Here is a 53,507-nt window from a genome sequence, read left to right on the forward strand (position 1 = left end):
ACCCCGCCTGGCTCCACACCTACAATCACCACCGCGGACACACCGCACTCGCAGGCCAACCACCCGCCAGCCGCGTCCCCAACCTCGCAGGACAGAACATCTAGCGTCCGGGGCATGAACGACTTCGACTTCCTCCACGGCTCCTGGAACGTGGCCAACCGCCGGCTGACCGAGCTTCTGGTCGGCGCCGACAGCTGGGAGGAGTTCCCCGGCCACGCCGTCGTCCGCCCGCTGTTCGGCGGGAACGGCAACATCGACGAGATCGCCTTCCCCACCCTGGGGTACCGGGGCGTGACCCTGCGGCTCTTCGACCAGGAGCGGAAGGAGTGGTCGATCCGCTGGGCCGACAGCCGCACCGGCCGGCTCGACCCGCCCGTCGTGGGCGCCTTCACCGATGGCCGGGGCGACTTCCACGGTGACGACACGCATCGGGGGCGCCCGGTCCGGGTGCACTTCGTCTGGCAGCGGCTGACGGTCGACTCGGCCCGCTGGGAGCAGGAGTTCTCAGCGGACGGCGGCCGGAGCTGGGAGCTCAACTGGATCATGGAGCTCAGCCGGGCCCGGTCGGGGGACGCCTCGTGACCATCGTCGAACTCCGGCAGTACACCCTCCACCCGGGCGCCCGCGACACCCTGATCGAGCTCTTCGAGCGCGAGTTCGTGACCGGGCAGGAGGCCGTGGGCATCACCGTCGGCGGCCGGTTCCGGGACTTGGACGACCCTGACCGCTTCGTCTGGCTGCGCGGCTTCCCGGACATGGCGGAGCGGGCGCGAGCGCTCCGGGCCTTCTACTCCGGCCCGGTCTGGCGGGCCCACCGCGACGCGGCCAACGCGACCATGCTGGACTCGGACGACGTTCTCCTGCTGCGCGGTCCGGGCTTCGCCGCCCCGGACGGCGCCGGACCGGTCATCGCGACCATCTGCCACCCGCTGGACACCGCCGCCTTCGCCGACCACTTCGAGCGGCGGCTGCGCCCGGAACTGGCCAACGGAACACCGCCGTTGGCGGTTCACCGCACCGAGCACGCGGAGAACACCTTCCCCGCCCTGCCCGTGCGGACGGGCGAGGACGTCCTGGTGTGGTTCACCGTGGGGGACACCGCACCCCTGCCGGACCTCTCGGCGCACCTGGAGTCCGCACCGCAGCAGTTGCGGCTCTCGCCGGTGACGTGACGGAGGGACGACGGCCGGTCGCCGGAGGGGAAGAACCTCCGCCGGCCGCGTCGGCACGGCCCTGACCCGGCGGGACGCGGCCGTGCCGTGGTCTCGGTCCCGGCCTCGTCCACCTCCGTCCAGCCAGGTCGAGATCCTGGGCGACGGCCCGCTCGACCGCAGGTCAGAGGGGGTTCGGACCCGCCCGGTCCGCCCCGGGGGCCCCGGCCTCCTCGGCCGCCTCCCGGAAGGCGGAGACCGCCTCGCCGTTCTCCCGCGCCCAGGCGGTGAGCATCCTGATGGGTTCCTCCAGGGTCCGCCCGAGATCGGTCAGGGCGTACTCCACCCGCGGCGGCGCCTCGGCGTACGCGCGCCGTTCGACGAGCCCGTTGGCCTGGAGCCGGCGCAGCGTCTGGGTCAGCACCTTGCGCGAGATGCCGCCGCTCAGTTCGACCAACTCGCCGTGCCGCAGCGGGCCGTCGGTCAGCGCGAAGAGCGTGACCATCGACCACTTGCTGGCGATGATCTCCATGGCCAGGAGAGCGGGGCAGTCGGCGAGGAAGACGATTCCGGGTCGCAGGCTCACGCTCGAAGGTTACCTTGAGGTACCTATCGGCTGCCTATCGTCGTCGAGGTGCGCACGTTCCTTGCCCGCATCTCGCATGATTGAGGTTCCAGCCGTGTTCGTCGCCCTCACTGTCGTCACCGTGCTCATGTCCGCGATCCTCCTGGCGTCGGCCGGGGCCAAGTCCCTGCGGACGCGGCACATCACCGAGCAGATGACCACCCTCGGAATACCGTCGGGCTTGATGACCTTCCTGATCGGCGCCCAGGTCGCGGGGGCGGCCGGCGCGGTCGCCGGACTCCGGTGGGGTCCCCTCGGGATCGCCGCCGCAATCGGCCTGACGCTCTACTTCGCCGGGGCGGTCGTCGCCCATCTGCGCGTCGGCGACCTCAAGGGCACGTCCCCGGCGGCGGTCCTCACCGTGGTCTCGGTCGCCCTGCTCGCGCTGCGCGCCGCCACCCTCTGATCCGCCGCGGCGACGGGGCCGGGAGCAGGCCGGGGAGGGCCGGCCGCCGGGACGGACGGCCGGAGATTAGCCCTCGGCGACGCGAGAAAAAATCTGTTCCCGCCGGAGTAGACATTGGCTTGGGGCGGGGTTAGGCTCTCTCTCGTAAAGAGCAGTCAGCGATAACGGCCAGACACGAACTGGCCGGAGTTGTCGAAGAGCGGTTCCCAGTGCGGTCCGGCCGTGGAGTCCCGAAGCCAGGCAGTAGCAGGAGGGCGACGGGGCTGGCGCCGGACCGGGCGGCCCGCAGGTATCAGGGGTCGCCGACAGCGGTACCGAGCAGTACGCAGTACCAGCAACACCAGCAGTCGCAGCCGTGAAGATCGCAGGATCCCGGCAAAGGCGTCCAGGCTGCGGGCGCGCGTGCCGGGCAAGAAGGAACCGCGGTCGTCCGCGGAACAGTGACAAGGCAAGTACAGAGGATGAACGGAGGGCACAAGCGCCATCAGGATCGCCCGGGCCGTGCAGACGCCCGGGTGGACACCGCAGACCCCAACGCAAGGACGGTGGTTTCCGGTCACGCATACGCGATCCCCGCACGTCCCCTCCCCCGGGGCGGAGCGGAAGCAGAAGTCCGGCCCAGGCCGGTAGATGGTGTTGTATCCCCTTCGGGGCCCCGGAGCCGGTTCGGCTGCGGGGCCCCTCGACGCGTTCTCCCGAGAACCAGAGAGGTGCAGTGACTACAACGGCCAGCCCCGACACACCCGACAAACTCGACGACGACGACTACCCCGCCTACACCATGGGCCGGGCCGCCGAGATGACCGGCACCACCCCCGGCTTCCTACGCGCACTCGGCGAGCACCGCCTGATCACCCCACTGCGCTCCTCCGGCGGCCACCGCCGGTACTCCCGCTACCAGTTGCGGATCGCCATGCGCGCCCGCGACCTCGTCGGCCAGGGCACCCCCATCGAGGCCGCCTGCCGGATCATCATCCTCGAGGACCAGCTCGAGGAAGCCCTGCGCCTGAACGAGCAGCTCCGCCGGGACGGGAACGGCCCGGAGCCCGCTGCCGGCGCCTGATCCCGCGGGTCGGGCACCGCCGAGGTGCCCGACCGCCGCCGGGCGCGTTCCGGCCGGACCCGCTCGTACCCGTACTCGTACCCGTGCTCGTGCTCGTGCTCGTGCTCGTGCTCGTGCTCGTGCTCGTGCTCGTGAGGACTACCGGGCGCCCGCCCCTCAGAACCGTGGGCGGGTCGGGCCGTACGATGCGCGGGGCGGAGGGGGGCGCGGGTCGGTGGGACGGCGGCTGGTGGGGGCGGTGGCTGTTGCGCTGGTGCTGGCGCATCTGCTGAAGGGGATCGGGCGGGTCGCGGCGGAGCCCGGGGCGGGGCTCGCGGTCGTGGCGGGCTGCCTGGCGCTGGTGGGGTTGCAGTCGCGGCACACCCGGGGCGTTCCGGGGTGGGCCGGATGGGCGGCCGTGGAAGCGGGCGTCGGGTTCTGCGCGGTGGGGGCGCTCGGGGTCTCGATCGGGCTGCTGTGCCTGCCGGTGGCCTCCCTGCTGCTGGAGCGGCGCCGGGTGCTGCTGGCCCTGCTGGTGGCGGGGGCGGTGCTGGTGGAGGCGGGCCGGGCGGCGGGGGCGCGGGAGGCCGTCGACCTGCTGCTGACGGTCGCGCTGGGCGGCGCCATGCTCTACACCGTGACCACGCTGGCGCTGCTGGCGGACCGGGCCCGCGGCGCGCGGCTGGAGCTCGCGGCTTCGGCGGTCACCGACGAGCGCCTGCGCATCGCGTCCGCGCTGGGCAGCGGGCTGGACGCGGGCATGGCCGGGATCCGGGAGGCGGCCCGGCGCCGGGACCCGGCGGAGCTGGACGGGCTGATCGGGGTGGCGCGGCGGACGCTGGCGGCGGTCCGGGCCGCCGCCGCCGAGCTGCGCAGCCTCTCGCTGGCGCCGGAGGCGGCGAGCGCCCGGGCCCTGCTGGGTTCGGCGGGCATCGCGGCCGAGCTGCGGATCGGGCACCGCGAGCCGCTCGGCCCGGCCGGGACGGTGCTGGCGACGGTGCTGCGGGAGGCGGTCACCGCGGTGGTGCGGGTCGGGGACGCCCGGCGGTGCGGGATCTCCACCGAGGAACGGGCCGGCCGGGTGGTGCTGCGGGTGGTCAGCGACGGCGTGCCGACGGCGGCGCTCGGCGCGGACCTGCTCGACGGCCTGGCGGAGCGGGTGCGGGCCGCCGGCGGCCGACTGGCGGCGGGCCTGGAGGCGGACGGGCGCTTCGCGGTGGAGGCGTCGGTGGCCGCGACGCCGGCCCCGCCCGCCGTGGACCCGCCGGAGCTGCGGACCGCGCTCGGCACGTACTGGTTCCTGCTCGCCGTGTTCTGCGTCAAGGCGCTGATGTTCGTGCCCGGGCCCCGGCTCGTCCTGGGGGCGGGGTGCGCGGCGGTCTTCTGCGCCTTCCAGGTCCGGTTCTCGATCCTGGACGCGACCCGGCACGCCCGCGCCGCGCTGGTGGCCTCGGCGGTGCTCGCCCTGCTGCCGCTGCCCTGGCTGGGGCGGAACTGGATCGGCGCGGCCGGCATCCTGGCCGGTTCGCTGCTGATCGCCCTGCCGGTGCGCGCGGGCGCGGCGTCGGCCGGCGCGGTGGTGGTCGCCGCCGGGGTGATCGGCGGCGGGGTGGTCGGCGGCGACGGCGGCCCGGCGTCCGTGCTGCTGACCGCCGTGAACACGCTGATCACCTGCGTGGTGGTGCACGCGGTGCTGCGCCTGGTCCGGCTGGTGCGGGAGTTGCAGCGGGCGGCGGACGGGCTGGCCCGCGCCGCCGTCGTCACCGAGCGGCTGCGCGCCGCCCGGGACCTGCACGACCTGCTCGGGCACGGGCTGGCCGCGATCCTGCTGAAGGCCGAGCTGGCCCGGCGGCTGGCGGACGCCGATCCGGTCCGCTGCCGGGCCGAACTGGCGGACATCGTGCGGCTGGCCGAACGCGGCCGGGCCGAGCTGGGGGCGCTCGCGGAGGACGGTCCCCGGCTGTCCTTCACCGCCGAACTGGCTTCGGCGGCGGCCGTGTTGGAGGCCGCCGCGATCACCGTGGAGTTGGAGGAGGAGCCGGTTCCGGACGCGGCGGGGGCCGTGCTGGGCGTGGTGCTGCGCGAGGCCGTCACCAACGTCCTGCGGCACAGCCGGGCCCGGCACGCGCGGATCGCCGTCTCGGTGGTCGGCGGCGAGGTCCGGCTGGAGGTGGAGAACGACGGCGTCGGTGCGGAGGTCACCGCACCCGGATCCGGGATCGGCGGGCTGACGGTCCGGCTGGCCGCGGCGGGCGGCACCCTGGCCGCCGGGCCGGACGACGGCTGGTACCTGCTGCGGGCCGAAGTGCCGTCGCACTGAGCCGGGCCGGGTGCCGGGCCCGGCCGGCGGGTCAGAGCCAGCCGGCCTCGCGGGCGATCCGGACGGCGTCCGTGCGGTTGCGGGCGTTCAGCTTGCCGACGACCGCGGTCAGGACGTTGCGCACCGTGCCGGTGGACAGGTGCAGGCGGGCGGCGATCTCGGGCGGCTCGGCGCCGCCGGCGAGTTCGCGCAGGACGTCGTTCTCCCGGGGGGTGAGCGGGTTGTCCGCCAGGTCCCAGGCGGCGACGGCCAGCGCCGGGTCCAGCACCCGTCCGCCGGAGGCCACCTCGCGGACGGCCGCGACCAGTTCGGCGGGCGGCGCGGTCTTCAGCAGGAAGCCGTCGACCTTCGCGTCCAGGGCGCGGCGGAGCAGTCCGGGGCGGCCGAGCGAGGTGAGCATCAGCGTCCGGCAGGCCGGCAGCGCCTCCTTCAGCGCGGCGGCCGCCTGCAGGCCGTCCGTCCGGCCCGGCATCTCGATGTCCAGGACCGCCACGTCGGGGCGGAAGACCAGGGCCCGGGGCAGCACGTCGTCCGCCGTGCCCGCCTCCGCGACGACCTCGAAGTCGGGTTCCAGCCCCAGGAGGGCCACCAGCGCGCCGCGCACCACGTGCTGGTCCTCGGCCAGCAGGAGTCTGATCATGGCCCGACCCTACCCGTGACGATGTCACGGGTGGCGCGTGATGCCGTCCCTGGGAAGGGAGTTCGGGCGTCGGCAGGCTGGAGGCATGAGCGAAGCGATCACTTTGGACGCCGTGAGCAAGGTCCACGGCAAGGGGCGGGGCGCGGTCGCCGCGCTGCGGGAGGTCACGGTGCGGCTGCCGAAGGGCGGCTTCACCGCGGTGATGGGGCCGTCCGGCTCGGGCAAGAGCACCTTCCTGCACTGCGCGGCGGGCCTGGACCGCCCGACCTCCGGGACCGTCCGGCTCGGCGGCACCGACCTGTCCCGGCTGAGTGAGCGGGAGCTGACCGAACTGCGGCGCGAGCGCGCGGGGTTCGTGTTCCAGTCGTTCAACCTGGTCTCCGCGCTGACCGTCGAGCAGAACGTCACGCTGCCGCTGCGGCTGGCCGGGCGGCGGGCCGACGCCGGGCGGCTGGCGGAACTCGTCCGCCGGGTGGGGCTCCAGGAGCGCACCGGGCACCGGCCCGGCCAGCTGTCCGGCGGCCAGCAGCAGCGGGTGGCGATCGCGCGGGCGCTGGTCTCCGACCCCGAGGTGGTGTTCGCCGACGAACCCACCGGCGCGCTGGACACCATGACGGCCCGCGAGGTGCTGGTCCTGCTGCGGCAGGCCGTCGACGAGCTCGGCCAGACCCTCGTCATGGTCACCCACGACCCGGTCGCCGCGTCCTACGCCGACGAGGTGCTGTTCCTGGCCGACGGCCGGATCGCCGACACCATGACCGGGCCGACCGCCACCAAGGTCGCCGACCGCATGATCCGGCTGGGAGCGTGGAACCGATGATGCTGGGACTCGCCCTCGCCACCCTCCGGCACCGCAGGGCCGGGTTCGCCGGCGCCTTCGTCGCCCTGTTCTGCGCCGCGGCCCTGGTCTGCGGCTGCGGGACGCTGCTGGTCACCGGCCTGCTCGGCAGCGTCCGGCCGGAGCGCTACGCGGCCGCGCCGGTCGTCGTCTCCGGCGACCAGGAGGTGCACGCCGTCGTGGACAAGGGGAAGGGGAAGACCAAGGAGAAGGCCAAGCCGATCGCGGACCGCGCCTGGGTGCCGGCCGCCCTCGCCGACCGGGTCGCGGCCCTGCCGTCGGTGCGGGCCGTCGCCACCGAGGTGACCTTCCCGGCGCTGCTGCCCGGCGGGCCGGACGGCGGTTCGTGGGGCCACGGCTGGGAGTCCGCGCCGCTGGCCGGTCTCGCCCTGGCCGCCGGCCGCGCGCCCGCCGCCGACGACGAGGTGGTCCTCGACGCGGCCACCGCCGCCCGGACGCACCTGTCGCCCGGCTCCGCCACGACCGTCCGGACGCCCTCGGGGACGCTGGACGTGCGGGTGGTCGGGGTCACCGCGCAGGGCTTCGACAGCCAGGCCGCGGTCTTCTTCGGCACCGGCCGGGCCCGCGCGCTCGCCGGCCACGACGGCCTGGTCAGCGCGATCGGGGTCTTCCCGTCCGCGCCGTCGGCCGCCGACGACGTCCGGGCGCTGCTGGCCGGCACCCCGGGCGCGGTGGTCCGCACCGGCGACGACCGCGGCGGGGCGGAGTTCCCGGACGCCGCCGGGGCCGGGGTGCGCCTGGTCAGCATGGGCGCCGTCCTGGGCGGCACCTCGCTGCTGGTCGCCCTGTTGATCGTGGTCGGCACCTTCGGCCTGTCGGTCCAGCAGCGGCAGCGGGAGATCGCGGTGCTGCGGGCGGTCGCCGCGACCGGGCGGCAGGTCCGGAAGATGATCGGCGGCGAGGCGCTGGTGCTCGGCCTGTCCGCCGGGATCCCGGGCGCCGCGGCCGGTCTGCCGCTGGGCGGCTGGCTGCACGACCGGTTCGTCGCGCTGGACGTCGTCCCGGCGAACCTGCCCGTGGTGCTCTCGCCCTTCCCGGCGCTGGCCGCCGCGGCCGCCACGCTGCTGGCCGGCTGGGCCGCGGCCCGGATCTCGGCCCGGCGCGCGACTGCGGTCAGGCCGGTCGAAGCGCTCGGCGAGGCGGAGGTGAAGCCGCCGCGCCTGGCCGCGGTCCGGGTCGTCTCCGGGGCGCTGGCCGCCGCCGGCGCGGTCGTGCTGACCGTCCTGCTGACCGCCCTGCACTCCGACCAGGCCTCGACGCCGGTCTGCTTCCTCGCCGTCCTGCTGTGGTGCACCGCGCTCTCCCTGCTCGGCCCGCTGGTGGCCAGGGCCGGGACGGCCCTCCTGGGCCTGCCGCTGCGGGCCTCCCGGATCGGCGGCTGGCTCGCCGTCCAGCACCTGCGGGCCGGGGCGCACCGGCTGGCGTCGGTGGTAGTGCCGCTGACCCTGCTGATCGCGATGGCCTGCACCATCCTGTTCACCCAGACCACCACCGAGCACGCGGCCGCCGCCCAGCGCGGGCGCGGCACCACCGCCGACTTCGTGGTCGGCCCGCACGCCCCGGCCTCCGCCGCCACGGCGCTCGCCGCGGTGCCGGGCGTCGAGACGGTGACCCGGGTCCTGCACAGCGAGGTCCGGGACGGCCTCACCAAGCGCAGCGTGCAGGCCGTCACGCCCGAGCGGTTGTCCGACACCCTGGACCTCGGCGTCACCGCCGGCGACCTCGGCCGGCTGGCGGACGACACGGCGGCGGCCGCGGACGGGCTGGGCTACCGGCTCGGCCAGCGGGTCCGGCTGACCCTCGCCGACGGCACCCCGGCGGAGGTGACGGTGGTCGCGCTCTACGGCCGCGGCCTCGGCTTCGGCGACCTCACCCTCGCGCACCGCCTGGTGGCCGCCCACGTCGACGTGCCGCTGGACGACGAACTGCTGGTCCGCGGCGACGGCCTGACCCGGCAGTCGCTCACCGCCGCCCTGCGGGGCGATCCCGGGCTCGGGGTGCTCGACCGGATCTCCGCCACCGCCTCCGCGAACCGGACCGGCGCGCAGATCGGCTACGTCACCCTCGGGCTGATCATCACCTTCGTGGCCATCGCCGTCCTGAACACCCTCGCCATGGCCGTCGCCGACCGCCGCCCCGAGTTCACCGCGCTGGCCCTGGCCGGCGCCACCCGCCGCCAGCTCCGCCGGATGCTCGGCTGGGAGACCGCGGTCTGCGTCGCCCTCGCCACCGCGCTCGGCCTGGCCGTCGCCCTCGCGGTGCTCACCACGTACGCCGAGGGCATCACCCGGGGCACCGCCGGGGTGGCCGCCCCCGTCGCCGAACTCGCCCTGGTCCTCCTGGGTGCGGCCTCGCTCGCCGCCCTCGGCACCTGGCTCCCCGCCCGCGTCGCCCTGCGGGGGACCCACCGGCAGGCCTGACGGCGCCCGGGCGGCGCGCTTCCGGGGAACGGCTGGCCGGGTGGCTGCACGGCGGGCACGGGGGGTGCGGACGCAGCGGGTGCGCGCACGGCACGGCGGACGGTCCGGCGGGCGGCCCCGGTACGACGGGCGGTCCGGCGGGCGCGACAAGGACCCGCGCGTCCTCGCCTGGTGCCGTCAGCGGGACGGCGCGCGGGTGTCCGCCCTCTCCCGTGGCCGCGGCGTCATCGCGGTGCGGCCCGGTCAGGGCGGTGGAACGGTGCCCGTGGCGGGTGGATCAGAGGTTGAACATCCCGCGGTAGGGCTCGGCGATGCGCTCCTGTCGTGAACCGAAGTCGACCAGGACCGCGGTGTCGCCCTCGACGCCGATGACCCGGCCGAGGCCGTAGGCGTCGTGGGTGACGCGGTCGCCGACGGCGAAGTGCTTCGGCGGCGCTTCGACCCTGGCTTTGAAGGGGCTGGTGGGCAGGTGCCGGCGGACTGCTTCAGATTTCTTCATCCAACCCAGTATGCGCCCCCGGGGGCGGGATCGTCCCTCCCCCGGGCACCGGAATTCTGCGGAGTCCGAAATGCCGGATGTGTCGAGCGACACCCCCGGGGGCACCTCCCGGACACCCCCGCCGGGGGTCCGCCGCCCCGGCGGGCGCTCCGTGCCGGACCAACCGGCCTCCGGCCGGGGCGAGTTGGCCGCCGCGCCGGGAGCGCCCCGGCCCCGGCGAAAAATCGGACCGGAGATTTCCTCCCGTTCGCCCCCCGGGGCTGCTACAGTCGAAGGAGTTGCAGTAGTGGTCCCCATGAACTTTGTGTGCGCCTGCTCGTACATTGCAGGCGCATTTTTGTTTTCCGGCATGTTTTTGCAGCATGTTTTCCGGGCGGGCGCTCATCGCGGTGACTCGGCACCCGCAATCGTGCGGGCGCCGGAAAGTCCCTAGAAGGAGATTTCTTACATGGCTAATGGCACCGTGAAGTGGTTCAACGCGGAAAAGGGCTTCGGCTTCATCGAGCAGGAGGGTGGCGGTCCTGACGTGTTCGCCCACTACTCGAACATCAACGCCAACGGCTTCCGCGAGCTGCTCGAGGGCCAGAAGGTCGAGTTCGACGTCACGCAGGGCCAGAAGGGCCCGCAGGGAGGGCCTCCCGCATGAATCGCTCCGACCGTCTGCCGCGCCAGGGCACCCGCTCCCGGTCCGGACCGACGGGCGGCGCCGGGCGGGAGTTCGCCGTGCCGGTGGCCTCCGTGCCGGCCCTGCCGCCCGTCGAGTCCTTCGACGGGCTGGGCCTGCCGGAGGCGCTGCTGCCGGTGCTGGCCCGCCGGGGCATCACCGTTCCCTCCCCGATCCAGGCCGCGACGCTGCCGAACTCGCTGGCCGGCCGCGACGTGCTGGGGCGGGGCCGCACCGGCTCCGGCAAGACGCTCGCGTTCGGCCTCGCCGTGCTGGCCCGCACCGCGGGGCGGCAGGCCGAGCCGCGGTGCCCGCTCGCGCTGGTCCTGGTCCCGACCCGCGAGCTCGCGCAGCAGGTCTCCGAGGCCCTCACCCCGTACGCCCAGGCCGCGCGCCTGCGGATGGCCACCGTGGTCGGCGGGGTGCCGGTGCGCCGGCAGGCGCAGGTGCTGAACCGCGGCGCGGAGATCCTGGTGGCCACGCCGGGCCGGCTGGGGGACCTGATCGAGCGCAGGCTCTGCCGGCTGGACGCGGTCGACGTCACCGTCCTCGACGAGGCCGACCAGATGGCCGACATGGGCTTCCTGCCGGCGGTCACCGAGTTCCTGGAGCAGGTCGCCGAGGGCGGGCAGACGCTGCTGTTCTCCGCGACCCTGGACCGCAACGTCGACCGCCTGGTGCGGCGCTTCCTGAAGGACCCGGTCACCCACGCGGTGGATCCGTCCGCGGGGGCGGTCAGCACCATGGAGCACCACGTGCTGCACGTGCGGCACGCCGACAAGAGCGCCACGATCGCCCACATCGCCGCCCGGGACGGCCGGGTGATCATGTTCACCGACACCAAGCACGGCGCGGACCGCCTGGTCGAGACGCTGCTCGCGCGCGGCGTGAAGGCCGCGGCCCTGCACGGTGGCAAGTCCCAGCCGCAGCGCACCCGCACGCTGGAGCAGTTCCGCGCCGGCCAGGTGGCCGCGCTCGTCGCGACCGACGTGGCCGCCCGGGGCATCCACGTGGACGGCCTCGACCTGGTCGTCAACCTGGACCCGCCCGTCGACCACAAGGACTACCTGCACCGCGGCGGCCGCACCGCCCGGGCGGGCGAGTCCGGCACCGTCGTCACCCTGGTCCTGCCCGACCAGCGGCGCGGGGCGGCCCGGATGATGGCCACGGCCGGCATCACCCCCGTCACCACCGCGGTCCGGGCCGGCGACGAGGAGCTCACCCGGATCACCGGCGCCCGCGTCCCCACCGGCATCCCCGTCACGATCCCCGACCCGGTCGTCGAGCGGCCCCGCCACAACCGGACGACCGGCCGGAGCCGCTACGGCCGCCCCGCCTCCGCCGCCCGCACCCGGCCGACCGGCGGCGGCTCGGGCGGCACCGCGTCCCGGTCGCACGGCGGGTAGCCGCGCGCGGCCGTGACCGTCACCTGATCGCGGGAACGCCCGTTGTAGGGGTGTGAACTTCTTCGCCGAGCCCCGGGAACCGATGGACGCGCCGCTCGCCCGAACGGGGTGGCGGATCCGGACGACACTGCTGCACCGGTCGGACGTCGGGCAGTGGGACGCCCGGGTCACGGCCGGGCAGCTGGCCGGGCTCGGGGAGGGCGCGGACGCGGCGGCGCGGCTGGAGGCCAGGCGGGAGTACCTGGCCGGGTCGGCGCAGAACCGGGAGCTGGAACGCGCGCTGCGGGAGCGGCCGGAGGCGTTCGGCGTGGTGGGGCGGGTGGTGCTGGGAGCCGACGAGGTGCGGTGGGTGCCGGACGGGGCGCGCAGCAGCGGGACGCTCGACCTGCTCGCGCCGGAGTGCGTCGACGGGTACCAGCGGATCGCCCTGATCACCCGGCTCGCCGCCGAACTGCCCCCGGAGCACCTGGACCTGGCCGTGCTGGACGTCCGGGTGGTGACCGGGGCGGCCCGCGACCTGGCGCGCGCCGAGCACGACCGGGCGCACCTGTACGACAACCCGGCGCAGCCGCAGGACCTGCTGGTCCGGGAGCCGGTGATGCGCCGGCTGGTCGAGGAGTTCGACCGCGACCGGCGGTACTTCGGGTTCCGGCGCGGGGAGCGGCGCGGCCCGCACCGGGACGGCTACTACGTCTGCCAGGCGACGACGGCGCTGGCACTGTTCGCGCCGGGCTCCCGGCCCGACCTCGCCCACCGCACGCTGGGGGACGCGGGCCGGCAGGAGATCTGGCGGGACCCGGCCGGCCCCGACTTCCGGGCGCTGTTCGACGAGCGGACCCGGGCCACCGGCATCCACATCGCCGTCACGTTCCACCGCGCGATCGTGGACGTGCTGGCGGAACTGCTCCGGGAGTCCCCCGCCCACCACCGGCACCTGCTGGAGGACGCGCCCGACCTGCTGGTCTGGGCGGTGGCCCGGCAGCTGCCGGTGGACCGGCTGCACTGCGGGCAGTGGGACCCGGCGGCCCCGCAGTGGGACCGGATCCTCGACGAGGTGCCGGTGCTGACCCGGCGGACCGCCGAGCGCTTCGTGCGCGCGTACGAGGAGTTGCGGCCGCACGGCGTGCACCGGAAGGCCGAGGTGCGGGAACTCGCGTACTGGCACCGGCTGATCGAGCGGGCGGGGTTGGACGGCTAGCTCGCCGGGTGGGGCGTTCGGAGCGGGACGTTCGGAGCGGGACGTTCGAGACCGGAGTGACGCGAGTGTTGCGGACATGCCCAGTACGCGCCTAGCGTGAAAGGCCGTTGATCCGTCCCGACGGGGGAGGCACGACCTGATGTTCCGTCAAGTCAGAAGGACCGCAGGGGCCCTGCTCGCGACCGGGGTGCTGGTCACCGGCGCGCTGGCCGGGGCACCGGCGGCGGGGGCGGCCGCGGCGGCGCCGACGGTGCTGGACGCGTCCGCGTACACGCTCAGCGCGGACTACCACCAGTTCGACGCGCTCGACTCGGCCCTGGTCTCGACGCTGGGGACGTCCCCGGTGCACACCGTGATGGCGAACGCGAACCACGACCGGCAGGGGATGACCTCGGGCTTCTCGGTCGCCGGGCTGTCCACCGGCTTCCGGTTCGACGACGGGGACGACGGCGACTGCTTCAGCTACCCGCAGGGCATCACCACCAGCCGGGACGCCGTGGGCACCGCGAACAGCGGCAACTACGACGGGCACCAGCTGGTGCTGGTCAGCTGGTACACCAAGGACGCCTGCAGCGACGGCGACCACCAGCGCAGCCGGATCACCCTGGTCGACTGGGACGCCACCTACCCCAACAAGTACCGGAAGATCCTGCTGGTCGAGCCGACCGGCACCACGGCGGCGCCGAGCTTCAAGGACATCCCGATCCACGCCGGCGGCGTCTCCTGGTACGGCGACCACCTCTACGTCGCCGACACCGCGGTCGGCATGCGGGTCTTCGACATGCGCAAGATCCTGAACACCGACACCGGCGGCACCGCCGACCAGATCGGCCGCTACGGATCGACCTACTACGCGCACAACTACGCCTACGTGCTGCCGCAGGTCGGCACCGTCACGGCGCACGCGGCCTCCGGCCTCAACGAGCTGGCGTGGTCCTCGATCTCGCTGGACCGGGTCAGCAAGTCGATCGTGATGACGGAGTACACCTGTCCGGAAGGGGCGGCGAACTGCCCCGACTTCCCCAAGCGGGCGCCGCGGGCGGTCCGCTTCCCGTTCGCGTCCGGGGCCACCACGTTCGCCTCGACGACCACCGCGAGCCAGGCGCTCCGACTCCCCTGGTACAAGCTCAACGGGGTGGCCTCGCACAACGGCCGGTGGTGGTTCAACTCCTCGGGGCAGAAGCAGCTCTACTACTGGACGCCCGGCGCCGGCCCGTCCACCTTCGCCTGGGTGGGCGGCGGCGAGAGCATCTCCTACTGGGAGGACGACACCGACCCCGACCTGCTGTGGTCGCTGCAGGAGACCGTGGGCGGCCGCAACGTCTTCGCGGTCACCCAGGCCACCTACGGCGGCGGCTGAGCCGGCCCGGCGCCGGGCGGAACCGGCCCGCTGGACCGGCTCACCCCGCAGGAGCTCCAGGCGGCCCGGCTGGCCGCGGAGGGCCTCGGCAACGAGGACATCGGCAATCGCCTGTTCGTCAGTCCCCGCACCGCGGGCTACCACCTCTCCCACCCGTACGCGAAACTCGGGATCACCTCCCGCACCGAACCGGCCCGGATCGCCTTCTGACCCGGGCGGGCGCCGGGAGGCCGAACACGGGAGGCGGCATGGCGACGGACAGCAGGTCCACGGAGCGGGTGGGGGTGCCCGGGCAGCGGGCGGCGGACGGACGGGCCGCCGAGCCCCCGGCCCGGCGGCGGACGGACCGGCGGAGGGCGGTCCGGCGGCTGGGGATGCTCGTCCTCGCCCTGGTGCTGCTGTGCCTGCCGCCGTGGTGGACGCTGCTCGCGGCCGGCACCGACTGGCCGCCGCCGGTGGTGGCGGCGGGCACGGCCGTGCTGCTGGCCTGGGCGGTCGGCTTCCCGTTCCTGATGGCCAGGGGCCACCGTCCGCGTTCGCGCGACGACCGGGCGGCCCGGGTCGCGGACACCAGCCTCGGCGTGGTGTGGGTGCTGTGGACCTGCTCGGTGCTGGGCGCCCTGGCGGACCTGCTGCTGGCCGCGGCCGGCGTCGGCGGCACCGGCCGGGCCCGGCTGGTCGCGGCGGCGGTCGTGCTGGTGGCGGCCGGGCTGCTGGCCCGGGGCCACCACGAGGCGATGCGGGTGCCCCGGGTGCGGCGGCTGGACGTGCACCTGCCGCGGCTCGGCGCCGGGCTGGACGGCACCCGGGTGGTGCTGCTGGCCGACACCCACTACGGGCCGATCGACCGGGCGGCCTGGTCCGCGGGCGTCACCGAGGCGGTCAACGCGCTGGACGCGGACGTGGTGGTGCACGCGGGCGACATCGCGGACGGCACGCCCGAGCAACGCCGCGCGCAGGCCGCCCCGCTCGGCGCGGTCCGGGCCCGGCTGGCCCGGGTGTACGTGACGGGCAACCACGAGTACGGCAGCGAGGCCCAGGGCTGGCTGGACCGGATGGCCGAGCTGGGCTGGGAGGCGCTCCACAACCGGCACGTGGTGGTGGAGCGCGGCGGGGACGCCCTGGTGCTGGCCGGGGTGGACGACGTGACCGCCGAGTCCTCCGGCCTGCCCGGGCACCGGGCCGACCTGGCCGGCGCGCTGGCCGGGGCGGACCCCGGTCTGCCGGTGCTGCTGGTCGCCCACCAGCCCAAGTACGTCCCGCTGGCGGCGGCCGCCGGGGTCGACCTCCAGCTGTCCGGGCACACCCACGGCGGCCAGATCTGGCCGTTCCGGTACCTGGTCCGGATCGACCAGCCGGTGGTGCGCGGCCTGAGCCGGCACGGGGAGCGGACGTGGCTCTACACCAGCGGGGGCACCGGCTTCTGGGGGCCGCCGTTCCGGGTGTTCGCGCCGAGCGAGATCACCCTGTTGACGCTGCGCGCGGGCGTGGGGGCCGCCGCCGGGTAGCGGCGGTTCAACGCATCGGGGTCCACGGCGGGACCCAGGCCCCGGCGGGAGCCGTCGCGGCCGCGGCGGCGAGGTAGGCGTGCAGGGCCGGCAGGGCGGGGTGCGGGTTGTCCCGGTGGTGCAGCAGCGAGTGCGGGTAGACCGGGACGGGGTCGGTCACCGGGATCCGGCGCAGGCCGTGGCCGGTGGGCCAGACCAGCCGGGTGTCCTCGCCCATGAAGGTGGCCAGGGCGGGGGTGTCGGCGATGGTGTCGAGCAGCGCGTCGGAACCGAAGTTGGGGCCGGTCGACTCGATGGTCAGGCCGAACTCGCCCGCCAGTGCCTCGTAGTAGGCGGCCCACTCGCTGCCGGCCAGCAGTCCCGGCATCCAGATCCGGTGGCCGGCGAGCTCGGCCATCGGCACCGCGCGGGCGGCGGCGAGGGCGTGCCCGGGGCCGGTGAGCAGGTGCAGCGGCTCGTCGACGACCCGGGTGGCGGTGAGGTCCTCGGGCAGCGGGCGGCCGGGCGCGGTGACCGCCCGGAAGGAGGCGTCGACGCTGCCGGAGCGGATCGCGGCGACGGCGCTGTCGATGTCGAGCAGCATCACGATGTCCAACTCGACGCCCGGGTGGGCGCGGTGGAACTCCCGCATCAGCCGGGAGGCCGCGCCCCGCGAGTTGATCACGTCCACCCGCAGCGGCCGGGCACCGGGCCGGACGGAGGCGGCGGCCCGCTCGGCGGCCCGCAGCAGCTCGCGGGCGTGCGGCAGGAAGGCCTGCCCGTCGACGGTGGGCTCGGTCCCGCGCGGAGTGCGGGCGAACAGCCGGACGCCGAGGTCCCGTTCGAGCCCGGCGATCCGCTTGGAGACGGCCTGCTGGGTGATCGCCAGGTCGGTGGCGGCCATCTGGAACTGGCCGGCCTCCGCGACGGCGACGTAGGTGCGCACGGCTTCGAGGTCCATGACGGGACAGCCTAGCGAACAACTGTCGATTGTGGATTCGGCGCAAGATCCGCCCAATCACCCGCCGCAGCCCCGCTTCCGCACAACGCATGGTTGTGCGGCGTCGCCCTCGCGTCCGTCCGGACGCCTCCGGATCTCCGGACTTCTGGATCTCCGGATCCGCCGGAACGCTGCGGCCCGCGCACCGGGAGCGGAGGATGGACGGCATGCAGATGGACCGGACGGGGCTCGCCGACTTCCTCCGCCGCTCCCGCGAGCGGCTGCGCCCGCAGGACGTCGGGCTCGCGGACGGACCCCGGCGCCGCACGCCCGGCCTGCGCCGCGAGGAACTCGCCCAGCTGGCGGGCGTGTCGGCCGACTACGTGATGCGGCTCGAACAGGCCCGCAGCTCCCAGCCCTCCCCCCAGTTGCTGGCCGCACTCGCCCGCGCCCTGCAACTGACCGGCGACGAGCGCGATCACCTCCACCTGCTCGCCGGCCACCGCCCGCCCGAGGGCCCGACCGCCGGCCGGCACGTCCGTCCCGCCCTGCGCTACCTGCTCGACCGGCTCGGCGACACGCCCGCCCAACTGCTCACCGACCTCGGCGACCTGCTGGCCCAGAACGCCCCGGCCGAGGCCCTGTTCGGCTGCGTGTGCACGGTCGCCGAACCGGACCGCAACATCGTCTGGCGCTGGTTCACCGAGCCGTCCGTCCGCGAGGCCTACCCCGCCGGGGAACGCGACCCGCTCGGCCGCCTGCACGTCGCCGAGCTGCGGGTCGCCGCCACCCGCCGCGGCTTCGACCCGCCCACCCGCGCCCTGCTCGACCGACTGACCACCGCCAGCCCCGAGTTCGCCGCCCTCTGGCAGCACCACGAGGTCGCCGTCCGCCGCACCAGCCGCCTGCGGGTCCTCCACCCGGCCGTCGGCCCGATCGAGTTCGACTACGAGCTGCTCCAGACCCAGGCCGCCGACCAGCGCCTGCGCCTGTTCACGCCCCCACCCGGCTCGGCGAGCCTCGACGCGCTGGAACGGCTGCGCGGGCTCGGCCCGGAGACCGCCCACCGCGGCCACCGCCAGGCCCCGCCTCCGGACTCGGGCGACGAGAACGCCCGGCGGTGACACCGCGACCGTCCGCGAGGGCGGGGCCCTCGGTGGACGCGGTTACGAGGTCCAGCCGCCGTACGGCACGGTGATGAGTTCCATGGCGTGGCCCGCCGGGTCCATGAAGTACACGCCGCGACCACCGTCGTTGCGGTTGATCGTGCCGGGCTGCTTCCGCTGTGGGTCGGCGTAGTGTTCCACGCCGCGCTGCCGGATCCGCGCGTACGCCGCGTCGAACTCCTCCTCGGAGACCAAGAAGGCGTAGTGCTGAGGGGTGATGCCGTCGGCGGGGACGGTGGCGAAGTCCAGCGTGACGCCGTTGCTCAGGGCCACCGCGATGAACGGCCCCCACTCGGCGGTGATCTCGAGGTTGAGCAGGCTCGCGAAGAACTCCGCGGATTCCCGGTTGTCCCGGGCGTGGACGATCGTGTGGTTCAACTCGACTGGCAAGGAATGCCTCCGAAGGCATGTCCCGACACCTCCATGCCTCACCCGGACGGTGACCGGCACGCGATGTCGCCGTAGACCCTAATCCCGTCCACCCGGCGGGTCAACGGCAGTCGGCGGGGGTTCCGGCCGCACCGCCGAGGGCGGGAGAGCCCACCTGCAGCGGTCCGGACTCCCCGAGGAGCCCGGCGGCCCGCCCGGCGACGCCCGGCGTACCGGGCCCCGCCGGCGCCCGGTCACGCTCCCCCGGCGCCGAACTCCCCCGCCTTCACCCCGGCGACGAACGCCGCCCACGCGCCGGCCGGGAACAGCAGGGCCGGACCGTCCGGGTCCTTCGAGTCGCGGACGGGAACGGCGGTGGAGAAGCCGTCGGCCACCTCGACGCAGTTGCCCTGGCAGCCACTGAAACTGCTCTTCCGCCACGCGGCGCGGCTCAGGTCCGTGTTGTCCCGATCGGTGTGCATCACTCGCGTTCCTTTGCCATCCGTGCGGCCGCCGAAGCGCGGCCGACAGCGTCGTCGCCCCCGTACGAAGGGAGAGACTGCCCTCCGGTACCGCGGCGCACACCCGTGAAGGCCGTTCGAACCTGGAACTTGACGATCCGCTGACCCAACCGGGCCCGGCCGCACGGGAGATGGGCGGCGAGTGCGCCCGTGGACGACGGCGGCCCGCCCCCGCCCGGTCGAGCGGGCGGGGGCGGGCCTCGTGGGGGTCGGGGCGTGGGGGTCAGGGCGACGGGATCAGTGGTCCGCCTTGCCGCCGCGCACCACGCAGGAGGCGCTGTTCTCCCAGCCCCAGCCGTCACCGTCCGGGTCGGAGGAGGCCGACGCGCAGTACGGGTACCCGTTCGGCGCGGTGGTGGCGGTGGCGCCGGTGTCGGCCTTGCCGCCGCGCACCACGCAGGAGGCGCTGTTCTCCCAGCCCCAGCCGTCACCGTCCGGGTCGGAGGAGGCCGAAGCGCAGTACGGGTACCCGTTCGGCGCCTTGCTCGGCGCAGGAGAGGCGGAAGCGGAAGCGGAAGCGGACGGGGAGGCGGGGGCGGACGCGGACGCGGTCGGTGTGGCACCGGTGTAGACGGTGGCCCGCTTGGCCGTGGCGGCGATGCCGTTGGCGCCGTTGAAGAGGCGGTTGCCCCAGGCGGTCAGCGAGTTCCGGTCGAAGTTGTCGACCAGGTCCAGGTACTCGACGCCGCCGCCGTTGCCGCTCCAGGACCAGCCGAGGTAGCCGATGCCCTGGGCCTGGGCGGTGGCCATGATGGCGTCCTCGTCCGGGTCGCCGTCGCTGTGCTGAGCGCCGAACTCGCCCACCACGATGGGCAGTCCGGCCGAGGTGTAGGCGTTCAGGTAGCTCTGCACCTTGGCGGCGGTGTTGTAGACGCCGTACATGTGGATCGAGAAGATCGTGTTGTGGTCGGGGTCGGAGGCGAGCACCGAGGCCGCGTTGTCCCGCATGGTGTTGGACCAGTCCTGGCCCCAGTTCGGGCCGTCGACCATCAGGGCGTGGTGGATGCCGGCGCTGCGGAGCTTGGCGACGGCGCTCTTGGTGGCGGCGGTCCAGGCGGTGTAACCGCTGTTGCCCCAGGGCTCGTTGGCGATGTTGACGACGACGTGGTTCTCCTGGCCGTCGAGCGCGCTCTTGTTGTCGACCCAGAACTGGGCGGCCCGGTCGAGGGTGGTGGCGGCGGCGTCCTCGCCGTAGCCGGTGGTGTCGTGCACCTCCAGCACGCAGATGACCTTGGCGGCCTTGCACTGGTTGATGAGCGCGGAGATCTGGGCGGTGCCGGTGCGGGTCCAGCGGTCGCCGTTGCTGAGGACGACGCGGACGGTGTTGGCGCCCTTGGCGGCGATGTCGGCGATCGCGGTGGTCTGGCTGGGGTACCAGGCGTACGCGTGGTTGACGCCGCGCATGACGAACTGGCTGCCGTTGGACTCGTAGACGCGGCCGTTGCTGACGTGGATGCCGGAGGTGGCGGCCTCGGCGCTGCCGGGGGTGAACCCGAAGACGGAGAACAGCAGGCCGAAGACGGCGGCGACTGCCGCGCCGACAGCCGTGAGCGCCCTGCGGCTCGGCGGCTTTTCCATGACACTCCTCTGGGTGGGGGGTGGGGCGCGGCCGGCCCGACACCCCGCCGCAGGCCGTCACCCCGAGGGGGCGGGGGTGGCCGGGCGGGTGGTGGAGGGAGCGCGGGCGGGCTGCGGCGACAAGGTCTTGGCAACGTTGTCTGCGGGATCCTGGCATGCCACACCCACTCGGTCAATGCTTTGCGCTTAACCGATTAATTCCACATGCCAGCCAATGATTTAAGCATGCAGCAACAGTCGTTAAGTAAAACGGTCAAGCATCAAAAAACTGACTCTCCGTCAATTCGCTCGGCCTCGCTAGGCTGGCGGCGTGACCACGACTTTCAGCGAACCCTTCCTCCGCGTCGCCGAGCACCACGCCGCCCGGGGCGCAGAGCAGTTGGAGGCCCTGGGCCGCGTGCTGCCGGACGCGCCGTGGACGGCCGACCTGGAGCGGGGCGTCTACGAGAGCGGCGGGCTGACGCTGCGGGTCGGGCTGCTCGGGACGTTCGACCAGGCGGACCGGTCGTGGCTGTGGGGCTGGGCCAATCCGGGCTTCGCCGGGGCGCCGGTGGCGGCCGCCTCGGCCCGGGTCGCCGAGTTCGGACGGGCGCACGGCGTAACGGAGTTGGCGGAACCGGAGGTGGACCTGTCCGGCTTCGCGGACCCCGGGCACGCGGCCGAGGCACTGGCCTTCACCGGCATGGGCGTGCTCGGCGCGCCGGGCTACATCGGGCGGGCGGCCGGGCCGGGGACCCGGGTGTACTTCGTGCCGCAGGACCCGGCGCTCCGGCCGGCGCCGCTCGAACCGGTCACCGTGCCGCGCATGCTGCTGACCGGCGCGGGGCTGTTCGGGCACGACGCCCGCGCCGTGGTGCGCGGCTACTTCGGGCACCACGGCGCGCCGGCGGCCGAGGAGCCGGACGCGATCACCGCCCGACTGCCGGGCGGGCACACCGTCCGGGTGTCGTTCGACCCGCTGGGGAGGATCGCCTCCGTCGACGGTGCGCTCAGCGCCAACTGAGCACTGGGCGACCGGAGTTCACTCCTCCTCGGCCCACTCCGCAGGCTTGCTGGAGAGCACCTCGCGGCCCTGCTCGGCGGCGCGCAGCAGCACCTCGGAGAGGTGGTCGAGGAAGCGGGCGACGTTCTCCAGCCGCGCCCCGGCGGGGGTCGTCGAGCCGAGGACGGAGACGCCCTGGCGGGCGGTGGCGGCCACCGCGGTGTTGGCGCGGGCACTGGCCACCGCGGACTGGTACCAGAGCTCCTCGTCCACCAGGTAGCGCTCGCGGCGGCGCTCGTCGCGCTCCCGGCGGACCATCGTCTGCTCGTCCAGGAAGGTCACGGCCTTGGACACCGACGCCGGGCTGACCTGCAGGCGCTCGGAGAGTTCGGCGGCGGTCAGGCTGCCGGAGTCGGTGAGCAGCAGGGCGGCCAGCACCCGGGCGGGCATCCGGCTCATGCCGGACTGCATGAAGACGGTGGTGATCGCCTCCTCGAAGCCGGCCATCGCCTCGGGGTCGCGCCCGTCGGCCGGGCGGTCGGCCGAGCGCGGGCCGCGGGCCGGTGCGGGCCGGCGGTGGGCCCGCTGCTCGCTGGCGCGGTGCGCGAGGTCGGCCCGGTAGCCGGCGGGGCCGCCGTTGCGCATGACCTCGCGGGTGACGGTGGAGGTCGGACGGTCGATCCGGCGGGCGATCTCCGCGTAGGCGAGGTCGTCGGCCAGGCCCAGCGCGATCTGCTGGCGCTCCTGCTGGGTGAGCCTGCCTCCCGGCATCGGGGCCCCCTTCTGCGGTGTGTGGCACTTCCACACCCAGCATAGCGTTCATCCTCATTCCATTGCAACGAACGCGCTGACTGACGTTGCGTTAGGCGACTGAACGTTGCAACGATTTCGCTACCTTGACCTGCGGCTCTGCCTTTTGATTGCAACAAGTGCGTTGCCCAATCCATGAATGCAACGTAGCGTTTCCGTTGTCAGAAACGAAGCGGCGCACAACGGGCCGCAGTCACCAGGAGCACACCATGCAGAAGTTCGACACCCCCGCCCCGATCACCGTCGTCCTGGACGTCCCGGCCGGCCTGGTCCGTTTCATCGCCGCCGACCGCACCGACACCGTGGTCGAACTGCGGCCCGCCGACCCGGGGAAGGGCCGCGACGCGAAGGCCGTCGAGCAGACCGAGGTCGGCTACGCCGACGGCGTGCTGCGGATCGTCACCCGCTCCAACGCGCACCGCCTGCTCGGCCAGACCGGCGCGCTGGACGTCACCGTGCAGCTGCCGTCCGGTTCGAAGGTCGAGGCGAAGAGCGCGGACGCCGAACTCCGGGGCGTGGGACGGCTCGGCGCCGTCTCGTTCGAGAGCGCCCGGGGCGCCGTGAAGCTCGACGAGGCGGCCTCCGCCAGCCTCACCCTGCAGGACGGCGACATCGAGGTGGGCCGACTCACCGGCCCCGGCGGGTTCAGCACCCAGCGCGGTGACCTGACCGTCGCCGAGGCGGTGCGCGGCCGGCTCGAACTGACCACGCAGTCCGGCTCCATCTCGGTCGGCGTCGCCCGCGGCGTCTCCGCCTCGCTGGACGCCGGCACCGGCCACGGCCGCGTCCACAACGCGCTGCGCAACGCCGACGACGTGCCCGCGGTCACCATCCGCGCCACCACCTCGTACGGCGACGTCTCCGCCCGCACCATCGCCTGACCGACCGTCACGCCGCAGCAACCGCACCGCCCCGCATCGCACCGCACCGACCCGCACCGCACCGACCCCCACACCCACAGGGAGCACCCCATGACCGGCCTGGCCATCGCGGCGAACGGGCTGCGCAAGTCCTACGGCGACAAGACCGTCCTGAACGGCGTCGACCTCGCCGTCCCCACCGGAACGGTCTTCGCCCTGCTCGGCCCGAACGGGGCCGGCAAGACCACCGCCGTCAAGATCCTCTCCACCCTGATCCGCCCCGACGCCGGCCAGGTCAGCGTCGGCGGCCACGACCTCGCCACCGCGCCCCAGAAGGTCCGGGCCGCGATCGGCGTCACCGGGCAGTTCTCCGCCGTCGACGGCCTGATCACCGGCACCGAGAACATGCTGCTGATGGCCGACCTGCACCACCTGCCCAAGGCCGAGGGCCACCGGGTCGCCGCCGACCTGCTGGCCCGCTTCGACCTCACCGAGGCGGCCGGCAAGCCCGCCTCCACCTACTCCGGCGGCATGAAGCGCCGCCTGGACATCGCGATGACCCTGGTCGGCAACCCCCGGATCATCTTCCTGGACGAGCCCACCACCGGCCTCGACCCGCGCAGCCGGCACGGCATGTGGCAGATCATCCGGCAGCTGGTCGCCGACGGCACCACCGTCTTCCTCACCACCCAGTACCTGGAGGAGGCCGACGAACTCGCCGACCGGATCGCCGTCCTGCACGACGGCGTGATCGCGGCCGAGGGCACCGCCGAGGAACTCAAGCGGCTCGTCCCCGGCGGCCACGTCCGGCTCCGCTTCACCGACCCCGCCGCCTACCGCTCGGCCGCCGCCGCGCTCGCCGAGGCCGCCCGCGACGACGACGCGCTCGCCCTGAGCGTGCCCAGCGACGGCAGCCAGCGCGCCCTGCGCTCCGTCCTCGACCGCCTCGACGGCGCCGGCGTCGAGGCCGACGAACTCACCGTCCACACCCCCGACCTGGACGACGTCTTCTTCGCCCTGACCGGTGCCCCCGCCGTCCCCGCCCAGCCCACCGCCACCGACACCGCCGCCAAGGCCCCTGCCGAGGAGAACGCCCGATGAGCAGCCAACTCGCCCTCGCCGTCCGCGACTCGTCCACCATGCTGCGGCGCAACCTGCTGCACGCCCGGCGCTACCCGTCGCTCACCCTGAACCTGCTGCTCACCCCGGTGATGCTGCTCCTGCTGTTCGTCTACGTCTTCGGCGGTGCGATGAGCGGCGGCCTCGGCCGCTCCGCCTACGTCACCTACCTGGTGCCCGGCATCCTGATGATGACCATCGGCTCGACCGTGATCGGCACCGCCGTGTCGATGGCGACCGACATGACCGAGGGCATCGTCGCCCGGTTCCGCACCATGGCGATCCACCGCGGCTCGGTGCTGTTCGGCCGGGTGGCCGGCAGCGTGCTGCAGTCGGTGGCCAGCGTGGTGCTGGTCGGCGCGGTCGGGGTGGCGATCGGCTTCCGCTCGCACGACGCGAGCGCCCTGGAGTGGCTGGCCGCGTTCGGCCTGCTGGTCCTGGTCGCCCTGGCGCTCACCTGGATCGCCGTCGGCATGGGCCTGGGCAGCCCCAGCGCGGAGGCCGCCAGCAACGCCGCGATGCCGCTGATCCTGCTGCCGATGATCTCCAGCGCCTTCGTCCCGCTGCACTCGATGCCCGGCTGGTTCCAGCCGATCGCCCAGTACCAGCCGTTCACCCCGGCCATCGAGACGCTGCGCGGCCTGCTGCTCGGCACCCACATCGGCAACAACTGGTGGATCGCCCTGCTGTGGTGCGCGGCCCTCACCGTCCTCGGCTACCGCTGGTCCCGCGCCCAGTTCGACCGCGACCCGAAGTAACTCCCTTCCCGCACCGCCCCGGCCCTTTCGACGGCACGTCAAACCGCTTGTCCGGCACCACGGGTGTCCGACAAGGTGGAGGGATGACGAGCCGTCGAAAGGGCCGTGCCGCGTAGGCGCCCCTCGGATCTCCGGGTGCAGCCGCAGGGCTGGGGCCCGCCGCGCGGGTACTCGCGGATCGGCCGGCTGTCCGGCCCGGCGCACGCCGCGCCGGCCCGACTGGAGCGGGAGCGGTGGGAGGCGGGTGCCGTGGAGGTGGCGCTGCGGCGCTGGGAGTCGATCGCCCGGGCGCCCGGGCTCAGCCTGCCGCCGCTCTACCGGGACCGCTGCGGTCAACCGGCCTGCTGCCCCGAGCCCGCGGAGGCGCGGGACGTCCCGGAGCGGGCGGTGCATGCGCTGCCGACTCGTGCGGCACGTGAACTACTGCTGCTGGTACGGGTGTTGGACGAGGAGATCCTCCGCCGCCGGTACCTGGTTCCGGCCGGTGGCCCGCCCCACCGCTGGTGGGAGTCGGGGCTCTGACCGGCCCCGGATCATTGGCTCGACGCCCCCTGCCCCCAGACCGGGTCGAGGACGAGCGCGGTGAGCTGCTGACCGTCCAGCACGGGCGGCCCGGCGTACAGGTCCTGGCCGTGGCCGGGCAGCGGGACGGTGCCCGACCCGGCCACGACCATCGTGCCGTCGGCGCGGTAGAGGGTCGCCTGCCAGACCTGCTGGCCGCCCACCGCGGCGGGCGGGAGGTAGAGCACCACGGTGCTGCCGTCCGGCTGCTTCGTGATGCTGCAGCCCTCGGTGTCGCACGTGGCCGGTGCCCGGTGGCCCGTCCCGCGGTCGATGGTGAGCTGCACGGTGCCGGTCCTCGACCCCTTGACGACGGTGTACCCGGCGCCGATCTCATCGCCGCCCAGGAGCCGCCCGGGGAGCCGGCCCTGCTCGACGGCCAGCTTCTTCTGCTCCTCGGTGAGCTGCTTCTCGATCAGGCTCAGGTCGGCGGCCCTGTCCTCGATCACGAACGGCTCGCCGTCCGCCCGGTAGCCCTGCGGGAAGCGGTCCTTGAGCAGCGTGGCGATCTCCGCCCCGCTGGTCGGCCCCGGCCGAACCGCACTGCCAGGGGATCCGGACACGGAGGCGGACGCGGACGCGGTGCCCTGACCGGCCGGGCCCGCGACGGTCGTGGCCGGCCCGCCCGAGAGGGCGATCCCGCCGAACACCGCGACCGCGGCGACGGCGGCGACGCTGCCGGTGACGGCGGCGGTGCGCAGCCCGCGGCGGCGGCGCCCGCGGTGCATCAGTTCGGTGACCGGGGCGGGCCCGGCGGGGCCGTGGCGGTCGGCCAGGTCCCGCAGCGCGCGGGACATCTCCTGGTGCTCGGTGTCGTTCATCGGGTGACCCTCTCCTGGTTCTTCGATCGGTTCTTCGGCTGGTACGGCGCGTGGTTCCCCGCCGGGCCCCCGGACGGGTCCTCGTCCCCGGACGGGTTCCGGGCCAGGACGGTGCGCAGCCGGGCCATCGCCCGGGAGTGCTGGCTCTTGACGGTGCCGACCGAGCACCCGAGGACCGCGGCGGTGTCCTTCTCCGTCAGGTCCTCGAAGTGCCGCAGCACGACCACCGCCCGTTGTCTGAGCGGGAGTTCGCGCAGCGCGCGGTACAGCTCGTCGGCGGCCTCCGGCCCCGCCGCACCGCCGGAGGGCCCGTCCGGCGGTTCGGCGATGAGCAGTTCCCGACGGCGACGCCGCCACCAGCTGATCTGGTTGTTGACCAGCATCCGCCGCAGGTAGGCGTGCGGATCGTCGGTCCGCATCCGTCGCCAGCGCACGTACAGCTTGACCAGGCAGTCCTGGAGCAGCTCCTCGCCCCGGTACCGGTCGCCCGCGATCAGCGTCGCGGTGCGCAGGTGCCGGGGCCAGGCGGTCGCGACGAAATCGGCGTAGGCGTCGTCCTCGGTTTCTCGGCTCACACCGACCAGACGCCCGGGCCCCGGGGAAAGGTTGTCATCCGCCGCACCGTTCCGCTCCGGGTGGCGTCGGCCCGGCGCCCCGCCCGCGGGCCACCCGCCGGTGGCGGGTCGGGCCCACTGCTCCGGCAGGCCGAAGGCGGTGACGTGCTCGGCGCCGAGGAAGGAGGTCAGGGGGGCGACCGCCCGGCGGTGTTCACCGACCCGGACGGCAACGCGGTCGGCCTGCTGGGCGCGTGACGCACGGGGGCCCGGACCGTTCCTGGGAACGGTCCGGGCCCCGTGCGGCGTGGCGTCAGCTCGCGGCGAGCAGCTCCAGGGTGTCGATGACCCGGTTCGAGAAGCCCCACTCGTTGTCGTACCAGGCGACCACCTTGACGTGGCGGCCGTCGACCCGGGTCAGCTCCGAGTCGAAGATCGAGGACGCCGGGTTGCCGGTGATGTCGGAGGAGACCAGCGGGTCCTCCGAGTACTCCAGCACGCCCGCCAGCTTGCCGGCCGCGGCCTCGCGGTAGGCGGCGAGCACCTCCTCGCGGGTGACGTCGCGGGCGACGGTGGTGTTCAGCTCGACGATCGAGCCGACCGGCACCGGCACCCGGATCGAGTCGCCGGACAGCTTGCCGTCCAGCTGCGGCAGCACCAGGCCGATCGCCTTGGCGGCGCCGGTGGTGGTCGGGACGATGTTCACGGCGGCGGCGCGGGCCCGGCGCGGGTCGCGGTGCGGGCCGTCCTGGAGGTTCTGCTCCTGGGTGTAGGCGTGCACGGTGGTCATGAACCCGTGCTCGATGCCCGCGAGCCCGTCGAGGACGGCGGCCAGCGGGGCGAGCGCGTTGGTCGTGCAGGAGGCGTTGGAGACGATGGTGTGCGCGGCCGGGTCGTACGCCTCGGTGTTGACGCCGTAGGCCAGCGTGACGTCGGCGCCGTCGGACGGGGCGGACACCAGCACCTTCTTCGCGCCGGCGGTGAGGTGGGCGCGGGCGGCCGTGGCGGAGGTGAACCGGCCGGTGGCCTCCAGCACGATGTCGACGCCGAGCTCGGCCCAGGGCAGGGCGGCCGGGTCGCGCTCGGCGAGGACCTTGATCCGGCGGCCGTCGACCACCAGGGTGTCGCCCTCGACGGTGACCGGGCGGCCGAGCCGGCCCGAGGTGGTGTCGTAGGCGAGCAGCCGGCCGAGCGCGGTGGGCTCGGTCAGGTCGTTGACGGCGACGACCTCCAGCTTGCTGTCGCGCTCCAGCAGGGCGCGCAGCACGTTGCGTCCGATGCGGCCGAATCCGTTGACGGCGATGCGGGTCATGGGTGGTTGCCCTTCTCTGCGGCTCTTGCGCGGTGCTTCCGCAGGGTGTTCCTGCGGGGTGGTGACTCCACTGTCGCTCGCCGGCAGGGCCAGCGGCAGTGGCGCCCGCGCCACGGTTCGCAAGGATCGTGCCAAGCCGGGAAGGCGCCTCATTCGCCCTTCGCGAAGGTCCGCCGGTACTCGCTGGGCGTGGTCCCGAGGATCTGCTGGAAGTGCGCGCGCAGGTTCGCTCCGGTGCCCAGGCCGGTCTCGGCGGCGATCCGCTCGACGCTGTGCTCGGAACGTTCCAGCAGCTCACGGGCCAGGTCGACGCGGGCCCGCAACACCCACTGCATCGGGGTGTAGCCGGTGTCCTCGACGAAGCGGCGGGAGAAGGTGCGCGGCGAGACGGCGGCGTGCCGGGCCAGCGTCCGCACCGTCAGCGGGCCGTCCAGCCGGTGCAGCGCCCACTCCCGGGTGGCCGCGAACCGTTCGCCGACCGGCTCGGGCAGGCTGCGCGGCACGTACTGCGCCTGGCCGCCGCTGCGGTACGGCGCGGCGACCAGCCGGCGCGCGGTGTGGTTGGACGCGGCCACCCCGAGGTCGCCGCGCAGCACGTGCAGGCACAGGTCGATGCCGGACGCGGCGCCCGCCGAGGTGAGCACGCTGCCCTCGTCGACGAACAGCACGTTCTCGTCCACCCGCACCTTCGGGTACTTGGCGGCCAGCGCCCGGGTGTAGTGCCAGTGCGTGGTGGCCCGGCGGCCGTCCAGCAGCCCGGTGGCGGCCAGCGCGAACGCCCCGGTGGAGATCGCCGCCAACCGGGCCCCCCGGTCGTGCGCCGCGCACAGCGCCTCGACCACGGCGGGCGGCGGGTCGTCCCGGTCGGGGTGCCGGTAGCCGGGCACGAACACCGACTCCGCCCACCGCAGCGCCTCCAACCCGTGCGCCACGTGGTACGACAGCCCGTCCCCGCCCGCTACCAGCCCCGGCGCCGCCCCGCACACCCGCACCTCGTACGGCATGCTGCCCCGGGTGGAGAACACCTGCGCGGGGATCCCGACATCGAGCGGTTTGGCGCCGTCCAGGACCAGCACGGCCACCCGGCGCAGGCGAGGGGCTGACATCCCCTCAGCGTAGGCTCCGTCCGCGCCGTGCCGTCGCCGCGCCGGGTGTGCGACATCAGTTCGCGATGCCGAGTATCCGCCCGACGGTGTCCGGGTCGCCGATCGAACGCAGCATGCAGTGCGCGACGTCCGCCCGCGACACCTTCGACCCGCCGCGCAGGTTCTGCCCGTACGCGACCCGGTAGTCGCGGGTCAGCGGCCCGTCGGTGAGCCGGGGCGGGCGCAGCACCGTCCAGTCCAGGCCGCTGGCCAGCACCACGTCCTCCATCCGGGCCAGGTCCGCGTAGTGCGCGCGCAGCACCCGCTTCACCATCGGCGTCAGCACGTACCGCATCACCGTCCCCTCGCCCGGGTCGTGCCGCGGCGGGTGCGGCCGGGCCGGCGAGGGCACCGTCCCGATCGGCGCGGCGCTCACCACCAGCAGCCGCCGCGTCCCGGCCTCCCGCATCGCCTCCGCCAGCGCCCGCGTCCCGGCCTCGGCGACCCCGACGCCCGCCTTCCCCACCGCCCCGAGCCCGGACAGCACCGCGTCCGCCCCGGCCACCGCCTCGCGCAGCTCCCCCGCCCCGGCCCGCGCCAGGTCCGCCCGCACCACCCGGACCCCCACGTCCCCCAGCTTCCCCGGATCCCGCACCACGGCCGTCACCTCGTGCCCGGCCCCCACCGCCTGCTCCAGGACCTGCCGTCCGATCCCTCCGGACGCGGCCACCACGGTCAGCTTCATCGTTCTCTCCTCGGCTCTCTCAGTTCTCTTCCACCGCGACGGAGTTCGCGCCGCGCAACTTGTCGGGGTTGGTCACGAAGTAGATGTCCGTGACCTGCTCGCCGTCCGCCGCGAGGTCCAGCACCAGCACCGCGAACGGGGCCTCGCCGATGAACAGCACCGCCGACGGGTCCCCGTTGGCGGTGGCCCACCGCACTCGCACGCCCTGCGCCCGGTCGGCGTTGCCGACCAGCAGCCGGGCGACCTTCTCCCGGCCGTGCACCGGTCGGGCTCCGGCGGCGGTCGCCTTGCCGCCGCCGTCCGCCCAGAGCGTCACGTCGGGGGCGAGGAGGCGCAGCAGCGCGTCGAGGTCCCCGCCGCCGACGGCGGCGGCGAAGCGTTCGGTGGCCTGCCGCCGGACGGCCGGGTCGGCCCGGTAGCGGGGCCGCCTGGCCTGGACGTGTTCGCGGGCCCGGTGGGCGAGTTGGCGGACGGCGGCGGGGCTGCGCCCGAGGATCCCGGCGGTCTCCGGGTGGCTGTACCCGAAGACCTCGTGCAGGACGAAGACGGCGCGCTCCAGCGGGGTGAGCGTCTCCAGCACCACCAGCAGCGCGATCGACACCGCCTCGGCCCGTTCGCCCGCGTCCTCCAGCGTCTCGGTCGCGGCCGTCCCGGCCGGGGCGACGAGCGGTTCGGGCAGCCAGGGCCCGAAGTAGCTCTCCCGCCGCCGGCTGATCTCGGTGCGGCGGGCCAGCGCGGTGTTCACGGCGGCGCGCACCAGGTAGGCGCGCGGGTGCAGGACCGGTCCGGCGTCGGCGGAACGCTGCCGGCCGGACCAGGCGAGCCAGGTCTCCTGCAGGACGTCCTCGGTGTCGGCGACCGTGCCCAGCAGGTTGTAGACCATCGAGAACAGCAACTCCCGGTGTTCGGTGAACACCTCGGTGGCCTCGTCCATCGGGTCCCCTCCTCCGTCTTCGTCTTCCGGCTGCATCCCGAGAGTGGCAGTGCCGCCCGGGTGTGACACGGATGCCGGAGGAAACGGGAAGAGGTCCGTGCCGCCGTCGGCGGCACGGACCTCTTCCCGATGGGCCCGGAGGGGGTCAGCCCATGCTCTTCTGCCCGTCCAGGGCCTCCCGGATGATGTCGGCGTGCCCGGCGTGCTGGGCGGTCTCGGCGATGATGTGCAGCACGGTGCGCCGGGCCGACCAGCTCGCGCCGGGGGTGAACCAGGGCGCCGAGGGCAGCGGGTGCGAGACGTCCAGGTCGTCCAGGCCGGCCAGCAGTTCGTCGGTGCCGCGGGCCACCGCCTCGTACGCGGTCAGCACGCCGAGCAGGGTCTCGCCGGGCAGCAGCCGGAACTCGTCCGCGCGGGCCCGGTAGTCGGCCTCGGTCATGGCGTCGAAGTCGGGCAGCGCCGACGTGCCGAGGGCGATGAACGCCGCCCAGGTCCGCTCCACCGAGGTGACGTGCTTGATCAGGCCGCCGATGGTCAGCTCGCTGACGGTGGTGCGGCGGGAGGCCTGCTCGTCGTCGAGGTCGCGGGCGGTCAGCCGCAGGAAGTGCCGGATGGCGCGCAGCTCGGCGATCAGGTCGGCCCGCTCGCCGCTCAGGCCCTCGACGTCGGCGGCGGGGTACTGGCCGTCGGCGGTCTGGGCGGTCTGGGCGGTCTTGACGGTCTCGGTGCTCATGGTGTCGCCTCTCCGGTCGCGGTACGCGGTGCGCGGTGCGCTGTCCTGCTCGCTTCGTGTTCCACGTTACGGAGCATTGCGGCCACTTTCCGTCCGCAATGGCGCGAGGATGGGAACCATGGCCGACACCAGTGCCCGCACCCTGCGGCTGCTCACCCTGCTCCAGTCCCACCGCTTCTGGGCGGGCGGGGAACTCTCCGCCCGCCTCGGCGTCTCCGCCCGCACCCTGCGCCGCGACGTCGACCGGCTGCGCGAGCTCGGCTACCCGGTCGAGGCCAGGCGCGGCGTCGACGGCGGCTACCAGCTGGCCGCGGGGGCCGCGCTGCCCCCGCTGGTGATCGACGACGAGGAGGCGGTCGCACTGGCCGTCGGGCTGCAGGCGGCGGCCGACAACGCGGTGGAGGGCATCGCGGAGGCTTCCGTCCGGGTGCTGGCGAAGGTGGTGCAGGTGATGCCGGCCCGGCTGCGCCGCCGGGTGGAGGCGCTGCGCACCGTCACCGTCCCGGCGAACTGGCGCACCGACACCGCCTCCCCGATCGACCCGGACGCCCTGACCGCCGTCGCCCTGGCCTGCCGGGACACCGAGCGGCTGCGCTTCCGGTACGAGGCCGCCGACGGCGCCGCCACCGAGCGGCACGCCGAGCCGCACGGCCTGGTCCGGCTCGGGCACCGCTGGTACCTGGTCGCCTACGACCTCACCCGGCAGGACTGGCGCACCTTCCGCCTCGACCGCCTCGCCGCCCCCGAGCCGACCGGCGCCCGCTTCCTGCCCCGCACCCTCCCGGCCGCCGACGCCGCCGAGTTCGTCCGGGCCGGGCTCCAGGGCCAGCCCCGCCCGCACCGGGTCGAGGCACTGGTCGAGGCTCCCGCGCGGCAGGTCCGGGAGAGGATCGGCCGCTGGGCCGAGGTCGAGGAGGCCGACGCCGGACGCAGCCGGGTGCTGATGAACGCCGACTCGCTGGAGTGGCCCGCGATGGCGCTCGGTTCGCTGGACGCCGACTTCCGGGTGGTCTCCCCGCCCGAACTCGCCGCCCTGCTGACCTCCTGGGGCGAACGCTTCCTCCGCTCCACCGGCCCCGGTCCGTCGCCGTCGTCGGCCCCGGACACCCCCCCACCGCCGGCGTCCGGCCCGGGCCCCCGCCGTGCCGCCGCCAACCACCAGGCAGAATCGGAGCGGTGACGACTCAGCAGCTGCTCACTCCCGCCGAGGCCGCCGAACGCTCGGGGTTCAGCCTGGACACCCTGCGCTACTACGAACGGATCGGCCTGCTCACCTCCATCACCCGCGCCACCAGCGGGCACCGCCGGTTCAGCCCCGACGACATGGGCTGGCTGGGCATCCTGCGCTGCCTGCGCGACACCGGGATGCCGATCGCCGACATGCGCCGCTACGCCGAACTCGCCCGCGCCGAGGGGCCGGAGAGCCTGCTCGGCCGGATCGAGCTGCTGGAGCGGCACGACACCGCCGTCAACGACCAGATCGCCCTGCTGGAACGCCAGCGCACCCACCTCCGCGACAAGATCGACTACTACCGCAGCGTCCTCGCCTCCGACGGAACCACCGACGGAACCACCGGCTGAACGGCCAACGGCCAACCGACCAGCCGACCAGCCGACCCGACGGCCGGACCACCCGCCCGCCCGCCCTCCTTCAGGTCCGCAGCCCGTCCACCACCACCTCGAACAGCCGCTCCTGCCGCTCGGCCAGCGCCGGCGCCTGATCGGCGGCCCAACTGACCGCGTTGGCGAGGGCGAAGACGTCGGTACCGGTGACGTCCGCCCGGATCCGTCCGGCCCGCTGCGCGGCGGCCAGCAGTCCGCCCCCGGCCTCCCGCATCGCCGTGCAGCTCGCGTGCAGCGGCGAGGCCGGGTCGCGGAGGGTGGCCAGCAGCGCCTCCGGCAGGCCCCGGTACGCGCCCGCGCCGGCGCGGAACTCCCGCAGCCAGTCGACCAGGGCGTCCGCCGGGTCGGCGGCGGCCGACGCCAGCTCCTCGGCCCGCTGCGCCAGCCGGTCGAAGCGCCGGGCCAGCAGCGCCTCCAGCAGCGCCTCCCGGCTGGGGAAGTGCCGGTAGAGCGTGCCCAGCCCGACCTCGGCCCGCCGGGCGACGTCCCGCAGCGAGGCCTGCGCTCCCTGTTCGGCGAGCACCTGCGCGCCGATCTCCAGCAGCCGGTCCCGGTTGCGCCTGGCGTCCGCGCGGGGCACCCGGGCGGTCGGATCAACAGCCATGCTTCATCCCGTCGTTGACATTCGGAGCGGTGCTCCGCTTAAACTTCCAACAGCTTCCGGAGCGGTGCTCCGGATTCTACGGCGGCGCCGTCCGGTCCGCGGAAGCAGTTCCGGCCGGCCGCGGAGGGGAGACACGAATGACCGTCGACACCATGTGGGCGGTGCGCCTGCACGCCTTCGGCGCACCCGAGGTGCTGGTCCGCGAACGGGTGCCGCGCCCCGCGCCCGGCCCGGGCGAGACGCTGGTCCGGGTGCACGCGGCGGGCGTCAACCCGCTCGACTGGTACGCCCGCACCGGCTACCGCAACATCCCGCCCGAGCACCGCCCGTCCCCCGCGCTGCCGTTGATCCCGGGCAGTGACGTCTCCGGCACCGTCGTCGCCACCGGCCCGGGCTCCGACCGGCAGGTCGGCGAACGCGTCCACGCCCTGGTCAAGTTCCCCGGCCGCGGCGCGTGCTACGCGGAGTACGTGGCCGTCCCGGACGACCAGCTGGCCCGGCTACCCGACTCCATCGACCACGTGACGGGGGCCGCGCTCCCGATGGCCGGCCTGACCGCCCACCAGTACCTCAACCACCGCCTGCGCCCCGCGCCCGGCATCACCGCCGTGGTCAACGGCGCGGCCGGCGGCGTCGGCCACCTCGCCCTGCAACTGCTCAAGGCGGGCGGCGCCGGGCAGGTGGTCGCGGTCGCCTCCGGCCGCCACGAGCGGTTCCTGCGCGACCTGGGCGCCGACCGCTTCGTCGACTACACCGCGGGCCCGGTCGCGGACGCGGTGCGGGACGCCGACCTGCTGTTCGACGCCGTCGGCGGCCCGGACGCCCACCGCCTGCTCCCGGTGCTGCGGCGCGGCGGCCGGGTCGCCCCGGTCTACTTCGGCGACTACCGCACCGAGCACGCCGTCGACGAACTCGGCCTGGTGTTCAACGAGCGCATCTGGCAGGTCCGTTCGAGCGGCGCCGACCTCGCCGAGCTGGACGCCCTGGTGGTCTCCGGAGCCGTCCGGGTCGCCATCGCCGAGGTGTTCCCGCTCGCCGAGGCGGCCGCCGCCCACCGCCGCGCCGAACAGGGCCACCTGCGCGGCAAGTTGGTCCTGCACGTCGCCGACTGAACACCCGCGCGGGGCCCCGCGCACCGCTCCCCCGACGCTCCCGCCACAACGCCACCACCGGGAAGTCCGGGTCGGACAGGGCACCAGCCACGGCCACCTGTTCGGCCCCGGCGCCGCGCACGCACCGGACGGCCGGAGACCCTCCGGCGGTAGCCGCAGGGCGCGGCCGTCCCGCCTCGTCCCCCTCGCCCGGTGCCCGGGGCCTGGGCAGTGGAGCTACTCGGCGGTAGGGTCACCGGCACGCTCGGGCTGGTGATCTCGGAGGTCGTGGTGGAGTACGGCGAGTACCGCGGGTACGACGCGGTGGGGTTGGCCGCGCTGGTGGCGGGCGGGGAGGTCTCGGCCGGGGAGCTGCTGGAAGTGGCGATCGGACGGGCCGAGCAGGTCGGCGACCGGCTGAACGCGATCGTGCGGCCGATGCACGAGATCGCCCGCGAGCGGGCGGCGGGTCCGCTGAGCGGCCCGTTCGCGGGCGTGCCGTTCCTGGTCAAGGACCTGATCCAGGACTACGCGGGCCTGCCGACCGGCAGCGGCTGCCGGGCCCTGCAGCACACCCCCGCGGCGGCGCACAGCGAGTCGGTGCGGCGCTGGCTGGACGCCGGGCTGGTGGTGTTCGGGAAGACCAACACGCCGGAGTTCGGCAGCAAGGGCGTCACCGAGCCGGAGGCCACCGGCCCGGCCCGCAACCCGTGGGACACCGGTCGGACGCCGGGCGGCTCCTCCGGCGGTTCGGCGGCCGCCGTCGCCGCGGGCGTGGTGCCGGTGGCGGGCGCCAACGACGGCGGCGGGTCGATCCGGATACCGGCGGCCTGCTGCGGCCTGTTCGGGCTGAAGCCGGGCCGCGGCCTGGTCCCGGCCGGACCGGCCGCCGCCGAGCACCTGCACGGCGCGGCCACCGACGGCGTGGTCTCGCGCAGCGTCCGGGACAGCGCCGCGATGCTGGACGTGCTGGCGGGCGCCCCCGACCCGGCCGGCCCGTACCTGCCGCACCGCTCCGCCGAGCCGTACGCCGAACTGGCCCGCCGTGCGCCCGGCCCGCTGCGGATCGGGTTCACCACCCGCTCCCCGCTGGGCACCGAGGTGCACCCGCAGGCGCTGGCCGCCGTCGCGGACGCGGCCGCCCTGCTGGAGGACCTCGGCCACCGCGTCGAGGAGGCCGACACCGGCATCGACGAGCGCGGCCTCGCCCTGGACTTCCTCGCGATGTGGGCCACCGAGACCGCCGCCACCGTGGACGAGGTCAAGCGCCTGACCGGCGCCGGCGACGCGGGCTTCGAGCTGGACACCCACGTGCTGGCCGCCGCCGGCCGCCGGATGCGCGCGCCCGCCTACTACGCCGCCCACCAGCGCTGGAACCTGTACAACCGCCAGCTCGCCGAGTTCCACGCCGGGTACGACCTGCTGCTGACCCCCACCCTGGCCCGACCCCCGGTCCGGGTGGGCGAGTTGGACACCCCGCCGGCGGTCAGGGCACTGGCCGGGCTGCTGCTGCCGCTCGGCCTGCTGGGCCTGCTCAGCCGGACGAAGGCGTACGAGTCGGCGGTGATCACCAACCTGGCGCCCGTCCCGTTCACCCAGCTCGCCAACATCACCGGCCGCCCCGCCGCCAGCGTCCCGCTGTACCGCACCCCGGACGGCCTGCCGCTGGGCGTGCAGTTCGTGGCGCCGCTGGGCGGCGAGGGCACCCTGCTCGCCCTCGCCGCCCAGTTGGAGTCGGCCCGGCCCTGGGCCCACCTCGAACCCGCGCTCTAACCGGCCGTCAGCCCATCGTCTTCTGCCCGTCCAGCGCCTCGCGCAGGATGTCGGCGTGCCCGGCGTGCTGCGCGGTCTCCGCGATGACGTGCAGCAGGACGCGCCGCACGCTCCACGACCCGCCGGGCTCGAACCAGGGCGCGGCGGGCAGCGCCCGTTCGCTGTCCAGGTCGAGGGTGGCGATCAGGTTGTCGGTGTGCTCGGCGACGGCCCGGTAGCGTTCCAGCAGGACGTCCAGGGTCTCGCCGTCCAGCATCCGGAACTGCTCGGCCCAGGAGTCGGCGTCGTCCGGCGCGCCCTCGGCGCGCATCGCCTCGGCGCCGCCGACGGCGAACCGCAGCCAGCGCTCCTCCACCCCGGCGACGTGCTTGATCAGCCCGCCGAGGGTGAGTTCGCTGACGGTGGTGCGCCGCCGGGCCTGTTCGTCGGTGAGGCCGCGCGCGGTGTAGCGCAGGAAGCCGCGCTGCTTGTCCAGCGCGGCCAGCAGGTCGGCTCGTTCGCCGGTGAGGTCGGGGAGCGGGGTGACCATCGGTTCAGGCCACCTCCACCGTGCTGGGCGGTTCGCCCTCGGCGGCGGACGGGTCGATCAGCGAGAACGCGGCGCCCTGCGGGTCGACGAAGGACGCGGACCGCCCGAACGGGGTGGTCATCGGCCCGAACACCAGCTGCCCGCCGGCCTGGACGGCCCGTCCGGCCGCCGCGTCGCAGTCGTCCACCACGAAGTACACGCTGACGTACGGCGGCACCTGGGCCGGCACGTCCGGCCCCATGCCCATCGAGCCGAGCGCGGGCGTGTCGCCGAGGCTGTAGACGCTGTAGTCCACCTTGTCGTCGACGATCTTCCGCACCCGGTACGGGAACACCCGCGGGAAGAAGGAGTCGGCGGCGGAGGTGTCCCGGGTGAACACCTCCGCCCAGCCGTAGCCGCCGGGCGCGTCGCGCAGTTCGAAGCCCCGGTGCTCGCCGGCCTGCCAGATGCCGAACACCACGCCCGCCGGGTCCCGGGCGATCGCCATCGAGCCGGAGCCGCCGACCTCCACCGGCTCCAACAGCACGGTGCCGCCGGCCGCCCGGACCCGCTCCGCGGCCGCCGCGGCGTCGGCCGCGGCCAGGTGGAGCACCCACGCGGAGCGGCCCTGCTGCCCGGGCGCCGGCGGGACGACCGCGGCCACCGCCCTGCCGTCCTTCAGGGCCTGCGCGTAGTCGCCCAACTCGGACGAGGCCCCGCCGAACGTCCAGCCCAGCACCTCCCCGTAGAAGGCCTTGGCGCCCTCCGGGTCGGCGGACGTCAGGTCCGCCCAGACGGGGGTGCCCTCGGGTACTGCCGTCATGGTGCTTCTCTCCCTCCGCTGTCGGCTCCCGGGGCGTCGCCCCGGGGGAAAGCACGTGCCCTGCCACGCTAGCCAGCGCCCCGGACGGCCGCTCGGCGAAGCGCGCCCGGCGCGGTCCCCGCGACGCACCCCACCAGGCGCCCCACGCGCCCCTCAGCCCCCTCCGCACCACTCCTCCGTCGCCCCGCTCCGGGGCTCCGGACGCACCCGAACGTCTGTTGCCGCGCAGTGACAATTCGCTTACCCGGCGGGGTCATCGGGTTGCGAAGCTCTACTCGTCGCCCCGGGAGACGGAACGAGAGAACCGGCCGGAACGACCACCGCCACCACTGCTTCCGGAGGGAACCCGTCCATGTCCGCGCACGCCCGCCTCCGCCGCTCCGCCGCCGCCGTCTTCGTCTCCGCGATCACCGCCGGTTCCGCCCTGCTGCTGACCGCCTGCGACCCGTCCACCGACGCGTCCGCCGGCACCAAGCCCGGCAGCGCCGCCCCCTCCAGCACCGCCCCCTCCCGCACCGCCTCCGCCCCGGCTCCGTCCGCGTCCGCCCCGGCCGCTGCCGCCACCACGCCGAGCGCCTCCGCCACCACCCCGGCCCAGCCCTCCGGGTCCGCGTCCGCGCCCGCCCGGCAGCCTTCCGCCGCGCCGACCAAGGCCGCCCTCAACCTCACCAAGGGCACCGGCCTGACCATCAGCAACGGCACCCGCTACGTGGTGATGGACGGCGAGTCCGTGGACTTCGGCACCGTGGTCCGCGACCTGGCCTGGTCCCCCGACGGCAAGCACGCCGCCTTCGTCGACGGCAACGGCAACCCGCCGACGAGTCCGCCAACTACGTCCCGGCCAAGAACAACCTGCTGTTCACCGCGGACGACCACGGCACCCTGCGGCTGCTCGGCGTCCCCGCGACCGGCGGCGCCCCGGCCCCGATCCGCCTGGCCACCTACTCCGAGGAGAACCCCGTCCCGAACCCGGCCACCGGCAACCTGTGGGCGAACGTCGGCAACCGGATCGGCTCCGCGGTCTACGCCAACAAGGACGACGGCCAGGTGTACTTCCGCGACGACTACCTGCGGCAGCAGGGTTCGGCGGTCGCCAAGGGCTCGCAGCCCGACCTCGACGACGAGGGCGACATCGTGTTCGTCCGCTCGGTGGACGGCCACACCCACCTGTTCGCCAAGGACAGCCACCAGCGTTCCCCGGAGCGCGACCTGACCCCGCACGCCACCACGGACCACACCGAGCCGACCTTCTCCCCCGACGGCCGGACCATCGCCTTCCGCGCCCCCGACGGCATCTACACGATGCCCGCCGCCGGCGGCGCCCCGACCAAGGTCTCGGACACCGCGGGTCTGCCCGCCTACCGCGGCTGACCCGCCGGGAGGCACCGACCGGACCGCCCGGTCACCCGTCCGCCCGACCGGACGCCACCCCGACACCACGACACCCCGACACCACGACACCAGACACTCCGTCACCCGACCGTTCCGGTTCACGAATTCAGGGTCCGCGAACCGGAACGCCCGGTGCGACAGCCCGGACGGCCCCCGCCGCCCGGGCTGTCGCCCGTCCCTGCCAGGATGTGCCCGAGCCACCGACCACGGCGGTCGAGTCCCGTGCCCGACCCGGGCCGCTCCCGCCACCCGACCGAGTTCCTGGGGGGAACCGTCCATGAGCGAACGCACCCGTCTGCGCCGGTCCGCCGCCGCCCTGCTGGTGGCCGCGGTCACCACCGGGTCGGCCCTGCTGCTGTCGGCCTGCGACCCGGAGGGCGGGGACACCGGCACCGCCGCCTCCTCCCCGGCCGCCGCCGGCACCCCGAAGCCGGACGGCACCGGCTCCGCCGCCCCCGCCAAGATCGGCACGCTGAACAAGACCGCCGGCACCAAGCTGACCATCAGCACCGGCACCAGCACCGTGCTGATGGACGGCGAGTCCGTGGACTTCGGCACCGTGGTCCGCGACCTGGCCTGGTCCCCCGACGGCAAGCACGCCGCCTTCGTCGACGGCAACGGCAACCGCGGACGACAAGAAGAACCTGCGCCTGATGTCCGCCGAGGCCAAGGCGAACGGCAAGGTCGAGGAGCTGCACCTGGGCGACTCCGAGGGCGCCGAGATCCCGCAGACCGGCAACCTGTGGCCGAACTCCAACGGCCTGTCCGGCATGACGGTCTACGCCAACAAGACCGACGGCCAGGTCTACTTCCACGACGTGGTCAGCCGGACCAACGGCGGCGCCATCGCCGAGGGTTCGCAGCCCGCGCTGGCGGACGAGGGCGCGCTGGTGTTCGTCCGCTCCGCCAACGGGCACAGCCACGTCTTCGCCAGCCCGGGTGACGAGAACGCCGACCAGCAGATCGACCTCACCCCGGACGCGGCCGTCGACTACACCGAGCCGGCCATCAGCCACGACGGCAGGACGGTCGCCTTCCGCGGCCCGGACGGCGTCTACACCGTCCCGTTCGAGGGCGGGAAGCCGGAGAAGATCGCCGACACCGTCGGCCTGCCCGCCTACCGCTGAGCGATCCGGTCCAACTCGGCCTGCAGGTTGGGGAGTTGCTCGTCTGCATTGTCGTGCGGCAGCCACTCGACCGGGTCCAGGAAGCGGAACACCACCTTGGTCGGGGTGATCGCGAACTCGTACTCGTCGAAGCCGACCACCGCACCCGCCTCGCCCCGGGCGGCCCCGCGCACCACGTGCGCGGTGAGGTCGTCCGGGGCCCCGCCCCGGACGGCCGACACCCGGCGGCGGGCGTTGGAGCGGGCCAGGTACGGGCAGACCATCGAGGCGTACAGCATGCACGCCCGGTGGCCGGGGCCCTCCGTGGTGGGCGCCATGTTCCGGTAGGGCCGGCCGGCCGCCAGCGCCTCGCCGATCGCCACCGCCTCGGCCCCGCCGACCACCCGCCACACCGGCCCGCGCGGCATCAGCGTGTCGCACACCGAGCACAGCCGCTCCCGGGCGCAGGCCGCGGACCGCTCGTAGTCGGTCAGCGCGAACTGCGGCCGTCCGTCCTCCCAGGGGGTGATCGCGGGCACCGGGTAGCCCCGCTCGTCACGCGGGCGGGCCGCCACGGCGGGCGGCTTGGGGACGGTGTCGAAGCGCATGCCCCATGCCTATCACGCCCCCGCGCTCACCCGCGCGGCACCGCGTACTCCGTCAACTCGGCGCCCCCCGGTGCGAGTTGTCCCCATTCGCCCGGCACGTCCAGCACCGCGATCCCGGCCGTGGAGAACTTCTCCCGCAGCCGCTCCAGCGCCTCGCTCCGCTGCCCGTGGGCCAGCTCCAGCACCAGCTCCTGCACCTCGGGCCGGTGCCCGACCAGCATCACGGTGCGCACCACCGGCGGCAACTCCCGTAGCAGCCCCACGAGTTCGTCCGGTTCGGCGCGGTACGCCCGCGGCTCCAGGACGAGTTCGGGCGCGCCGCCGAGCTCCGGCTCGGCCAGCTCCCAGGTCTGCCGGGTGCGGACCGCGGTGGAGCACAGCACCCGGTCCGGCACCAACCCGTGCTCCGCCAGCCACCGCCCGGCCGCCGCCGCGTCGGCCCGGCCGCGCTCGGCCAGCGGCCGCAGCTCGTCCGGGACGTCCGGCCAGTCCGCCTTGGCGTGCCGCAGCACGATCAACCGCCGCTGTCGTGTCATCCCCCCAGTGTGGCCCGCCCCGCGAACCGCGCTCCACCCAACGCGCGGGCCGGAGCCGATACCGGCGGAAAACCGGACGACACGCCTGCCCCCGCTCGGCTAGCGTCACAGGCATGCACGCCCTGACCGAGCCCGAGATCCGCGCGTCCTTCGTCAACTGCTCCAAGGGCGAGGCCAAGCGGCTGCCCGTCCCGCGCGACTTGGCCGCACGCCGCTGGTCCGACCTGGACTTCCTCGGCTGGCGCGACCTCGGCGCCCCCGACCGGGCCTACCTGGTCGCCGTCCTGGACGGCACCCCGGTCGGCATCACGCTCCGCTCGCCGAACGTGAAGCGCAGCCTGACCCGCACCAACGTCTGCTCGGTCTGCATCACCTCCCACGCGGGCAGCGGCGTCTCGCTGCTCACCGCCCCCCGGGCCGGCGCGGCGGGCCGCGAGGGCAACTCGGTCGGCACCTACCTCTGCGCCGACCTGGCCTGCTCGCTGTACGTCCGCGGCCTGCGCCGCCCGGCCACGGTCAGCCGCCCGGACGAGTCGCTCCCGCTGGAGGAGCAGATCGCCCGGACGGTCGCCAACCTGGAGGCGTTCCTCCGCCAGGTGCTGGCCTGACCCGGCCTCACGGGGCCGACTGGTACTCCACCGTCAGCAGGGCCCGGCCCAGCGCGTGCGCGCTCAGGTTGAACCCGACCTGAGCGGCCGGGGTGTCCGGTCCGACCTCCAGGGCCGGCACGTCCAGCGCGTGCACCACGAACACGTACCGGTGGGCCGGCCCGGGCGGCGGCGCCGCCCCGTCGTAGCGGTGCCCCGGGAAGTCGTTGCGGACGTGGAACGCCCCGCCGGGCAGCTCCCCGTCGCTCGCCCCCGCCCCGGCCGCCAGCTCGGTGACGTCGGCCGGCAGGTTCACCACCAGCCAGTGCCACCACCCCGCCGCGGTCGGCGCGTCCGGGTCGTAGCAGGTCACCGCGAACGACCTGGTCCCGGCCGGGAACCCGGTCCAGGACAGCTGCGGCGAGGTGTTCCCCAGCGCGTGCACGTGTGCGTCCGGCATGGTCGCGCCGTCCACCAGGTCGGCGCTGCGCAGCTCGAACGCCGGCACCGGCGGCAGGAAGTCGTACGGAAGCGGGATGCGCCCGGTCATCGTTCACCGTCCTCGTCGAAGCACTTCGGGATACCGCCCAGCCTATCCACGTACCCCCACCACGGGGCCCCACCAGGGGCCCGGGGAACGGCGGGTCCGCGCTGTCGGCGGCCGGAGCCCGCCGGAGGCCCGCGCTGCTCCGGGCCTCCGCAACAGCACCCGCGGCCGCCGCAGGCCCTCAGCTCCGCCAGAGCGCCTCGACCGCCGCCCCCAGCACCGTGCCCACCCGGCCCAGGTCGAAGACCAGGTCGAAGTGGTTGCGCCCGCCCACCAGCAGTTCGTGCACCGGGACGCCGGCCTCCCGCACCGCCTCGGCGAACAGCGCCTGCTGCCGCCCGAACTCGTCCGTCTCGTGCTCGCCCAGCGCCAGCACCACCGGCGGCAGCGCCGCCAGCGCGTCCGCCCCGGCGTACAGCGGGCTGAGCCGGCGGGCCCGGCCGGCGTCCAGGCCGAGCGGCTGGTTGACGTAGCTGAGGGTGACCGGCTCCAGGTCGTAGACGCCGCTGAGCAGCGCGGCCCCGCGGATCCGCCCGCGCAGCCGCTCGTCGAGCAGCGCCGTCGCGGCCAGGTGCGCCCCCGCCGAGCTGCCGCTGAGCACGACCCGCTCCGGGTCGGCGCCGAGTTCCGCCGCGTGGTCGACCAGCCAGCGCACGGCCGAGGTGACCTGTTCGACGATCCGCTCGACCGTCCAGTGCGGGGCCAGCCCGTAGCCGACGGCGGCGAACGCGGTGCCGAGCGGGACGAGGTCCAGCGCGGGGAAGACCGAGTCCTCCTTGCCCAGCTCCTGCCAGAAGCCGCCGTGCACGAACACGTGCAGCGGCGCGTCCGGCCGGGCGGCGGGGAAGAAGTCGAGCAGTTCGGGGGCGTCGGGCCCGTAGCGCAGCTCCCGGTGCCCGGGCAGTTCGCGGTAGGCGCGGCGGCTCTCGGCCGCGTACGCCGCGAGTTCGGCGTCGAAGTCGGCGACCTTGCTGCTGGGCGAGTACTCCCGGTCGAGTTCCCGCTGGTCCAAGCCCCGGTAGACCGCCATGGCGCCGCTCTCCTCACCCAACCAGGTATAGACCAATACGGGAGCGCACGGTTAGCGTGGTCACTCCCCGTACTTCCTTCTCCGGAGTTGCCCCGTGGAGACGTCCGTCCTCGCCTTCGCCACCGACCTGCTCGACGAAGGGGCCGACGCCTTCTTCGGCAACCTTACCGACCGGGCCGGCGTCGGCGGCGTCACGCTCGCGTCCGTCTACCACGAGGCGCGCGACGTCTTCCCGCACAACCCGCGCCGGGTGCTGCACTACCTGGAGCCCGGCGCCGCGTACTTCCGCCCCGACCCGGCCCGCTGGGCCGGCCGCCGGCTCGCCCCGCTGCCCTCCACCGCGATCGGGGAGCGCGACCCGTTCGCCGAGGCCGCCGAGGAGACCCGCCGCCGCGGCCTCAAGCTGCACGCCTGGACGGTCTTCTGCCACAACGACCGGCTCGGCTTCGCGCACCCCGACTGCGCGCCCGCCAACGCCTTCGGCGACCGGCACCTGACCGAGCTGTGCCCGGCCAACCCGGAGGTCCGCGAGTACTGCCGCACCGTGGTCGAGGAGCTCGGCCGGTACGGCGTGGACGCGATCCGCGCCGAGTCGCTGCACTTCCACGGCCTGGCGCACGGCTACCACCACGAGCGCTACTTCGAGGAGCTCGGCCCGGTCACCGAGGCGCTGCTGTCGGTCTGCTTCTGCCCGCACTGCCTGGCCGCCGCGACCGCCGCCGGCGTCCCCGCCGAACACGTCCGCGACACCGTCCGCGCCGAGCTGCGCGCCCGCCTCGCCGACGGGTCCCGCGCACTGGCGCCCACCGCGCTGGACGAGCTGGCCGGCGGCGCCTTCGCCGCCTACGTGGACGCCTCGGCCCGCACCGTCACCTCGCTGGCCGCCGAACTGGCCGCCACCGCCGCCGACCGCGGCATGCGGCTGACCTTCATGGACGGCGGCGGCCCCGGCACCGGCTGGCTGTCCGGCATCGACCTGCCCGCGCTCGCGGGCGCCGCCCACCAGATCGAGACGCTCGGCTACGCGAAGACCCCCGGGGAGGTCCGCGAGAAGGTCGCCGCCTTCGCCCTGCACGGCGTCCGCCCGCAGGACATGGCGGTGATCCTGCGCCCGATGGCCTCCGACTGCGACGGCCCGGCCAACCTCACCGCCAAGATCGAGACCCTGCGCGAACTGGGCGTCCCCGAGGTCGAGTTCTACAACTACGGCCTGATGCGGCTGTCCTCGATGGACCGGATCGGCCAGGCCCTGCGCTAGCCCGTCGGCGCCCGGAACGCGGCGTTCGCCCCCGTACACCCGATCCGTCCGCGCCCTGGGCCAACGCACCGTTGGTACCCGCCTGCTGCGCCCGGAGCGTCCCGAACGGTAGGCTTTCCGTGTGATCTTCAAGCGCATCGGCAACGGGCGGCCGTACCCGGATCACGGCCGGACCAGCACCCGCCAGTGGGCGGACGTCGCGCCGCGTCCGGTGCGGCTGGACCAGTTGGTGACCACCAAGGGCCAGCTGGACCTGGAGACCCTCCTCGCGGAGGACTCCACGTTCTACGGGGACTTGTTCGCCCACGTGGTGAAGTGGCGCGGCGACCTGTACCTGGAGGACGGGCTGCACCGCGCCGTCCGGGCCGCCCTCCAACAGCGGCAGGTCCTGCACGCCCGCGTGCTGGAGATGGACTGACCTCGCACCGTCCGGGGAGGGGCGCAACCGGTGGCGGTGCCGGTACGTCCTTTCGAGTGCCGTCATCCCCCGGATGATGATCATCCAGTACCCGCGCACCCGTTGTCGGATTAGTGTGCCGACTACAGCGGTCACACGGCCGGCTCCCACGGCCGCACCGCGGTCACCGACACCCCACCCTGGCACCTAGGGGGAGACAGACCATGAGCATGTTGACTCCCCGGGGCTTGAAGGGGAAGCAGTACCGCGTCACCGGGAACGCCTACCCGCGGCTCGGCCGGCCCCCGCGCCGCGGCCGGAAGGCCGTCATCGCGCTGGGCGGCGTCCTGGCCCTGGGCCTGGTCTCGCTCGGCGGCGTCCAGCTGTACGACGTCTTCACCGGCAAGCACCGGAACGCCGGCGCCCAGGCCTGCGCCCCCGCCTCCGGCAAGCCGCTCGCCGCCCCGGAGAGCTCCCCCTCGGCCGGCGCCCCCGCGTCCGGCGCCCCGGCGCCCGTGCCCAGCGACACCGCGGTGCCGCAGCCCTCCGCGGTCAAGGTGAACGTCTACAACGCCACCGACAAGTCCGGCCTGGCCGCCCGCACCGCCGACGAGCTGCGCAAGCGCGGCTTCGTCGTCGACAAGGTCGGCAACGCGCCCGCCGCGCTCGACAAGAAGGTCCCCGGCACCGCGCAGATCCTCAGCGGCCCCGGCGGTCTCGGCGCGGCCACCCTGCTGCTCTCCCAGGTCGCCTCCGCGACCTCCGCCGAGGACGGCCGCACCGACGCCACCGTCGACTTCGTCATCGGCGACACCTTCAGCGCCCTGTCCGACCCCACCCAGGCCGCCGCCGCGCTCGCCGAGCTCACCAAGCCCTCCCCCACCCCGGAGCCCGGCCACTGCTGAGCCGCCCCCGACACGACGGGATCCGGCCGAGGACGACACCCCGTCCCCGGCCGGATCCCGTTTCCGGTCGTTCCCGGACCCGCTAGCCCGCCGTGCCGTACAGCCGGTCCCCCGCGTCGCCCAGCCCCGGCACGATGTAGCCGTGCTCGTTGAGCCGCTGGTCGACGGCCGCGGTGACCACCGTGACCGGTCGGCCCGCCAGCTCGCGCTCCATCACCTCGACGCCCTCGGGCGCGGCCAGCAGCACCACCGCGGTGACGTCGGTGGCACCGCGCTCCAGCAGCATCCGGATCGCCGCGACCAGGGTGCCGCCGGTGGCCAGCATCGGGTCCAGGACGTAGATCTGCCGCCCGGAGAGGTCGTCCGGCATCCGGGTCGCGTAGGTGGACGCCTCCAGCGTCTCCTCGTTGCGGACCATGCCGAGGAAGCCGACCTCCGCGGTCGGCAGCAGCCGGGTCATGCCGTCCAGCATGCCCAGGCCGGCCCGCAGGATCGGGACGACCAGCGGGCGCGGGTAGGACAGCCGGGTGCCCTGGGTGACGGCGACGGGGGTGGTGATCTCGACCGTGTCGGTACGGACGTCCCTGGTCGCCTCGTACGCGAGCAGGGTCACCAGCTCGTCGGTGAGCCGCCGGAAGGTCGGCGAGTCCGTGCGCTCGTCGCGCAGGGTGGACAGCTTGTGGGCGACCAGCGGGTGGTCGACGACGTGGAGACGCATGGCACCAACGGTAACGGCCACCGGCACGTGTGTACGACTCCGTACGAACCGGGACGTCCGGGACGACCCGTCGAACCGCGCCGGGATCCGCCCGGAATCACGGAAATCGGGCCGCTCCTGTGGTATCACCCGGGCCGATCTGGGAAAGTCGGAACCTATGAAGAGCAACCCGACGCGGGCGACCACCGCCGGCGCGGGCGGGTCCGGCTCGACAGACGAGTCCCGTCCGACGTCAGAGACCGACGCGGAGACCGACGCGGAGCGGCGCAAGCGCCGGGCCGTGTTCCTCCGCGAGCTGGCCGAGGCCCGGGAACTGCGGGCCCGGGTGCGGCCGAGACGGACCAAGGAGCGCCGGATGCGCGAAGCCATGCGGATGCGGACCTTCCGGATCTGACCGTCCCGCACCGCCCGAGGCCCCCCTGGGCCTCCCCGAAGCCGTCCCGAAGCCGTCCCGAGGCCGCGCCCCGCACCGGAGTTGCGCCCCCTCGGGCGCCCCGGCGCCCCCGCCGCAAGGCCTCCGAAGGTCAAGATCCGCGCCCGGAGCGGCCGGAAGCCGGCCATTCCGACACGACCTGCGAAGACGCGCTGCCGAACACCCCCCGCAGCGGCGGCCTTTCTGTCACGATGCGGTGGGACGGTCCGAACGGCGGACCGCCTTCTGGCGCGGGGGCGGCCGGACCGCACCCGCCCGAGATCGCCGACAGCCGAGACCAATCTTGGGAGTGTCCCTGGTGGCGTACTTCGCTGCAGTGCTTGCTCGCACCGGTGCCGGGTGGGATGTGAGCGAGACGGAACTCGACGACGTAGAGACCCTGGCCGACCTGACCGATCTGGCCCGTGAGGCGGCCGAGGACGAGGACACCGCGCTGGTCTTCATCGAGCAGGAGGACGCGTGGTTCGCCGTCCTGCGCATCGACGGTGAGGACGACCCGCGGATCTTCGTCTCCGACGCGGCCGCCGCGGCGCGCAGCTCGTACGGCGCGTTTCTCACCGACGAGCTGATCGAACAGGACGGGGAAGCCGACTTCGACGACCTCGACGGGCTGGTGGCCGGACTCGACGACGAGGACGGCGCGGTCGTCGAGGACGACTCCGACGAGGACGACGAGGAGCCGGTGGTCGGGCGGGGCGCGAGCCCGGTCGGGCCGATCGGCGACGCCGAGCTGCTGACCGAGTTCGGGATGTCCGCGGCCGACCTGCTGGAGCTGGCCGGCGAGGGCGCGGCGCCCGGCGACGCGCTGGGCGAGATCGCCGAGGCGCTGGGCTGCGGCGAGGTCCTGGAGGCCGTTCGGTAGCGGCGGGCCCGGTGCCCGACACTGGGTCCATGCAGCCCGCCGTCCCCCTTCCCCCCACCGTCCCCTCCCCCCACGGCGAACGGCCGCGGATCGCCCCGCTGCCCGCCCCCGAACGCCCCGATCCGGTCCGCGACCGGTGGCGGGGCCGGATGCGCCTCGCGATCGAGGAGGCCGCACTGGCCACCGCCACCGGTGACGTCCCGGTCGGGGCGTTCGTCCTCGGGCCGGACGGCGCGGTGCTCGGCCGGGGCCACAACGTCCGCGAGGCGGTGGGCGACCCGACCGGCCACGCCGAGGTGGTGGCGATCCGGCAGGCCGCGCGGGCCGTCGGGGAGTGGCGCCTGACCGGCTGCACCCTGATCGTCACGCTGGAGCCCTGCACCATGTGCGCGGGCGCCATCGTGCTGTCCCGGCTCGCCCGGGTGGTCTTCGGCGCGTACGACCCGAAGGCCGGCGCGGCCGGCTCGCTCTTCGACGTGGTCCGCGACAACCGGCTCAACCACCGCCCCGAGGTGGTCGGCGGCGTCCTCGCCGAGGAGTGCACCGCCCAGCTGCTGGCCTTCTTCGACACCCAGCGCTGAGCCGCGGACAACGGATTTCGCCCCGCCTGGCCGATCCGGTAGAGTTCCCCTCGGTAGCGTGTCCGAGCGGCCAAAGGAGCACGCCTCGAAAGCGTGTGTGGGGGCAACTCCACCGTGGGTTCGAATCCCACCGCTACCGCCACTGAGCAGTAAAAACGAAGGGCCCCGACCGGTGACGGTCGGGGCCCTTCGTCGTGGTGGTCTCAGTTTCGGTCTCAGTTCGACGGAACTCGCAATCCGATCGCCCCAAGCTGGTGAGACCGGCTACCTTCCTCCGTATGGACGACTCCCTCTCGTTCGCCACCTTCATCGAGGGCGCGCAGAAGGCCGCGCACCGAGCCATGGAGGACCACGGTCGCGGTGACTACGACGAGTTCGCGCTCCACGCCGGAGTCGCAGTTGAGAAGCTGGCCAAGGCTGTTCTAGTCCAGAAGAACCCGCTGTACATCGTCGACATGCGTGGCGGAGCCGAGATGCTGTTCCACCTCGGAGGCCACCGCTTGGCGCGCAAGGTTCGGACGATTGGGGCAGCTGAAACCCTTGCCCGCCTCCGGATGCTTGACGTCTCTCTTCCGGGCCCGCAGCTTGATCTCTTGATCGATATGCGCAACGGAGTCGCGCACTCCGTGGCCAGCAGCCAGGCGAAGTCGCTTCTCCCGACGTTCGCCGAGACTGTTGCCGCTTTGGCGAGCGAAGCGGCCGAGGACGTTGAGCGCTTCTGGGGCCGATGGACGGACACCGCACGTACCGCCGTGGACGACAAGAGCAGTCAGGTCGAGCGCGATGTGATGATCCGCATCCGCCAGGCTCGACACCGCTTCGACGACCGGTTCACTGGCCTCCCGGAGGGCGCCAAGGAGCAGCTTCTCAGTGCTCGGCGGACGCCAGAGTCGTTCGACATTACGACCTTGCCAGACAGCCGCACGGCCGTCATCAGGTACACCCCAGTGTGCCCTGCGTGTGGTGGCCAGGCGTCAACGGTGTTCACGCTGAGCACGTCGACTGCTACCACCACGATCATGAATGCCACAGCATTCGCGTGCCAGCTTTGCGGTTTGGAACTCGATGGCGCTGAAGAGATCAAGGCGGCCAACCCTAGAACCGGGACGTGGCCTGTGGGGGTGTCTATCTCGCATGGCCCCACGCTCCCATCGGAAACAGTCACTCTCGGCGAAACCCGAACCGGATGACGCGTGGCGCGCGCGGAGCCTCCCCAGAGGTCGAGGCTCCACGCGCCTTCCGCTGCCAACTGATCGCTTCGCTACTTGCCACTCCAGCTAGAGTGCGGCGGACCCATCTCCGACCAACTCAGCATCAGTGGCATCGCTTGCCGCCTCCCAGATGAGTCCGCCGATCTGCTGTGCCACATCCCGCCGGACCCGCTTCGTCACGTGCTGGTACCGGTGAGCCATGGCGGTGCTCGACCAGCCCATGATCTCCATCACGATCCGCTCGGGCACGCCGAGGATGAGCAGGATCGTGCCGGCAGTATGGCGAGCGTCGTGGAGACGACCGTCCCGGAGCCCGGCGGCCTGGAGGAGCCGCTTCCACTCGTCCCAGTCGGTGCGCGGGATGAGCGGCTGACCGGTCTCGGTGGCGAAGACCCACCCGCCCTCCTGCCAGAGCTGGCGGGCGTGGAGTCGTTCCCGCTCCTGCTCCTCCTGGTGGAGCCGAAGCAGCTTGATCAGCTGATCGGGCAACCCGATCAGCCGCTTACCCGCCTTCGACTTGGTGGGGGCGGCCTGCTTGTTCGTGCGGACGCGATCCGGGCAGCGGCCGGCGTGCTTCTTCCCGCAGGACTCTCCCTCGCAGCCGTGGCGGTACTTCGGCCGCTGCATGCTCTGGCGGACCCAGAGGGTGCCCTCGTCCAGGTCGATGTCCGTCCACTGGAGTCCGAGCGCCTCGCCCTGCCGGAGCCCGAGCGCGAGGGCGACCGCCCACCGGCCGCTGTTCCGGCGCTTGCCCGCCTCCAGCAGGAGCCGCTGCACCTCCTCGACCTCGTACGGCGTCACCTCCTCCTCATCCACCTTGGGCGCCGTGGCCAGGGAGGCGACGTTGCGGGTGATGTGCCCTCGCCTCACCGCCTGGTTGAGCGCGGCCCGGATGGTGCGGTGGGCCTGGTGGGCGGTGGCGGGCTTGCTGCCGTTGTCCTGCATCTTCTTGTAGAAGCGTTCCAGGTGCTCCGGCTCCAGCTTCTCCAGCCGGTGAGCACCCAGCCCGGGGATCAGGTGGACGTTGACCGCCACCCGATAGCCGGACAGGGTGTTCGGCCGGACCGACAGGGCCGCGATGTTCTCGACCCAGTGAGTGAGCCAGGATGCGACGGTCCACTTTTTGCCGACCTTCGAGACGTTGCCCTCGTCGCGCTTCTTCTCTAGCTCCCGAACCTTCTTGGTGACCTCGGCCCGGTTCTTGCCCCTGATGTGGCGCCGGTCGGGGGTGCCGTCGTCCTTCACACCCACGGTCACGCGACCGTGCCACTTGCCGTCCTTGTCCTGGTAGATGCTCGAAGCGCCATTGGGCTGGCGGGTTGCCAAGGGTGAAGCCTCCTCAGGCTGCGATCGGGGTGAAGCCGGACTCCTGCATCCGGCGGCGGACGTACTCGGTGAGCGCCTCGGCCGGTACCCGGCGGAGACGACCGATGGGGATGCTCGGGACCTCACCCGTACGGATGAGGGCGAACATGGTGGTGCGGCCGACACCGAGGCGGCGGGCCGCCTCTTCGACGGTGAGGGCCACCAAGGTGGGGTCGATGGCGGCGGTGAGAGCTTCGGGCATGGCGGTAGTCACCGGGGTCTCCCGTTGGCTGTGAGGCGGGAAGCCGCCGCAGAAACCGCAGAATCCGCAGAATTCGGGGCGCGTGGGCGCTGAGCTGCGGTGATGGGCTGCGGGGGCGACGGTTGGTGATCTCCGCAGAATTCCGCAGAACTGCCGCACAAATCAGCGGCGGCCAGGCCGACCCTGCCCCGGGCCGGCGGGGCCCGGGGCAGGGCGGGTAATTGTGCGGCAGTTCTGCGGGGTTTCTGCGGCGAGCGGCCCGCTGACGTTGGTGCTGGTCAGCGGGCCTACCGGGTGTTTCTGCGGATTGTGCGGTTTCTGCGGCGGGGTCCGGGCTACTGGTCGAAGCCGGACAGGGCCGGGTGGATCTCGTAGCGCGGGGACGGCTTGCGGCCCCTGGTACGCGGTCGGGGCCCCGTGGGTTCCTGTCGCAGGTAGCCGTGCTCCTCCAGCAGGGCCACGACCGGATCGAGGTCGGCGGCGGTGGGGAAGTCGCTGCGGGAGAGCTTGGTGAACAGGTCCCGGCGGCTGACGGTCCGCCAGCGGTTGTCCCGGCACACGTCCAGCACGGTGCTGGCGCGGGTGAGGGTGGAGTCCGCGCCCATGGCGTCGAAGACGGCGAGGGCGTGGGCGGTGAAGTAGTCGCCCAGCTCGATCGCGGCGGCCATGGTGGCCTCGTTCACGGGCTTGGTGTGGCCGTCCTTCAGATGGGCGGCCAGGTGGAGCAGGCCCGCGATGCGGGCGACGGTGCCGGCGAGCTTGCCCGCCCACTTGCCGATGTGTCCGAGCGCTCCGCCCCGGGCGGCGAGCTGCGGCTCGATGCGCTCCTGAAAGCCGATCAGGAGCGCGTCGGCGGCCGGAGTGAGCTGGAGTACGGCCGGGTCGGTCCAGTCCGCCAGCGCGAGCGTCAGGGAGGTGACGTTGCGCTCGTAGTCGTCCGCGACGGAAGGCGGGACCGGGTCGGTGATGATCCGGCGGGAGCCGACCAGTGAGGCGGGCAGGCAGTACAGGAACCGGGCGAGCAGGCCCCGCCCGTCGAAGCCGCGGACCTTGGCGATGTCCTCCAGCACTGACGGCTGCACCGCCAGGCCCATCGTCAGGGCGGGGCTCTCGATGAACTCCTGGCGGCTGCGGCGGTCAACGCGCAGCCGGTCCCCGGCGTGGCCCTTCAGGAACACCTCCAGGTTCGGGGTGCCCGAGTAGCGGCCCGCGATGATGTCGAAGATCCCGCCCTCCGCCGACATGACCGAGAGCCTGCCTCCCTGCTCGGCAAGCAGGGTAGTGATGGCCTCGGGGGTCGCGTCGTCCACCAGCAGGCGCGGGTGCGCGGGCACGGTCAGGCTCTCGGCCGTCTGGGCCAGGCCGATCGCCTCCGCCACCAGCTGGTCACGCTCGTCGCCCTCGGCTTTCGCGGCCTTCACG

60 protein-coding genes, 1 tRNA gene and 1 pseudogene (1 of these 62 running past the window's edge) are annotated in these 53,507 nt (G+C 74.1%); 35 read left to right on the forward strand and 27 right to left on the reverse strand.

The window, feature by feature from the left end; all coding sequences use genetic code 11:
• The 3 genes and pseudogenes from OO48_RS37785 to OO48_RS30410 all read left to right on the forward strand — a co-directional run.
• Positions 1 to 104 (forward strand): annotated as a pseudogene (locus OO48_RS37785) (IS481 family transposase); the annotation flags it as partial.
• Between the two features lie 10 nt (positions 105 to 114).
• Positions 115 to 582 carry a hypothetical protein gene (locus OO48_RS30405; protein ID WP_033222146.1) on the forward strand — a complete coding sequence of 156 codons (468 nt, stop codon included), beginning with the start codon at positions 115 to 117 and terminating at the stop codon, positions 580 to 582.
• The gene (locus OO48_RS30410) at positions 579 to 1,172 is read left to right on the forward strand and encodes an NIPSNAP family protein (RefSeq protein WP_033222148.1); all 594 of its coding nucleotides are present in this window, start codon (positions 579 to 581) and stop codon (positions 1,170 to 1,172) included. The genes OO48_RS30405 and OO48_RS30410 overlap by 4 nt, the downstream gene beginning before the upstream one ends.
• A 163-nt stretch (positions 1,173 to 1,335) precedes the next feature.
• Here the strand turns inward: OO48_RS30410 and OO48_RS30415 are convergent, their stop codons facing one another.
• Positions 1,336 to 1,683, reverse strand: coding sequence for a winged helix-turn-helix transcriptional regulator (locus OO48_RS30415; RefSeq protein WP_051733170.1), 348 nt, complete (start codon positions 1,681 to 1,683; stop codon positions 1,336 to 1,338).
• Between the two features lie 148 nt (positions 1,684 to 1,831).
• Between OO48_RS30415 and OO48_RS30420 the strand changes: the two genes are divergently transcribed.
• The 3 genes from OO48_RS30420 to OO48_RS30435 all read left to right on the forward strand — a co-directional run bounded on the left by OO48_RS30420 (position 1,832) and on the right by OO48_RS30435 (position 5,544).
• Positions 1,832 to 2,182: a DoxX family protein gene (locus OO48_RS30420; protein ID WP_033222150.1), complete on the forward strand. Its 351-nt coding sequence runs from the start codon at positions 1,832 to 1,834 to the stop codon at positions 2,180 to 2,182.
• 781 nt (positions 2,183 to 2,963) lie between these two features.
• The gene (locus tag OO48_RS30425) at positions 2,964 to 3,245 is read left to right on the forward strand and encodes a helix-turn-helix domain-containing protein (protein WP_081952503.1); all 282 of its coding nucleotides are present in this window, start codon (positions 2,964 to 2,966) and stop codon (positions 3,243 to 3,245) included.
• A 238-nt stretch (positions 3,246 to 3,483) separates the two neighbouring features.
• Positions 3,484 to 5,544 (forward strand): sensor histidine kinase, encoded by a 2,061-nt coding sequence (locus OO48_RS30435; RefSeq protein ID WP_157845583.1) that lies wholly within the window; start codon positions 3,484 to 3,486, stop codon positions 5,542 to 5,544.
• Positions 5,545 to 5,575: 31 nt separating this feature from the next.
• On the opposite strand, the gene OO48_RS30440 is transcribed toward OO48_RS30435, so the two are convergent.
• Positions 5,576 to 6,184 carry a response regulator transcription factor gene (locus tag OO48_RS30440; RefSeq protein WP_033222157.1) on the reverse strand — a complete coding sequence of 203 codons (609 nt, stop codon included), beginning with the start codon at positions 6,182 to 6,184 and terminating at the stop codon, positions 5,576 to 5,578.
• A gap of 85 nt (positions 6,185 to 6,269) precedes the next feature.
• Here OO48_RS30440 and OO48_RS30445 point away from each other — a divergent pair, with 85 nt between their 5' ends.
• Positions 6,270 to 7,004 carry an ABC transporter ATP-binding protein gene (locus OO48_RS30445; protein WP_063830774.1) on the forward strand — a complete coding sequence of 245 codons (735 nt, stop codon included), beginning with the start codon at positions 6,270 to 6,272 and terminating at the stop codon, positions 7,002 to 7,004.
• A complete protein-coding gene (locus OO48_RS30450; RefSeq protein WP_033222158.1) occupies positions 7,001 to 9,463 on the forward strand; it encodes an ABC transporter permease in 2,463 nt (820 codons plus the stop codon). Before OO48_RS30445 ends, OO48_RS30450 begins: the two co-directional genes overlap by 4 nt.
• Positions 9,464 to 9,740: 277 nt before the next feature.
• Here the strand turns inward: OO48_RS30450 and OO48_RS30455 are convergent, their stop codons facing one another.
• Positions 9,741 to 9,962 carry a hypothetical protein gene (locus OO48_RS30455; RefSeq protein ID WP_033222161.1) on the reverse strand — a complete coding sequence of 74 codons (222 nt, stop codon included), beginning with the start codon at positions 9,960 to 9,962 and terminating at the stop codon, positions 9,741 to 9,743.
• A 448-nt stretch (positions 9,963 to 10,410) separates the two neighbouring features.
• Between OO48_RS30455 and OO48_RS30460 the strand changes: the two genes are divergently transcribed.
• The 6 genes from OO48_RS30460 (at position 10,411) to OO48_RS30480 (ending at position 16,098) form a co-directional block, all read left to right on the forward strand.
• Complete coding sequence (locus OO48_RS30460; RefSeq protein WP_033222163.1) at positions 10,411 to 10,608, forward strand: cold-shock protein; 198 nt, start codon at positions 10,411 to 10,413, stop codon at positions 10,606 to 10,608.
• Positions 10,605 to 12,032 carry a DEAD/DEAH box helicase gene (locus tag OO48_RS30465; protein ID WP_033222165.1) on the forward strand — a complete coding sequence of 476 codons (1,428 nt, stop codon included), beginning with the start codon at positions 10,605 to 10,607 and terminating at the stop codon, positions 12,030 to 12,032. Before OO48_RS30460 ends, OO48_RS30465 begins: the two co-directional genes overlap by 4 nt.
• A gap of 52 nt (positions 12,033 to 12,084) precedes the next feature.
• Entirely contained in the window at positions 12,085 to 13,230 is a 1,146-nt protein-coding gene (locus tag OO48_RS30470) for a hypothetical protein (protein ID WP_033222166.1), read from the forward strand.
• 139 nt (positions 13,231 to 13,369) lie between these two features.
• Positions 13,370 to 14,590 carry a hypothetical protein gene (locus OO48_RS30475; protein ID WP_033222167.1) on the forward strand — a complete coding sequence of 407 codons (1,221 nt, stop codon included), beginning with the start codon at positions 13,370 to 13,372 and terminating at the stop codon, positions 14,588 to 14,590.
• 30 nt (positions 14,591 to 14,620) lie between these two features.
• Entirely contained in the window at positions 14,621 to 14,800 is a 180-nt protein-coding gene (locus tag OO48_RS37790) for a helix-turn-helix domain-containing protein (RefSeq protein ID WP_106970460.1), read from the forward strand.
• A 38-nt stretch (positions 14,801 to 14,838) separates the two neighbouring features.
• Positions 14,839 to 16,098 (forward strand): metallophosphoesterase, encoded by a 1,260-nt coding sequence (locus OO48_RS30480; RefSeq protein ID WP_051733166.1) that lies wholly within the window; start codon positions 14,839 to 14,841, stop codon positions 16,096 to 16,098.
• 7 nt (positions 16,099 to 16,105) lie between these two features.
• On the opposite strand, the gene OO48_RS30485 is transcribed toward OO48_RS30480, so the two are convergent.
• Positions 16,106 to 17,038 (reverse strand): LysR family transcriptional regulator, encoded by a 933-nt coding sequence (locus OO48_RS30485; RefSeq protein ID WP_033222169.1) that lies wholly within the window; start codon positions 17,036 to 17,038, stop codon positions 16,106 to 16,108.
• Positions 17,039 to 17,244: 206 nt separating this feature from the next.
• Here OO48_RS30485 and OO48_RS30490 point away from each other — a divergent pair, with 206 nt between their 5' ends.
• Positions 17,245 to 18,141: a helix-turn-helix transcriptional regulator gene (locus OO48_RS30490; protein WP_051733171.1), complete on the forward strand. Its 897-nt coding sequence runs from the start codon at positions 17,245 to 17,247 to the stop codon at positions 18,139 to 18,141.
• 42 nt (positions 18,142 to 18,183) lie between these two features.
• Here OO48_RS30490 and OO48_RS30495 read toward each other — a convergent pair whose 3' ends face one another.
• The 3 genes from OO48_RS30495 to OO48_RS30505 form a co-directional block, all read right to left on the reverse strand.
• On the reverse strand, positions 18,184 to 18,573 hold the full coding sequence (locus OO48_RS30495; protein ID WP_033222170.1) for a VOC family protein: 390 nt from the start codon (positions 18,571 to 18,573) through the stop codon (positions 18,184 to 18,186).
• Between the two features lie 233 nt (positions 18,574 to 18,806).
• Positions 18,807 to 19,034 carry a DUF397 domain-containing protein gene (locus OO48_RS30500; RefSeq protein WP_033222171.1) on the reverse strand — a complete coding sequence of 76 codons (228 nt, stop codon included), beginning with the start codon at positions 19,032 to 19,034 and terminating at the stop codon, positions 18,807 to 18,809.
• A 276-nt stretch (positions 19,035 to 19,310) separates the two neighbouring features.
• Positions 19,311 to 20,651: a cellulase family glycosylhydrolase gene (locus tag OO48_RS30505; RefSeq protein WP_033222172.1), complete on the reverse strand. Its 1,341-nt coding sequence runs from the start codon at positions 20,649 to 20,651 to the stop codon at positions 19,311 to 19,313.
• Positions 20,652 to 20,961: 310 nt separating this feature from the next.
• On the opposite strand from OO48_RS30505, the gene OO48_RS30510 reads away from it, so the two are divergent.
• Positions 20,962 to 21,654, forward strand: a complete 693-nt coding sequence (locus tag OO48_RS30510; protein WP_033222173.1) for a DUF6882 domain-containing protein — start codon at positions 20,962 to 20,964, stop codon at positions 21,652 to 21,654.
• A gap of 18 nt (positions 21,655 to 21,672) precedes the next feature.
• Here the strand turns inward: OO48_RS30510 and OO48_RS30515 are convergent, their stop codons facing one another.
• Positions 21,673 to 22,404 (reverse strand): helix-turn-helix domain-containing protein, encoded by a 732-nt coding sequence (locus OO48_RS30515; RefSeq protein ID WP_033222174.1) that lies wholly within the window; start codon positions 22,402 to 22,404, stop codon positions 21,673 to 21,675.
• Between the two features lie 248 nt (positions 22,405 to 22,652).
• Between OO48_RS30515 and OO48_RS30520 the strand changes: the two genes are divergently transcribed.
• The 4 genes from OO48_RS30520 (at position 22,653) to OO48_RS30535 (ending at position 25,702) form a co-directional block, all read left to right on the forward strand.
• A complete protein-coding gene (locus tag OO48_RS30520) occupies positions 22,653 to 23,324 on the forward strand; it encodes a DUF4097 family beta strand repeat-containing protein (protein ID WP_033222175.1) in 672 nt (223 codons plus the stop codon).
• A gap of 90 nt (positions 23,325 to 23,414) precedes the next feature.
• Positions 23,415 to 24,404, forward strand: coding sequence for a daunorubicin resistance protein DrrA family ABC transporter ATP-binding protein (locus tag OO48_RS30525; RefSeq protein WP_033222177.1), 990 nt, complete (start codon positions 23,415 to 23,417; stop codon positions 24,402 to 24,404).
• Entirely contained in the window at positions 24,401 to 25,180 is a 780-nt protein-coding gene (locus OO48_RS30530) for an ABC transporter permease (protein WP_033222178.1), read from the forward strand. The genes OO48_RS30525 and OO48_RS30530 overlap by 4 nt, the downstream gene beginning before the upstream one ends.
• Positions 25,181 to 25,315: 135 nt before the next feature.
• Entirely contained in the window at positions 25,316 to 25,702 is a 387-nt protein-coding gene (locus OO48_RS30535; RefSeq protein WP_051733168.1) for a hypothetical protein, read from the forward strand.
• Positions 25,703 to 25,713: 11 nt separating this feature from the next.
• On the opposite strand, the gene OO48_RS30540 is transcribed toward OO48_RS30535, so the two are convergent.
• The 7 genes from OO48_RS30540 to OO48_RS30570 form a co-directional block, all read right to left on the reverse strand.
• A complete protein-coding gene (locus tag OO48_RS30540) occupies positions 25,714 to 26,562 on the reverse strand; it encodes a hypothetical protein (protein WP_033222179.1) in 849 nt (282 codons plus the stop codon).
• A complete protein-coding gene (locus OO48_RS30545; protein WP_033222181.1) occupies positions 26,559 to 27,137 on the reverse strand; it encodes a SigE family RNA polymerase sigma factor in 579 nt (192 codons plus the stop codon). The genes OO48_RS30540 and OO48_RS30545 overlap by 4 nt, the downstream gene beginning before the upstream one ends.
• A gap of 292 nt (positions 27,138 to 27,429) precedes the next feature.
• Positions 27,430 to 28,428, reverse strand: a complete 999-nt coding sequence (gene gap, locus OO48_RS30550; protein WP_033222182.1) for a type I glyceraldehyde-3-phosphate dehydrogenase — start codon at positions 28,426 to 28,428, stop codon at positions 27,430 to 27,432.
• 149 nt (positions 28,429 to 28,577) lie between these two features.
• The gene (locus OO48_RS30555; protein ID WP_033222183.1) at positions 28,578 to 29,534 is read right to left on the reverse strand and encodes a GlxA family transcriptional regulator; all 957 of its coding nucleotides are present in this window, start codon (positions 29,532 to 29,534) and stop codon (positions 28,578 to 28,580) included.
• Positions 29,535 to 29,589: 55 nt separating this feature from the next.
• Positions 29,590 to 30,258, reverse strand: coding sequence for an NAD(P)-dependent oxidoreductase (locus tag OO48_RS30560; protein ID WP_033222184.1), 669 nt, complete (start codon positions 30,256 to 30,258; stop codon positions 29,590 to 29,592).
• A gap of 19 nt (positions 30,259 to 30,277) precedes the next feature.
• Positions 30,278 to 31,192 (reverse strand): sigma-70 family RNA polymerase sigma factor, encoded by a 915-nt coding sequence (locus OO48_RS30565; RefSeq protein ID WP_033222186.1) that lies wholly within the window; start codon positions 31,190 to 31,192, stop codon positions 30,278 to 30,280.
• A 145-nt stretch (positions 31,193 to 31,337) separates the two neighbouring features.
• Entirely contained in the window at positions 31,338 to 31,925 is a 588-nt protein-coding gene (locus OO48_RS30570) for a DinB family protein (protein ID WP_081952504.1), read from the reverse strand.
• 118 nt (positions 31,926 to 32,043) lie between these two features.
• Here OO48_RS30570 and OO48_RS30575 point away from each other — a divergent pair, with 118 nt between their 5' ends.
• Both OO48_RS30575 and OO48_RS30580 read left to right on the forward strand, forming a co-directional pair.
• The gene (locus OO48_RS30575; protein WP_081952505.1) at positions 32,044 to 33,105 is read left to right on the forward strand and encodes a helix-turn-helix transcriptional regulator; all 1,062 of its coding nucleotides are present in this window, start codon (positions 32,044 to 32,046) and stop codon (positions 33,103 to 33,105) included.
• Positions 33,102 to 33,506, forward strand: a complete 405-nt coding sequence (locus OO48_RS30580) for a MerR family transcriptional regulator (protein ID WP_033222188.1) — start codon at positions 33,102 to 33,104, stop codon at positions 33,504 to 33,506. Before OO48_RS30575 ends, OO48_RS30580 begins: the two co-directional genes overlap by 4 nt.
• Before the next feature lie 70 nt (positions 33,507 to 33,576).
• On the opposite strand, the gene OO48_RS30585 is transcribed toward OO48_RS30580, so the two are convergent.
• Entirely contained in the window at positions 33,577 to 34,152 is a 576-nt protein-coding gene (locus OO48_RS30585; protein ID WP_033222190.1) for a TetR/AcrR family transcriptional regulator, read from the reverse strand.
• 137 nt (positions 34,153 to 34,289) lie between these two features.
• Here OO48_RS30585 and OO48_RS30590 point away from each other — a divergent pair, with 137 nt between their 5' ends.
• Together OO48_RS30590 and OO48_RS30595 are read left to right on the forward strand one after the other, a co-directional pair.
• Positions 34,290 to 35,264 carry an NADP-dependent oxidoreductase gene (locus tag OO48_RS30590; protein WP_033222192.1) on the forward strand — a complete coding sequence of 325 codons (975 nt, stop codon included), beginning with the start codon at positions 34,290 to 34,292 and terminating at the stop codon, positions 35,262 to 35,264.
• A gap of 252 nt (positions 35,265 to 35,516) precedes the next feature.
• The gene (locus OO48_RS30595; protein WP_245194862.1) at positions 35,517 to 37,016 is read left to right on the forward strand and encodes an amidase; all 1,500 of its coding nucleotides are present in this window, start codon (positions 35,517 to 35,519) and stop codon (positions 37,014 to 37,016) included.
• Positions 37,017 to 37,023: 7 nt separating this feature from the next.
• Here the strand turns inward: OO48_RS30595 and OO48_RS30600 are convergent, their stop codons facing one another.
• The 3 genes from OO48_RS30600 to OO48_RS40335 all read right to left on the reverse strand — a co-directional run bounded on the left by OO48_RS30600 (position 37,024) and on the right by OO48_RS40335 (position 39,049).
• Positions 37,024 to 37,545, reverse strand: a complete 522-nt coding sequence (locus OO48_RS30600; protein WP_033222193.1) for a DinB family protein — start codon at positions 37,543 to 37,545, stop codon at positions 37,024 to 37,026.
• A gap of 4 nt (positions 37,546 to 37,549) precedes the next feature.
• Positions 37,550 to 38,347 carry a VOC family protein gene (locus tag OO48_RS30605; RefSeq protein ID WP_033222194.1) on the reverse strand — a complete coding sequence of 266 codons (798 nt, stop codon included), beginning with the start codon at positions 38,345 to 38,347 and terminating at the stop codon, positions 37,550 to 37,552.
• 240 nt (positions 38,348 to 38,587) lie between these two features.
• Complete coding sequence (locus OO48_RS40335; protein WP_033222195.1) at positions 38,588 to 39,049, reverse strand: hypothetical protein; 462 nt, start codon at positions 39,047 to 39,049, stop codon at positions 38,588 to 38,590.
• A gap of 345 nt (positions 39,050 to 39,394) precedes the next feature.
• Between OO48_RS40335 and OO48_RS40340 the strand changes: the two genes are divergently transcribed.
• Together OO48_RS40340 and OO48_RS40345 are read left to right on the forward strand one after the other, a co-directional pair.
• Complete coding sequence (locus OO48_RS40340; protein WP_033222197.1) at positions 39,395 to 39,718, forward strand: TolB family protein; 324 nt, start codon at positions 39,395 to 39,397, stop codon at positions 39,716 to 39,718.
• A gap of 674 nt (positions 39,719 to 40,392) precedes the next feature.
• Positions 40,393 to 40,866: a TolB family protein gene (locus tag OO48_RS40345; protein WP_033222199.1), complete on the forward strand. Its 474-nt coding sequence runs from the start codon at positions 40,393 to 40,395 to the stop codon at positions 40,864 to 40,866.
• On the opposite strand, the gene OO48_RS30625 is transcribed toward OO48_RS40345, so the two are convergent.
• Both OO48_RS30625 and OO48_RS30630 read right to left on the reverse strand, forming a co-directional pair.
• Positions 40,857 to 41,453 (reverse strand): hypothetical protein, encoded by a 597-nt coding sequence (locus OO48_RS30625; protein ID WP_033222201.1) that lies wholly within the window; start codon positions 41,451 to 41,453, stop codon positions 40,857 to 40,859. The genes OO48_RS40345 and OO48_RS30625 overlap by 10 nt on opposite strands.
• Before the next feature lie 26 nt (positions 41,454 to 41,479).
• Positions 41,480 to 41,989 carry a SixA phosphatase family protein gene (locus OO48_RS30630; RefSeq protein WP_081952506.1) on the reverse strand — a complete coding sequence of 170 codons (510 nt, stop codon included), beginning with the start codon at positions 41,987 to 41,989 and terminating at the stop codon, positions 41,480 to 41,482.
• A 113-nt stretch (positions 41,990 to 42,102) separates the two neighbouring features.
• Here OO48_RS30630 and OO48_RS30635 point away from each other — a divergent pair, with 113 nt between their 5' ends.
• Complete coding sequence (locus tag OO48_RS30635; RefSeq protein WP_033222203.1) at positions 42,103 to 42,597, forward strand: FBP domain-containing protein; 495 nt, start codon at positions 42,103 to 42,105, stop codon at positions 42,595 to 42,597.
• A 7-nt stretch (positions 42,598 to 42,604) separates the two neighbouring features.
• Here the strand turns inward: OO48_RS30635 and OO48_RS30640 are convergent, their stop codons facing one another.
• Both OO48_RS30640 and OO48_RS30645 read right to left on the reverse strand, forming a co-directional pair.
• Positions 42,605 to 43,126, reverse strand: a complete 522-nt coding sequence (locus OO48_RS30640) for a YbhB/YbcL family Raf kinase inhibitor-like protein (RefSeq protein WP_033222205.1) — start codon at positions 43,124 to 43,126, stop codon at positions 42,605 to 42,607.
• A 178-nt stretch (positions 43,127 to 43,304) separates the two neighbouring features.
• Positions 43,305 to 44,153 carry an alpha/beta hydrolase gene (locus OO48_RS30645; protein ID WP_033222207.1) on the reverse strand — a complete coding sequence of 283 codons (849 nt, stop codon included), beginning with the start codon at positions 44,151 to 44,153 and terminating at the stop codon, positions 43,305 to 43,307.
• Between the two features lie 94 nt (positions 44,154 to 44,247).
• On the opposite strand from OO48_RS30645, the gene OO48_RS30650 reads away from it, so the two are divergent.
• The 3 genes from OO48_RS30650 to OO48_RS30660 all read left to right on the forward strand — a co-directional run bounded on the left by OO48_RS30650 (position 44,248) and on the right by OO48_RS30660 (position 46,713).
• Positions 44,248 to 45,411, forward strand: a complete 1,164-nt coding sequence (locus OO48_RS30650) for a hypothetical protein (protein WP_033222209.1) — start codon at positions 44,248 to 44,250, stop codon at positions 45,409 to 45,411.
• A gap of 121 nt (positions 45,412 to 45,532) precedes the next feature.
• Positions 45,533 to 45,829, forward strand: a complete 297-nt coding sequence (locus OO48_RS30655) for a type II toxin-antitoxin system VapB family antitoxin (protein ID WP_014136828.1) — start codon at positions 45,533 to 45,535, stop codon at positions 45,827 to 45,829.
• Positions 45,830 to 46,032: 203 nt separating this feature from the next.
• A complete protein-coding gene (locus OO48_RS30660) occupies positions 46,033 to 46,713 on the forward strand; it encodes a LytR C-terminal domain-containing protein (protein ID WP_033222211.1) in 681 nt (226 codons plus the stop codon).
• A gap of 82 nt (positions 46,714 to 46,795) precedes the next feature.
• Here OO48_RS30660 and upp read toward each other — a convergent pair whose 3' ends face one another.
• Positions 46,796 to 47,431 (reverse strand): uracil phosphoribosyltransferase, encoded by a 636-nt coding sequence (gene upp / locus OO48_RS30665; protein ID WP_033222217.1) that lies wholly within the window; start codon positions 47,429 to 47,431, stop codon positions 46,796 to 46,798.
• Positions 47,432 to 47,588: 157 nt separating this feature from the next.
• On the opposite strand from upp, the gene OO48_RS30670 reads away from it, so the two are divergent.
• The 5 genes from OO48_RS30670 to OO48_RS30690 all read left to right on the forward strand — a co-directional run bounded on the left by OO48_RS30670 (position 47,589) and on the right by OO48_RS30690 (position 50,497).
• Positions 47,589 to 47,825, forward strand: coding sequence for a hypothetical protein (locus tag OO48_RS30670; RefSeq protein WP_033222219.1), 237 nt, complete (start codon positions 47,589 to 47,591; stop codon positions 47,823 to 47,825).
• 337 nt (positions 47,826 to 48,162) lie between these two features.
• Positions 48,163 to 48,726 (forward strand): tRNA adenosine deaminase-associated protein, encoded by a 564-nt coding sequence (locus tag OO48_RS30675; RefSeq protein WP_033222258.1) that lies wholly within the window; start codon positions 48,163 to 48,165, stop codon positions 48,724 to 48,726.
• Positions 48,727 to 48,755: 29 nt separating this feature from the next.
• Positions 48,756 to 49,307, forward strand: a complete 552-nt coding sequence (gene tadA, locus OO48_RS30680) for a tRNA adenosine(34) deaminase TadA (RefSeq protein WP_081952507.1) — start codon at positions 48,756 to 48,758, stop codon at positions 49,305 to 49,307.
• Positions 49,308 to 49,359: 52 nt separating this feature from the next.
• Positions 49,360 to 49,449, forward strand: a tRNA-Ser gene (locus OO48_RS30685).
• A 136-nt stretch (positions 49,450 to 49,585) separates the two neighbouring features.
• Positions 49,586 to 50,497 carry a hypothetical protein gene (locus OO48_RS30690; protein ID WP_157845584.1) on the forward strand — a complete coding sequence of 304 codons (912 nt, stop codon included), beginning with the start codon at positions 49,586 to 49,588 and terminating at the stop codon, positions 50,495 to 50,497.
• An 87-nt stretch (positions 50,498 to 50,584) separates the two neighbouring features.
• Here OO48_RS30690 and OO48_RS30695 read toward each other — a convergent pair whose 3' ends face one another.
• The 3 genes from OO48_RS30695 to OO48_RS30705 form a co-directional block, all read right to left on the reverse strand.
• The gene (locus OO48_RS30695) at positions 50,585 to 51,844 is read right to left on the reverse strand and encodes a tyrosine-type recombinase/integrase (RefSeq protein WP_033222222.1); all 1,260 of its coding nucleotides are present in this window, start codon (positions 51,842 to 51,844) and stop codon (positions 50,585 to 50,587) included.
• A 13-nt stretch (positions 51,845 to 51,857) separates the two neighbouring features.
• On the reverse strand, positions 51,858 to 52,085 hold the full coding sequence (locus OO48_RS30700; RefSeq protein WP_033222262.1) for a helix-turn-helix domain-containing protein: 228 nt from the start codon (positions 52,083 to 52,085) through the stop codon (positions 51,858 to 51,860).
• 335 nt (positions 52,086 to 52,420) lie between these two features.
• Positions 52,421 to 53,507 carry the 3' portion of a YfjI family protein gene (locus tag OO48_RS30705; RefSeq protein ID WP_081952508.1) on the reverse strand. 890 nt of this gene lie beyond the right edge of the window, so 1,087 of the gene's 1,977 nt are visible here — the last part of the coding sequence; its start codon lies off the right edge, out of view; its stop codon occupies positions 52,421 to 52,423.

The organism is Kitasatospora phosalacinea (assembly GCF_000716545.1).
Lineage (GTDB): Bacteria > Actinomycetota > Actinomycetes > Streptomycetales > Streptomycetaceae > Kitasatospora > Kitasatospora phosalacinea.

Coding starts and splice junctions, on each gene's coding strand:
- OO48_RS30540 (WP_033222179.1), bottom strand. CDS start 26,562: ATGAACGACACCGAGCACCAGGAGATGTCCCGCGCGCTGCGGGACCTG.
- OO48_RS30530 (WP_033222178.1), top strand. CDS start 24,401: ATGAGCAGCCAACTCGCCCTCGCCGTCCGCGACTCGTCCACCATGCTG.
- OO48_RS30450 (WP_033222158.1), top strand. CDS start 7,001: ATGATGCTGGGACTCGCCCTCGCCACCCTCCGGCACCGCAGGGCCGGG.
- OO48_RS30700 (WP_033222262.1), bottom strand. CDS start 52,085: ATGCCCGAAGCTCTCACCGCCGCCATCGACCCCACCTTGGTGGCCCTC.
- OO48_RS30525 (WP_033222177.1), top strand. CDS start 23,415: ATGACCGGCCTGGCCATCGCGGCGAACGGGCTGCGCAAGTCCTACGGC.
- OO48_RS30460 (WP_033222163.1), top strand. CDS start 10,411: ATGGCTAATGGCACCGTGAAGTGGTTCAACGCGGAAAAGGGCTTCGGC.
- OO48_RS30640 (WP_033222205.1), bottom strand. CDS start 43,126: ATGACCGGGCGCATCCCGCTTCCGTACGACTTCCTGCCGCCGGTGCCG.
- OO48_RS30600 (WP_033222193.1), bottom strand. CDS start 37,545: ATGGTCACCCCGCTCCCCGACCTCACCGGCGAACGAGCCGACCTGCTG.
- OO48_RS30645 (WP_033222207.1), bottom strand. CDS start 44,153: ATGGCGGTCTACCGGGGCTTGGACCAGCGGGAACTCGACCGGGAGTAC.
- OO48_RS30440 (WP_033222157.1), bottom strand. CDS start 6,184: ATGATCAGACTCCTGCTGGCCGAGGACCAGCACGTGGTGCGCGGCGCG.
- OO48_RS30515 (WP_033222174.1), bottom strand. CDS start 22,404: ATGCCGGGAGGCAGGCTCACCCAGCAGGAGCGCCAGCAGATCGCGCTG.
- OO48_RS30635 (WP_033222203.1), top strand. CDS start 42,103: ATGCACGCCCTGACCGAGCCCGAGATCCGCGCGTCCTTCGTCAACTGC.
- gap (WP_033222182.1), bottom strand. CDS start 28,428: ATGACCCGCATCGCCGTCAACGGATTCGGCCGCATCGGACGCAACGTG.
- OO48_RS30625 (WP_033222201.1), bottom strand. CDS start 41,453: ATGCGCTTCGACACCGTCCCCAAGCCGCCCGCCGTGGCGGCCCGCCCG.
- OO48_RS30500 (WP_033222171.1), bottom strand. CDS start 19,034: ATGCACACCGATCGGGACAACACGGACCTGAGCCGCGCCGCGTGGCGG.
- tadA (WP_081952507.1), top strand. CDS start 48,756: ATGCAGCCCGCCGTCCCCCTTCCCCCCACCGTCCCCTCCCCCCACGGC.
- OO48_RS30585 (WP_033222190.1), bottom strand. CDS start 34,152: ATGGCTGTTGATCCGACCGCCCGGGTGCCCCGCGCGGACGCCAGGCGC.
- OO48_RS30480 (WP_051733166.1), top strand. CDS start 14,839: ATGGCGACGGACAGCAGGTCCACGGAGCGGGTGGGGGTGCCCGGGCAG.
- OO48_RS30590 (WP_033222192.1), top strand. CDS start 34,290: ATGACCGTCGACACCATGTGGGCGGTGCGCCTGCACGCCTTCGGCGCA.
- OO48_RS30485 (WP_033222169.1), bottom strand. CDS start 17,038: ATGGACCTCGAAGCCGTGCGCACCTACGTCGCCGTCGCGGAGGCCGGC.
- OO48_RS30490 (WP_051733171.1), top strand. CDS start 17,245: ATGCAGATGGACCGGACGGGGCTCGCCGACTTCCTCCGCCGCTCCCGC.
- OO48_RS30555 (WP_033222183.1), bottom strand. CDS start 29,534: ATGTCAGCCCCTCGCCTGCGCCGGGTGGCCGTGCTGGTCCTGGACGGC.
- OO48_RS30570 (WP_081952504.1), bottom strand. CDS start 31,925: ATGAGCACCGAGACCGTCAAGACCGCCCAGACCGCCCAGACCGCCGAC.
- OO48_RS30560 (WP_033222184.1), bottom strand. CDS start 30,258: ATGAAGCTGACCGTGGTGGCCGCGTCCGGAGGGATCGGACGGCAGGTC.
- upp (WP_033222217.1), bottom strand. CDS start 47,431: ATGCGTCTCCACGTCGTCGACCACCCGCTGGTCGCCCACAAGCTGTCC.
- OO48_RS30455 (WP_033222161.1), bottom strand. CDS start 9,962: ATGAAGAAATCTGAAGCAGTCCGCCGGCACCTGCCCACCAGCCCCTTC.
- OO48_RS30630 (WP_081952506.1), bottom strand. CDS start 41,989: ATGACACGACAGCGGCGGTTGATCGTGCTGCGGCACGCCAAGGCGGAC.
- OO48_RS30425 (WP_081952503.1), top strand. CDS start 2,964: ATGGGCCGGGCCGCCGAGATGACCGGCACCACCCCCGGCTTCCTACGC.
- OO48_RS40345 (WP_033222199.1), top strand. CDS start 40,393: ATGTCCGCCGAGGCCAAGGCGAACGGCAAGGTCGAGGAGCTGCACCTG.
- OO48_RS30605 (WP_033222194.1), bottom strand. CDS start 38,347: ATGACGGCAGTACCCGAGGGCACCCCCGTCTGGGCGGACCTGACGTCC.
- OO48_RS30475 (WP_033222167.1), top strand. CDS start 13,370: ATGTTCCGTCAAGTCAGAAGGACCGCAGGGGCCCTGCTCGCGACCGGG.
- OO48_RS30520 (WP_033222175.1), top strand. CDS start 22,653: ATGCAGAAGTTCGACACCCCCGCCCCGATCACCGTCGTCCTGGACGTC.
- OO48_RS30405 (WP_033222146.1), top strand. CDS start 115: ATGAACGACTTCGACTTCCTCCACGGCTCCTGGAACGTGGCCAACCGC.
- OO48_RS30670 (WP_033222219.1), top strand. CDS start 47,589: ATGAAGAGCAACCCGACGCGGGCGACCACCGCCGGCGCGGGCGGGTCC.
- OO48_RS30660 (WP_033222211.1), top strand. CDS start 46,033: ATGAGCATGTTGACTCCCCGGGGCTTGAAGGGGAAGCAGTACCGCGTC.
- OO48_RS30445 (WP_063830774.1), top strand. CDS start 6,270: ATGAGCGAAGCGATCACTTTGGACGCCGTGAGCAAGGTCCACGGCAAG.
- OO48_RS30465 (WP_033222165.1), top strand. CDS start 10,605: ATGAATCGCTCCGACCGTCTGCCGCGCCAGGGCACCCGCTCCCGGTCC.
- OO48_RS30690 (WP_157845584.1), top strand. CDS start 49,586: ATGGACGACTCCCTCTCGTTCGCCACCTTCATCGAGGGCGCGCAGAAG.
- OO48_RS30575 (WP_081952505.1), top strand. CDS start 32,044: ATGGCCGACACCAGTGCCCGCACCCTGCGGCTGCTCACCCTGCTCCAG.
- OO48_RS30565 (WP_033222186.1), bottom strand. CDS start 31,192: ATGGACGAGGCCACCGAGGTGTTCACCGAACACCGGGAGTTGCTGTTC.
- OO48_RS30415 (WP_051733170.1), bottom strand. CDS start 1,683: ATGGAGATCATCGCCAGCAAGTGGTCGATGGTCACGCTCTTCGCGCTG.
- OO48_RS30505 (WP_033222172.1), bottom strand. CDS start 20,651: ATGGAAAAGCCGCCGAGCCGCAGGGCGCTCACGGCTGTCGGCGCGGCA.